This is a genomic window from Kineosporia mesophila, assembly GCF_021129235.1.
In the GTDB taxonomy this organism is placed as follows: Bacteria; Actinomycetota; Actinomycetes; order Actinomycetales; family Kineosporiaceae; genus Kineosporia; species Kineosporia mesophila.
The window spans coordinates 171,810-223,556 of record NZ_JAJOMA010000013.1 but is presented as its reverse complement, the minus strand read 5'-3'; the positions used below and the strand labels follow the sequence as shown (position 1 = coordinate 223,556).

Sequence of the window (51,747 nt, the reverse complement as noted above, 5' to 3'; positions counted from 1 at the left end):
CCCCCCGAAAACCGTTCGTGATCATGCAAAACCTCCCCAGAGTTCTAGAACTGCGAATGGCCGAGCTCCAGAACGCCGAGCAATGGAAGCACCTCCCGGCCAAGGCTGGGGATTGGCCTGACCACAGAAAGAAGACGCCGGCCACCCATGCCCGCACCGAGACGCCCCTCAAAACCCCTTCGTGATCACGGAAAGGTGGGCGGGGTCACGGTGCACCGGCCGCGCGCTACCCCCGCACACCGCACCTTCACTCCGCGCTCCGTACCTTCACTCCGCGCGCCCCGCACCTTCGCCCCGCGCTCCGCACCTTCACTCCGCGCGCCCCGCACCTTCGCCCCGCGCTGCGCACCTTCACTTCGCGCCCCGCGCTCCGTACCTTCACTTCGCACCCCGCGCTGCGCACCTTCACTCCGCGCCCCGCGCTGCGCACCTTCACTCCGCGCCCCGCGCTGCGCACCTTCACTCCGCGCCCCGCGCTCCGTACCTTCACTCCGCGCCCCGCGCTCCGTACCTTCACTCCGCACCCGTACGCCGTTCCCGCCCGCACCCGAACACCGTCCTCGTAGCCGCCAAAACGCCGAGTGGGGACGCCTCCTGGATCGGAAGCGCCCCCACGGGCCGAAAACTACTGCCTACTGCTCCGGGTCGTGCTGGATCGGCTGGGGCTGGGTGGCCTGCGGCTGTTCCTGGGTCGCGTGCTGCTCGGTAGCCTCACGCTCAGTCTGCTGGCGGCGGTGCTTCTCGGCCGCTTCGCGCTCGGCGGCCTCACGCTCTTCGGCTTTCTTGCGGTCGATCATCTCGCTGTAGGTCGGACCACTGACCGGCGGCGGAGGCTGCTCCTGCGGAGCCGGCTGACCGTACTGCCCAGGCTGACCCGGTTGGCCGAACTGCCCAGGCTGGCCGTACTGACCCGGCTGACCCGGCTGCGGCGGCGGGCTCACCGGCGGCTGGCCCCAGGGCTGACCCCACGGCTGGCCCTGCGGCGGCTGCTGGGGGTACGGCGGCTGCTGGGGGTAGGACTGCGGGTACGACTGGGGGGCCGGAGGCACGTTCGTGACGGGGCGCGCGGGCTGGCTGCGCGGGCCGCCCTCATCGGCCAGCTTGTTCAGCAGCTGGCGGGCGGGACCGGCCTGCTCGGTGAGGCAGAGCACACGGTACTCGCCGGCGACGATCTGGCTGGTGCTGGTGAAGTCACGCCGTCCACCGGTGAAGGCGTAGGAAATGAGCCCGAACAGCCCACCGAAAGCCGCACCGATCAGCATGGCCGCGAAGAGGCTGGCGCCCTCGGCAGTACCGAAGAGCAAGATCAGCAGGCCGACAAAGAGGCCGAACCAGGCGCCCGAGAATAGACCGGCCACGGCCACGCGGGAGTAGGTCAGACGACCCGTGACCCGCTCGACCATCTGCAGGTCGACCCCGACAATGGTGACGGCCTGCACGGGAAAGTGGTTGTCGGAGAGGTAGTCGACCGCACGCTGGGCCTCGGCGTAGGTGGCGTACTGAGCGATGGTGTCGCCACGCGGCGGTGTGGGCAGGCCCGGCTGGGACTGGGCCCGGAGCGGGCTGAGGTTCGACATAGGATCATTCTCCCTGATCCCGGGCCCCCGGCGCATCCGCGCCGAGGGACTGCCGGAATCTGTTCAGGTGACTCTCAGCGTTGAACGTACGGGATCACCGCGGGAGTTTCCGCCATCGCCGAGAGCTGAACTTCAGGAGGTGGCGGCCTTCGCGGAACCCTTCTCGGTCTTCGCGCCCTGGGTGCTCAGCTGGCCGCCGGCGTTCTCCAGGTGCGCCCGCACGAACCAGTGGAACTGCTCGATCTCGTGCAGGTGCCCGATCAGCAGGTCGTTGGTGACGTCGTCGAGCTCCTCGGTGTCTTCAGCCGCCTTGCGGATGCTGGTGATCACACCGATGTACACGGCGTCGAGGGCAGCCAGGTGCTCGATCGCACCGGCGCGGCCGATCGAGTAGTCGTCCCAGTCACGCTGCTCGACGAGGGCACCCGGAGTGCCCTGCGGCGAGCTGCCCAGCGTGGCGATGCGCTCGGCGACGTCGTCGGCGTAACCCCGCACGGCGTCGACCTGCGGGTCGATCATCTGGTGGACCGAGATGAAGTTCGGGCCGACCACGTTCCAGTGCACGTGCTTCAGCGTGAGGTGCAGGTCGTTGTAGGTGTTCAGGATCTTCTGCAGCACGGCGGCGGTCGCGGAACCCTCGTCGAGCGTCAGCCCGGGCACCGTGAACGTCGGGGTGCCCTCGAAGGCGTCCGGCGTGTTCGGGCTGACCTGGGTGGTCGAGAGCTGTTCCTTGCTGTTCGTGGAAGAAGTCGCAGTAGCCATGCACTCACGGTAGGTCGGTGGGCCGGGCGTCGCAGGTCGAGACGGCACTCCCCCGGACCGCCGAATCTTCACACGATCATGAGGATTTGGAGCCGTATTCCTCCAGCAGACGACGCCCGATGATCATGCGCTGGATGTCGGCCGTTCCCTCACCGATCAGTAACATCGGGGCCTCGCGGTACAGCCTCTCGATCTCGTACTCCTTCGAGTACCCGTAACCGCCGTGGATGCGGAACGAGTCCTCCACCACCTGCGAGCAGTACTCACTGGCCAGGTACTTGGCCATCCCGGCCTCGAGGTCGTTGCGGGCCCCGGAATCCTTCACCCGGGCCGCCTTCACCATCATCTGGTGCGCCGCCTCGACCTTCACGGCCATCTCGGCCAGCCGGAACTGCACGGCCTGGTGCTCGGCGATCTTCTTACCGAAAGTCTCGCGCATCTGGGCGTACTCGATCCCGATCTGGAACGCGCGCAGGGCCACGCCACAGGCTCGCGCAGCGACGTTGACCCGGCCCACCTCGACACCGTCCATCATCTGGTAGAAGCCGCGCCCGGGCTCCCCACCGAGCACACACGCGTCCTCGATCAGGTACTCGTCGAAGACCAGCTCGGTGGTGTCGACGCCCTTGTACCCCATCTTCTCGATCTTGCCCGGCACCGTGAGACCGGGCGCCACCTCACCGAAACCGGGCTCCTTCTCCACCAGAAAGGTCGTCATGTTCCGGTAGACCGAGGACGCACCGGTGTCGGTCCTGGTGAGCACGGCCACGAGGCTCGAGGAGCCGCCGTTGGTGAGCCACATCTTCTGGCCGGTGATCGCCCAGCCCCCGCCCGCCCGGGCCACGGCCCGGGTCCGGATCGCCGCGACGTCCGACCCGCAGTGCGGCTCCGACATCGAGAAGGCCCCCCGCAGGTCCCCCGTCGCCATCCGTGGCAGGTAGCGCCGCTTCTGTTCCGGCGTGCCGTGCTGGATCAGCATCCAGGCGACGATGAAGTGAGTGTTGACGATGCCGGAGACGCTCATCCAGCCGCGCGAGATCTCCTCCACGACCAGGGCGTAGGTGAGCAGCGACTCGCCCAGGCCGCCGTACTCCTCGGGAATCATCAGGCCGAAGATCCCCATCTCCTTCATGCCCTCGACGATCTTCACCGGGTACTCGTCGCGGTGCTCCAGCCCGGTGGCGACCGGGAGGATCTGCTCGTCCACGAAGACCCGGACCGCCTTCAGAATCTCCTTCTGGTCATCGGTCAGGCCCTCGGTGCTCTGCAGACGCCCCATCGCGCGCTCCCTGGTCGGTCCGGCCGAACTCGGGTCCCCGCCGAGTCTGAGCCGAGTATGAGCTGAGCCCCCAGGTCACACACCTGCCCCACATGTGAGCGACACCACTGCGTAACACGGTGAGCCGGCACCGTGATCGGCGCCGATCAGGGAATCAGGCCCGCAGGCTGCTGGTTCTTCCTGAGCGCAGGCACCTCGCGAAGGAGGCCGTCAGACCAAAGGGTTGCTTGGGTCGTCCCAAATCCTGGACTTGCTCATTGACGATCGCGTTATGTGAACGTACGGTCAAGAAAACCATCCAGAGCGGCTGAGAGACCTGGCTCGACGAAGCCGCAGCAACCACCCCACCCCAGAGGGTGCAGGGCCCGGTGCTACCGCCAGGACCGATGGAGGAGAAACATGCGAGTCACTGGCGCAACGATGCAGAACCTGACGAAGCGCGCCTACGTCGACCTGCTCAGGACCGCGAGCGCGACCTGTCGCTGATCCACCGGATCAGCCGAACAGCACCAGCGCTCGTCTTCACGGACTTCTGACCGTCACCTTCCCGGGTAGTTCGCGCCCATTGCGGCGCCGGCCGGGTGACGGTCGCGGTCCTGAGACCCCAGCTTTACTGACAGACACCTCGTCATCACCCGGAGGAACCGCACGTGAGCACCGACACCGAACAGTCCGGCGCCGGTATCGCCTTCCCGCCCCGGCCGAAGCGCTCGGAGGGCCAGTGGGCCCTGGGTGAGACCACGCCGCTCACGCCGAACGAGGCGTGGAAGGCGAAGGAAGGCGGTCTGGCCGTCCGCGAGCGGGTCGAGGCCTACGCCAAGGGCGGTTTCGACAGCATCCCCGGTGACGACCTGCGGGGCCGGATGCGCTGGTGGGGCCTGTACACCCAGCGCCGGCCCGGGATCCACGGCGGCCGCACGGCCTCCCTGGAGCCGCACGAGCTGGACGACGAGTACTTCATGCTGCGCGTGCGCACCGACGGTGGTGCGGTCGACCTGCACCAGCTGCGCACGCTGGCCGGCATCTCCACCGAGTTCGCCCGGGACACGGCGGATGTCACCGACCGGCAGAACATCCAGTTCCACTGGATCCGGATCGAGGACATGCCGCGGATCTGGGCCACGCTCGAGGATGCCGGTCTCATCACCATCGACGCCTGCGGGGACACCCCGCGCGTGATCCTGGGCTCGCCGGTCGCCGGAGTGGCTGCCGACGAAATCATCGACGGCACGCCGGCGATGCTCAGGATCCGCGAGATGTACGTGGGCGACGAGGATCTCCAGAACCTGCCGCGGAAGTTCAAGACCGCGATCAGTGGTAACCCGAACCAGGACGTCGCCCACGAGATCCACGACATCGCGTTCGTCGGGGTGAACCACCCCGAGCACGGGCCGGGTTTCGACCTGTGGGTCGGTGGCGGTCTCTCGACGAACCCGATGCTGGCCAGGCGCCTGGGCGCCTGGATCCCGCTGGACGAGGTGCCGGACGTCTGGCACGGCGTGATCAAGATCTTCCGCGACTACGGCTACCGGCGTCTGCGCAACCGGGCCCGCCTGAAGTTCCTGATGGCCGACTGGGGCCCGGAGGTCTTCCGTCAGGTGCTGGAAGACGAGTACCTGCACCGCAAGCTGATCGACGGCCCGGCGCCGGAGCTCCCCGAGGGCCGGCACGACCACGTCGGTGTGCACCGGCAGAAGAACGGCAAGTTCTACGTCGGGGTCGCGCCGATCGTGGGCCGGGTCAGCGGTGACAAGCTGGCGAAGCTGGCCGCCGCGGTCGAGGCGGCCGGCAGCGACCGGGTGCGGTTCACCCCGCAGCAGAAGATCGTGATCCTCGACGTGGTGGCCTCCAAGGTGCCCGATCTGCTCGACGCGCTCGACCAGATCGGTCTCACGGCCAGGGCTTCCGCGTTCCGGCGGGGCACGATGGCCTGCACCGGCATCGAGTTCTGCAAGCTCGCGATCACGGCCACCAAGAGCACGGCCACCACCCTGGTGGCGGAGCTGGAGAACCGTCTGGCCGACGTGCCGGAGCTGTTCACGCTCGACGGGCCCAGCCTGTCGATCAACATGAACGGCTGCCCGAACTCCTGCGCCCGCGCCCAGATCGCCGACATCGGCCTGAAGGGCGTGCAGCTCCCGAACCCGGAAGACCCGCAGGGCGAGACGGTCGACGGTTTCCAGATCCACCTGGGCGGTGGGCTCGGCGTGCATGCCGGTTTTGGCCGGAAGGTGCGCGGGCTGAAGAGCACGGCCGCCGATCTGCCCGACTACGTCGAGCGGATGGTGCGCCGCTGGCTGGCCCAGCGCAAGGACGACGAGACCTTCGCCTCCTGGGTGATCCGGGCGGAAGAGGCCGACCTTTCATGAGCGAGACCGCGAGAGCCGTTCCGTACTGTTGCCCGTTCTGCGGCGAGGAAGACCTGCGACCCGTGGCCAGTGGCTCGGTCGAGGGCCTGACCCGCGGCGGCTGGCACTGTCGTAGCTGCCTTCGCGTCTTCAGCCTGAGCTTTCACGGGCTGCACCGTCCGGAGCAGCTCGAACCTTCCATCCCTGGTAAGCATTCCACTCACGCGGGCACCTCCCCCGGCCCCCGCACTGGAGAGTGACAGCAATGATCGGATCGTTGATCAGCCGGCCCGAGGACGTCGCGGCCGCACTGGAGGAAGACGCGCCGGGTTTCGCGGCGGAGGCCGCCCGGGCACTCGAGGGCGCCGACCCGCTCACCGTTCTGGGCTGGGCCGGAAGGGCTTTCGGTAAGGGCCTGGTGATCACCGCGTCGATGGGCGACACCGCCCTGGCCCACCTGACCTCCCGGGCCGTGCCCGGCACCGACATGCTCTTCGTCGACACCGGCTACCACTTCGCCGAGACGATCGGCACCGCGCAGGCCGTGCAGCACTCCTACCCGCTGCGCATGCTCAGCATCCGGCCGAAGGAATCGGTCGAGGAGCACGAGGCCAAGCGCGGAAAGCTCTGGCAGACGGATCCGGACGCCTGCTGCGCCATGCGCAAGGTGGCCCCGCTGAACAACGCGCTGCGCGGATACCGGGCCTGGGCCACGGGTCTTCGCCGGGTCGAGTCGGAGTCCCGGGCGAACACGCCGGTCGTGCAGTGGGACGCCAAGCGCGACCTGCTCAAGCTGGCGCCGATCGCCTCGTGGACCGACGAAGACGTGGAGAACTACCAGGACGCGCACCCCGAGGTGCTCAGCAACCCGCTGCTGCAGATGGGGTACCGGTCGATCGGCTGCTCCACGTGCACCCGGGCCGTGGCTCCCGGTGAGGACGCGCGCGCCGGTCGCTGGGCGGGCCGGGCCAAGTCCGAGTGCGGCATCCACCAGTAACCCCGAATTGAAGACGAGGCGGGCACCCCGGGTGCCCGCCTCGTCTTCAATTCCGCTTGCGGGCTTTTTCGAACTCTTCGTCGAAACGCTCGAGAATCACCTGGATCTCGGGGCGGTTCAGCGCCTTCTCGACCCGCTCGGCGCTCTTGCCGACCTCACCGTCGGGCTCCAGCTCGGCATCGCGCACCGGCTCGTCGGCCGACTTGCCGAAGGTCTGACGGGCGAACTTCACCGCGGCGGGCGTGAGCTTGCGGCCCTGCGAGAGCCCGTCGCCGATCGCGGCCTTGAGCAGCGACAGGTCCATGCCCTTCAGCGCCTCGTCGAAGGCCCGGCGCAGTTCCTTCGCCTCGGCCTCCCGCTCCTTCTTGTCGGTGCCGTCGGCCAGCCGGCCCTGCACCAGACTGCGGTTGATGGCCCGCGACAGCAGCACGACCTTCATCACGTCGGCCGGAACCCCGCGCACGGCACCGAAGATCGCGACATACTTGCGCACCGGGAAGAGGACCACCCGGCGCGGCACCGAGCGCAGGTACTTCATCGCCTCGGCGAACACCCCGCCCTCGGCGCCCTCGTACAGCGGGGCGACGCGCTTGGAGGGGTACTCCCGGCCGCCCGCCCGCAGCGTGCGCACGACGGCGACCTGGGTGGCCCGCAGTCGGATCGCGTCGTCGAGCAGGGGCACGGGCACGAACCGGGCCGCGGCGACGGCGATGCCGCAGACGACGGCCTGCCCCACCAGGGTGGCCGGAGGTCTGATCGCGTCAGGGCTCATGAGGTCGAGGCTACGGGGTGGGCAAGATCCAGCACGTTGCCGCGTACCGGGCGGCCACCGCACCGACGGGGGAACCTTGTGCGGTCCGGATGCCCGGAATTTCCCCGGCCGGGCCGCGGTCGGCGCGTTGTGATGCCGTTGAGCTGGACTGATCGGCCCTGCACCCGGTTGGCTGGGCGCCGTGAACGGTGAAGACGTACTCGCGACCCTCGGCCTGGTACTGATCGTGGGCGGCGTGATCGTGATGATCGTGCCGATGGTGCGCGCCACCGTCGGCAGCTCGGCGATCGGCCAGGTGCCGCCCGAGCTCGACGGGGTGTCGGTGCCGGATCAGGCCGAACTGCGGAAGCGGGTGCAATCCGGCGGCGAGGCACCGGCCCGGGACCTGCCGAAACTGCGGGCCGTGGCCGACGGGATGGTCGCCCGCCGCATCGGTCTGTGGTTCTGCCTGGGCGGGGCGATCGTGGCCCTGGGCCTGGCCGTGACCGACCCCACCGACCCTCCCCGCCTGGTGTTCTGCCTCATCATCCTGGCGGTGGTGGGCTTCGCCGCACGCGGCATCGCGGTGCGGGCCCGGGCCGGCGCGGCCTTCCTGGCCCGTCATCCACGGTGACGCCGCGCACACGTAGAGCCCTCCCCGTGCGGCACCGCCCGGCCTAACCTCGTTCCATGCGAAGCCCGAAGGACTTCTACCGTCCCCTGGCTGTCGGGGCGCCCGCACCTCTGCGGGAGATCCCGGCCGTGCCCTCCCGCATGATCCACTTCTTCCCGCCCTCCAACGCCCGGATGGTCGCGAAGGTGCCGGACCTAGCGCCGAAGGTCGACGTTCTGCTGGCCAATCTGGAAGACGGGGTGCCCGCGGCCGACAAGGAGGCCGCGCGGGCCGGTCTGGTCGAGGTGGGCCAGAGCTGGAGCACCCCGGGCACGCAACTGTGGACCCGGGTCAATTCCCTCGACTCACCCTGGGGCCTGGACGATCTCGTCACCGCGGTGCTGGAGGTCGGGCACGTGCTCGACGTGGTGATGATCCCGAAGGTGGAGGGGCCCGAGGACATTCACTACGTGGACCGGCTGCTGGCCCAGCTCGAGGCCAAAGCCGCTCTGCGCAAGCCGATCCTGATTCACGCCATCCTCGAGACGGCGGCCGGTGTGGCCCGGGTCGAGGAGATCTGCGCGGCCAGCCCCCGCCTTCAGGGGCTCTCGCTGGGCCCGGCCGACCTGGCCGCGAACCGACGGATGAAGACCACCCGGGTCGGCGGTGGGCACCCGGGATACCTGGTGCGGCAAGACCCTTCGTCCGACGGCACCGACCGGGCCACGTACCAGCAAGACCTCTGGCACTACACGATCGCCCGGATGGTCGACGCCTGTGTGATGAACGGCATCCATCCCTACTACGGGCCGTTCGGCGACATCCGCGACACGATGGCCTGCGAAGACCAGTTCCGCAACGCCTTCCTGCTCGGCTGCGTCGGCGCCTGGAGCCTGCACCCGGCCCAGATACCCATCGCCAAGAAGGTTTTCAGCCCCAGCCGGGACGACGTGCGGCACGCCCGGCGGGTGGTCGAGGCGATGGGCGACGGCACCGGCGCGGTGCTGCTCGACGGGCGCATGGAAGACGACGCCTCGGTGAAGCAGTGCCACGTGATCCTTTCCACCGCCAGGGCCCTCGCCGCGCGCGATCCGGAACTGGCCGATCTCTACGGAATCGCCTCATGACGTTCACCCCCCGCCGTTCGGCCCTCTACCTCCCCGGATCCAACGATCGGGCCCTGGAGAAGGCGAAGAACATCCCGGCCGACGTGCTGCTGCTCGACCTCGAGGACGCGGTCGCGCCCGAGGCCAAACCGGCCGCCCGGGAACGGGTCTGCGCGCTGGTCGCGGCGAAGGCCTACGGGTCGCGGGAGGTGGTGATCCGGGTGAACGCGCCCGGTACCCCGTGGCACGCCGACGACCTCGCGGCCGCGGCCTCGGCCGGACCGTCGTCCGTGCTGGTGCCCAAGGTGTCGTCGCCCGCGACCGTGCACGAGGTCGAGCAGGCGCTGCCGGGCGACCTCCCGATCTGGGCGATGCTCGAGACCCCCGCGGCCCTCTTCTCCGCCGCACAGATCGCTTCCGCCTCCGAGCGGCTCACCGTGCTCGTGCTGGGTACCAACGACCTGGCGAACGAGTTGCAGGCCGAGCCCGTACCCGGCCGGGCCCCGCTGCTCACCGGCATCCAGCTGGCGCTGCTCGGGGGGCGGGCCGCGGGCAAGGTCGTGCTCGACGGGGTCTACAACGACGTGAAGGACCCGGCCGGGTTCGAGGCCGAGTGCGTGCAGGGCCGGCAGTTCGGTTTCGACGGCAAGACCCTGATCCACCCCTCCCAGGTCGGGCCGTGCAACCGGATCTTCTCACCGTCGGCCGACCAGATCGCGCAGAGCCGGGAGATCCTTCAGGCCTGGGACGAGGCGGTGGCCACGGGGCGCGGGGTGGCCACGGTGAACGGGCGGCTGATCGAGAACCTGCACGTGGCCAACGCCCGGCGGATCCTGGCGGTGGCCGAAACCCTGGGCCACCCCGGGAAGCCCCAAGATCCTTTTCGTGATCATGCAAAGTCTCCCCGGGGAGGTTTTGCATGATCACGAACGGGGTTGGGTTCGCCGGCGCGCGACCGCACCACGACCACCAGCCCCAGCAGCATCAGCACGGCGCCGGGCAGGACGGCGAGCGGGGGTGCCTCGCCCAGGTAGGCCCAGGCCAGCAGGGATGCGCCGGGCACCTCCAGCAGGATCGCGAGGGCCAGCGGGGTGGCGCCCACGTGCGGCAGCGTGACGTTGAACAGAGTGTGCCCGAGCACCTGCGCGGCGATCGTGACGGTGACGATCTCCAGCCAGGTGCGGGTGGAGAAGCCGGTGAGCTGGGTGCCGGAGATCAGGGCCGCGGGCAGCAGCACCGTCGCGCAGGCCCCGTAGGCGACGAGCGTGTAGACGGCGGGCGACGTGGTCCGCATGACCCGGGTACCGGCCAGCATGTAGACGGCCATCGCCGCCGCGGCGAAGAGCGCGAGGCCGTCGCCCGCGAGCGCCCGGCCCGAGCGACCGGCGTCCACCCCCGTGATCGCCACGACGCCCGTCATCGACACCGCCACGCCGATCAGCACCGCGCGGGGAACGGGCACACGCCGCGCCAGGTCGAAGGCCACGGTGAGGATCGGGGTGGTGGAGACCAGGGCCGTCGAGGCGGCGACACTGGTCATTCGCAGACTGGCGAACCAGCTGGAGAAGTGCGCGGCGAGCACCAGCCCGGAGACGACGGCCAGCCCGAACGTCTTTCGGTCCAACCTTCCCAAACCGTGGCGATCGCGAAATAGGGCCCAGATACCACTGATTCCGGCGCCGGCCAGGTTGCGCCAGAGCGCGATCGCCACCACCGGGGCCACCGAGCCCGCCGTGATCGGCCCGGAGGAGGAGACTCCGGCCACGGCGATGGCGACGAGGATCCAGGCGCGAAAGGGAGTCACGGCTCCACTCGTACCAGAGCCCGAAGTCACGGCCGCGCGGTGATCAGGTCACGTCCCGGCCACAGCTGGGTCGCAGACCGCCCGGAGCGGGCGGAACTACCAGACACCTGTGGCACGCTCGCAGATGTGACCGCCCAACCCGCTCCCGGCCACGGGCAGCAGCAACTGCGCCGGCCGCTGTCCCCGGTCGAGGCGGCGCTGGTTGCCGAGGCCTGCAGCCGTAGTGACGTGGTGTGGGTCAAACCCGGTGGCACCGACCGCTACCAGGCGGTCTGGCACACCTGGCACGACGATGCGGTGGCCCTGGTCTACGGCGCGGGTGAACAGATGCTCCCGGTGCTGACCGGGGAGGTCGAGGTGATGGCCCGCAGCAAGGACACCGGCGCGGCCGTCATCGGTTTCCTCGCCCACGTGGACACGCTGACCTCGCACACCCCGGAGTGGGACGCGGCGGCGACCGTCCTGTCCGCGGCCCGTCTCAACGCGGTCGACGTGGCCCAGCAGCGCGAGCGCTGGGCGTCCGGCGCGGTGGTCTCGCTGCTGCGCCCGATCGCGGTGACGGTGGCGGCCGAGGGCGACGACTCCACCCCGACCGGGTCGCTGCCCGTGCTCGGCGGTCCGGGCACCACCACCGAGAAGCGGCCGTTCCATCTGGGCAGCCGCCTGCGCCGGGCGCTGCGGCTGCGCCGGCGCAACGACGACGACCAGAATTAAGGACGAGGCTGAGCCTTCACCGCTCCCTCACCTCGGTCGCCGGTAGGCGAACCTCGCCGGAGAAGGTGAACGTCGTCCTCAATCGGTGATCCACGCCACCACAACCCCAGCGAGCCGATCTGAACCCTGCCGCCTAGGGTGAGGCGCGTGGGTGCTTCCGCGAACCGGATTTTCGTCGCGCGGATGGCCGGTCTGGCCGTCTTCGACCCGCTCGGCGATCAGGTCGGGAGGGTCCGCGACGTCATTGTCATGTTCCGGCCCGGCAAGCCGATCCGCGTGGTCGGGCTCATGGTCGAGGTGGTCGGGCGCCGTCGGGTGTTCCTGCCGATGACCCGTGTGACCAACATCGACGCCGGTCAGGTGATCACCACCGGCCTGGTGAACATGCGCCGCTTCGAGCAGAGGCCGACCGAGACGCTGGTGCTGGGCGAGCTGCTCGACCGCACGGTGACGCTCCGGGAGGACGACAGCCGGGTCGTCATCGAAGACGTCGCCATGCAGCCCAGCCGCACCAAGGAGTGGCGGCTGTGCCGGGCCTACGTGCGCCGGGTCCGGCCGGGCCGGTTCGCCCGCAAGGGTGAAGCCTTCGTCGTCGACATTGACGACCTCGATGGTTTCGGCATCGTCGAGGAACGTCAGGGTGCCGCCAACCTGCTGGCCGCGTTCGAGGGACTGAAGGCCGCCGACCTGGCCGAGGTGATCCACGAGCTGGCCCCCAAACGCCGGCACGAGGTGGCATCGGCCCTGACCGACGACCGGCTGGCCGACGTGCTCGAGGAGCTGCCCGAAGAGGCGCAGGTCGAGATCCTCACCGCGCTGGAGTCCGGCCGGGCCGCCGACGTGCTCGAGGCGATGCAGCCCGACGACGCCGCCGACCTGCTCTCCGAGCTGCCCCTGGAACAGCGCGATCAGCTGCTGGAACTGATGGAGCCGGACGAGGCCGAGGACGTGCGCCGGCTGCTGGCCTACGACGACGACACCGCCGGGGGGCTGATGACCCCGGAACCGGTGGTGCTGCCGCCGGACGCCGCGATCGCCGAGGCGCTGGCCCGGGTGCGCCGCGCCGATCTCTCCCCCGCCGTGGCCGCGGCCGTGTTCGTCTGCCGCCCGCCCCTGGAGACCCCGACCGGTAAGTACCTGGGCATGGTGCACATCCAGCGCCTGCTGCGCGAGCCCCCGCACCAGTCCGTCGGCTCGATCATGGACAAGGACGTCAAGGCCCTGCCCACCCACGCGACCCTGGAGCAGGTGGCCCGGGTGATGGCGCACTACAACCTGGTGTCGGCGCCGATCGCCGACGAGACCGGCCGGCTGGTGGGCGCGGTCACGGTGGACGACGTGCTCGACCACCTGCTGCCCCGGCACTGGCGCGAAGACCCGGCCGACCTGCGGGACGCCGGCATGACCGGGGAGATCCCGCGTGTCTTCTGATCGCGTCCGCCTCGACCGCCCGGTCTCCGAGCGCACCCGCCCGGACCGCAGCCGTGCCGACCGTAAGCGCCCGGGCCAGAAGCGCTCCGACAAGGCCCGGACCGAGCCGCGGTCCCGTGCTTCCGAGCGGGAGTCCGGCGGGGTCGCGCAGTGGTTCCGCAAGCTCACCTCCTCGGCGGGCAGTGGGCTGGACTCCCCGCTCGACGCCTCGCGCCGTAACCGCCGCACCGCCCCGGCGCTGGACACCGAACGGTTCGGCCGGGCCTCCGAGCGCTTCGCCCGCTTCATGGGCACGGCGTCGTTCCTGATCGGGATGACGGTGTTCGTCGGCGGCTGGCTGGCCTGGAACTGGATCGCCCCCGAGAACCTGCAGTTCGACCCCCGGCGGCTGAACTTCACGCTGATGACACTGCTGCTGAGTCTTCAGGCCTCGTACGCCGCGCCGCTGATCCTGCTGGCCCAGAACCGGCAGGCCGACCGCGACCGGGTGTCCGCGGAACAGGACCGCGACCGGGCCGAACGCTCGCTGGCCGACACCGAGTACCTGGCCCGCGAGGTGGCCGCGCTGCGGATCGCGCTGAACGAGGTGGCCACCCGGGACTTCGTCCGATCGGAGCTGCGAACGCTGCTGGAGGAGTTCGGCGACCGGCCGGCCTCGTCGCGGCCCAAGAAGAAGTCCCCGAAGTCACAGAAAGATGTCAAGGAATCCCCGAACGGCGGCTCCAACGGCGCGGTCCGACCTGCTCCGGCCTTTATCGACAACGGTGCGGAGTCGAGCGATCACCGTTCCGGCTCAACAAACGACACGGTGGTGCCGACAGAGAGTTCGTGACGACGACCCCTCCGGGCGCCGGGATTCAGCCCGGCCTACCCCGCCAGCCCGGTCAGTCGCCACCGGCTGGGCGCAGACGACTCGGGGACGTGCTCGTCGACTCCGGCCTCCTCACCGCCGCCCAGCTCGATCTCGCCCTGGCCGACCAGCGCCGCCCCGACGCCCCGCGCCGCCGCCTCGGGCAGGTGGTGTCCGACCTCGGTTTCGCCACCGAGCGCGACGTCGCCGAGGCCCTGGCCAAGCTGCTCGGCCTGCAGATCGTCGATCTCTCCCGCACGATGCCCGCCCCCGACGTGGTGCGTCTGCTGCCGCGGGCGGTGGCCGAGCGCACCCGCGTGCTGGTGCTCGACCGCACGTCCAAGGGTCTGCTGGTGGCCGCCGCCGACCCGACGAACGTGCTCGCGCTCGACGACGTGAAGCTCTACACCCGTAGCGCTGACATCACCGTGATGGTGGCCACGGACAGCCAGATCCGGGACCAGCTGGCCCGGGCCTGGTCGCTCGGCTCGGACTCCAGCGCCGTCTCTATGGCCGAGGAGAGCGTCGAGGAGGACGAGGCCGACCTCTCGTCGCTGGGCGGGTCGGCCGACGACGAGGCGCCCATCGTCAAGCTGGTGAACCGCATCTTCGGGGACGCCGTACGGCTGCGCGCCTCCGACATCCACGTCGAGGTGCAGCGTGAGGTGCTGCGCGTGCGGTACCGCATCGACGGTCTGCTGCGTGACGTGATGAACGCGCCGCGCCGCATCGCCACCTCGGTGATCAGCCGGATCAAGATCATGTCGGGTCTGGACATCTCCGAGCGCCGGATCCCGCAGGACGGCCGGACCCGCATCGTGGTCGAGGGCATGTCCATCGACTGCCGCGTCAGCACCCTGCCGAGCCTGCACGGCGAGAAGGTCGTCATCCGGCTCCTGACCCGCGGCGACGAGGTACCCACCCTGTCGCAACTGGGTTTCGAACCCGACCAGCTGGCCAACTTCGAGGCGTCCCTGGCCGTGCCGCAGGGCCTGGTGCTGATCACCGGCCCCACCGGCTCGGGCAAGACGAACACCCTGTACTCCGCGATCGCGCAGATCAGCGACCCGGAGAAGAACATCGTCACGCTCGAGGACCCGGTCGAGGTGCAGCTGCCCGGCATCACCCAGGTCGGGGCGAACGCCAAGATCGGCATGACCTTCGCGGCCGGCCTGCGCTCGATCCTGCGGCAGGACCCGGACATCATCCTGGTCGGTGAGGTCCGCGACGAGGAGACCGCCGAACTGGCGCTGACCGCGTCCATCACCGGTCACCTGGTGCTCACCACGCTGCACACCAACTCGGCCGTGGCCGCCCTGACCCGTCTGGTCGACATGGGCGTCGAGCCGTTCCTCGTCGCGTCGTCCCTGACCTGCGCGATCGCACAGCGTCTGGTGCGCACGCCGTGCGCCAGCTGCATCGCGCCCTACATCCCCACGCAGGACACCCTGACCGTGCTCGGGCTGCTGCCCTCCGACCTGGAGGGCGCCACCCCGATGAAGGGCATCGGCTGCCCGGAGTGCGGCGGCACCGGCTACAAGGGCCGTACCGCCGTCTACGAGGTGCTCGTCGTGGACAACACGATGCGCCAGGTGCTGATGAAAGATGCCAGCGAGGGCTCGATCTCGGCGGCCGCGCGGCAGGCCGGGATGTCCACGCTGCGGAACTCGGGACTGGCCAAGGCCCGGCAGGGAAAGACCACCTACGAAGAGGTCATCCGGGTCACGCACTCCGACTCCGAGGCCACCCACTCGTGCCCGAAGTGCGGCAAGCACGTCTCCGAGGACATGGTGGCCTGCCCGTACTGCGCGACGAACCTCGACCGCGGGCACTGCCAGAACTGCACCCGGGCGCTCGAGGAGGACTGGCGGGTCTGCCCCTACTGCCGGACCGTGGTCGTCACCTAGCTCTTCCGGTCGGACTCTTCGATCTCCTGGATCAGGAGTGCCAGCTGGTCGGCGACCTCGGCGGAGAGGGCGCTCAGCTCGTGCACCTGCTCGTCGGTCCAGACCCGGGGCTTGTGGTCGATCGCGCACAGCGCCCCGACCACCTTCTGGTCGTCACCCGCGATCAGGGGCACACCGGCGTAGGCGATGACCCCGAGCTCCATGATCGCGAGGTTGTCCGCCACCGACGGGTCGTCGTGGGCGTTGTCCACCACGAACGGTTTGCCGGAGGTCACCACGTGCTGGCAGAACGAATGGGTCAGAGGGGTCCAGCGCTCGCTGGACCAGGGCTCGGCCAGACCGAAGGCGCCGGGCAGGGCCTGGCCCTCCCCGTCGACCAGCGACACCAGGGCGACCGGGCTGCCCAGCCGCCGCGCCGTGCGAACACACAGTTCGTCGAGACTCGGTACTGCGCCCGCGGGTAACGGGGTCCGTGGCGGAAGCTCCACCACACCTCCAAGGTCGTACCGGCCGACGCTCGCTTACCCCCACCGGCCGAGATCGTCAACAAATGTGGGCGCCCCCAGGCCCGAAACCATCCTCCGGGAAATCCTGCCATCCCGCGCGCCGAATCGTTGTCCGAGGACTGTCCGCGTGCTCGGGCTCCTCCGGAGGGTCATACCATCGACTCATGCCAGCGCCGCTGCTAGATGCCGTCCACGCCGCTCTCTCCACGGTCAACGATCCCGAGATCCGTCGTCCGATCACCGAACTCGACATGGTCGAATCCGTCGACGTCGACGGCTCCACGGTCCGGGTCAACGTGCTGCTGACGGTCGCCGGCTGCCCCATGAAAGACCGGCTCACGGCCGATGTTAAGGCCGCCGTCCTGGAGGTCGCCGGGGTCTCGGAGGTCGGGGTCTCGCTCGGGGTGATGTCCGACGACCAGCGCGGCACGCTGCGCGAGAAGCTGCGCGGGGGCCAGGCCACCAAGGAGATCCCGTTCGCCCGACCCGGCTCGCTGACCCGTATCTACGCGGTCGCGTCGGGCAAGGGCGGTGTGGGCAAGTCGTCGGTCACGGTCAACCTGGCCGCGGCGATGGCGGCCGACGGGCTCTCCGTGGGTGTGCTCGACGCCGACGTCTACGGCTTCTCGGTGCCCCGCATGCTCGGTGTGGACCGTCCGCCCACGCGCATGGACGACATGATCCTGCCGCCGGTCTCGCACGACGTGAAGATCATCTCGATCGGCATGTTCGTGCCCGGCAACCAGCCGGTGGTGTGGCGCGGGCCGATGCTGCACCGGGCGCTGGAGCAGTTCCTCACCGACGTGTTCTGGGGCGACCTCGACGTGCTCCTGCTCGACCTGCCGCCGGGCACCGGTGACATCGCGATCAGCACGGCCCAGTTGCTGCCGACCGCGGAGATCCTGGTCGTCACCACACCGCAGACCGCCGCGGCCGAGGTGGCCGAGCGGGCGGGGTCGATCGCGTTGCAGACCAAGCAGCAGATCGTCGGTGTGGTGGAGAACATGTCCTGGCTGGAGCAGCCCGACGGCACCCGGCTGGAGATCTTCGGGTCCGGCGGGGGCCAGGCCGTGGCCGACTCCCTCGGGCAGTCGATCGGCGCGCCGGTGCCGCTGCTCGGCCAGATCCCGCTCGACGTCTCACTGCGTGAGGGGGGCGACACCGGGGTGCCCGTCGTGCGCTCCCACCCCGACAGCGCCGCCGCCGTGGCGCTCTCGGCCGTGGCCCGCAAGCTCGGGCACCGCGCCCGGGGGCTGGCTGGGCGTTCGCTCGGTCTGACGCCGGCCGGTCGCTGAGCCTCTTCTCCCCCACGCGTGAGAGCCCCCCGCAGATCTGCGGGGGGCTCTCACGCGTTGACGGCCACCTTTTCCGTTCGTGATCATGCGAACCTTCCCCGGGGAAGGTTCGCATGATCACGAACAGGAAGAGGATCCCTCGGTCACCGCGCTAGGTGGCGTCCGGGTCGAACGCCGGGGTACCGGCCGGCGGCTTGGTCTTTTCACCCATCGCGTCGGCGCTCTCACTGCTGGAGGACGCCGTCGAGCGTTGGGCGCGGCCGTTCGCCGAGGTGCCGTTCCCACCCGGGTCGAGGTCTTCCCTGGTGTAACCGTTCTGCTTCAGACCCAGCGGGTCGTCCGGGTCCCAGGCTTCGCTGAGTGCCTCCCGCACGATGCGACGAGGGTCGTACTGGCGCGGATCGAGCTTCTGCCAGTCGATGTCGTCGAACTCGGGGCCGAGTTCCTCCCGCACCTGGCGAGAAGCGCCCTGGGCCATGTTGCGCAGCTGGACCACGATACGGGCCAGGCCCTGGGCGTACTGCGGCAGCCGCTCCGGGCCGAGCACGACCGCAGCCACCGCCGCGAGGACGATGAACTCCGCCGGATTGATACCGAACACGATGCGAGACTAAGCGCTGCCGAGCGGAAGTCCAACCGCCCGGGGCCCGGCATCATCACTGGCCTGACGCTCAGTCACTGGACGCACTGAGTTTCACCTCGACCTCTTTCTCGCTGCCCCCGTTACGACGGATGGTCAGCTTGACGGTGTCCCCCGGCTTCTCGGCGCGGATCGCGACGATCAGCTCGTCCGGAGCCGTCACCGGCCGGCCGTTGAACTTGGTGATGACGTCGCCCGCCTTGATACCCGCGTCGGCGGCCGGGCCGCCCGGCGTGACCGGCTGCTGGCCGCCGGTCACGCCGGTGGCCACCTGGACGCCCTGCCCGGTGTAGTTCTGGGTGAGCGAGACGCCGATGATCGGGTGATCGGCCTTGCCGGTCTGGATCAGCTGCTCGGCCGTGCGCTGGGCCTGGTTGCTCGGGATCGCGAAACCCAGCCCGATGCTGCCCGAGGTGCTGCTGCCCGTGGTGTCGGGCACCCGGGCGATCGCCGAGTTCACCGCGATCACGTGACCGGCCGAGTTCACCAGTGGACCGCCGGAGTTACCCGGGTTGATCGCCGCGTCGGTCTGGATCGCGTTGATGAACGCCGGGCTGTCGCCCCCGCCCGCCGCGACCGGGCGGTTCAGCGCGCTCACGATGCCCGTGGTGACCGTGCCCTGCAGTCCGAGCGGGGCTCCGATCGCCACCACCGGGTCGCCGACCTGGGTCTGGTCGGAGTCGCCGAACGTGAGTTCCTGCAGACCCTTCGCCTTCACCTTGACCACGGCCAGGTCGTAGGAGGCGTCGGCCCCTACCAGCGTGCCCTTGGCCTGGGTGCCGTCCTGGAACACGACCCGGATCGTCGAGTCGGTGGCGTCACCGCTCTCGGCCGTGACCACGTGGTTGTTCGTCAGGATGTAACCGTTCTCGGAGTCGATCACGAAGCCCGAGCCGGTGCCCTCGGCACTGGCCGAGGTGACCTCGAGCGACACCACGGCCGGCGTCACGGCCGAGGCCACCGCGGTGACCTCGCCGGCCGTCTGGTCGCGATTGTCCTTCACCGGTTCCGGCAGATTCAGCGTCGGCGCCCGGCCACTGGAGTCGGCCACGTCGTCGTAGAGCGCGCTGCCGCCGAAACCGCCCAGCACCCCGGCGAGCAGGCCGACGCCGAGGGCCGCGGCGATGAGCGAGGCCCGGCCCGACGAGCGGCCGTTGGCCCGGCCCGGGGGTACGGGCGGCGGGTTGCCCCAGCTCGGCTGCATCCCGGGCACCAGCGACTGACCGTACGGCTGGTCCGGCTGATTCGGCTGATTCGGCTGATTCGGCTGATTCGGCTGGCCATAGCCGTACTGCGACTGCGGACCGGTCGGGGAACCAGTGCCGCCCGAGGAGTTAGGAGCGGCCTGGAAGTTCGGGCCGGTCTGGGGGTTGGGGCCGGTCGGCTGGCCCTGGGAGTCGCCGAGGTCGGCGGACCAGCTCGCGCCGGACAACGGCGCACCGCTCGGTGACGACCAGGCGCTCGGCGGGGACTGAGGCGCGCGGAAGACCGGGGTATGAGGGCTCGGCGAACCCGGCTGGCTCGGCGAACCCGGCTGGCTCGGCGAACCCGGCTGACCCGGCGAACCGGCCTCGCCCTGCGAGCCGAGCTGACCCGGCGAACCGAGCGGGCCCTGCGAGCTCGACTGACCGTACGAATCAGACTGGCCCCGCGAATCGAACTGGCCCTGCGGGCCCGACAAGCTCTGCGAACCCGGCTCACCCTGCGAGCCGGACTGACCCGGCGAACCGAGCTGGTCCTGGGGGCCGAGCGAGCTCTGTAGGCCTAGCTGGCTCTGCGGTGCAGATAGTCCTGGTGATGCGGACGAGCCCTGGCCCGCCGGCGGGCCTTGCGGCGAGGGCAGGCCCTGCGGGTGAGCCGTCTGGCCGGTGCCGTACTGCGGCTGCGGGGCGGTCGGGGAATCCTCGCCGGTCCGGTCGGGGGTCGGACCACTGCTCGCGCTGCCGCCCGGAGACTGCGGGTAGGCGCTCCAGCTCGGGGTCGGCGGGGTCTGATCCCGCGGCTCCTCCGGGCCGGACCCGTCCGAGGACCGTGCCTGGTCCAGCGGACGGAAGTGCTGCGACTGTTCCGGGGAACGCCCGGCCGGCGTCTGGTCCTGGCCGTCGGCCCGCGGGTGGTCCGAACCACCGTCGCGTGGGTGGTCCTGCCCGCTGACGGAGGGGCGCTCGGCGGTGTCGTCCCGGTTCGAGCCGTAACGGTTCAGGTCGTTGCGGCTCAGGTCGTCACGGTTCGCACCCGGCCCTGCGGCCTGGGTCGGCTCCGAGGACGACGGGCCATCCTGTTCCTGGGACGCGTCTTTCCTGGGCGCCCAGTAGACCTGCTCGTCCTGTGACGGGCGGTCTTCGTCAGTCATCCCTGCTCCTCGCGGGTGGGGCTCATGAGCGTGCCGGCGGCCGCACTCGGGCCGAACCCAACTCTGACACGCCTGCCTGCGGGCCGCGCATCGGACACCGGTCGCAGGGGCACCGGGCCGCGAGGATCAGCGCCCGCCGAGACCGGTCCAGTGGTTCTGCGAACCGAACGGGCTGACATCGGTGGTGGCGATGTACCGCACCACGAAGCTGTCCACGGGGGTCACCACGTCGGCCGCGCTGACCGCATGACTGGCCACGCCGCCCCCGACCCCGACACCGACCAGGCAGGCCGCGCCCACCAGAGTGGCGGCCACCCGGCGCTGGGGCCTGGACAACCGGCTGTGACGCTGCCCGAAGGCCGCGTCCTTACGGTTCGGCGGAGCGGGCGTCGAGAACACCCGCACATCCCGGCGACCGGCCGGGCGGGTGCTCACGCCGGGCGAGACGAACGCCGGACGCGGGCTGCCCGGCACATGTTCGCGCCGCGGCGGGAGAGGGCCCGACGGGCCGCCCATCTCGAGCAGGTTGCGCAGGAAGTCATCGCCGGGCTCCGGCATCGTCAGGCTGACCAGACGCTGCTTCATCAGCCGTTCGACCTCGAGCGCGTCCCGGCATTCCTGACAGTCGGCAAGATGCCTGAGCGCACGGTCTGCGGCGAAGCCCTCGACCTCACCGTCGACCAGCTCACTCAGACGCCCACCGAGATGACTCATGGAGCCACCTGCGCGGCGGGCTGCGCGACGCTCTCGGTGCTCTCGGTGCTCCGGCTGAAGACCGGGGCGGCCGGCCGGCGGTGCGCGAGTTCCTCACGCAGCAGAGCCCGGCCGCGGTGAATTCGCGAGCGCACCGTGCCGAGCTTCACGTCCAGCGTGGCGGCGATCTCCTCGTAGGAGAGCCCCTCGATGTCGCAGAGCACCACCGCGGCGCGGAAGTCCGGCGGCAGGGCGTCGAGCGCACGCTGCACGTCGTAGTCAAGGTTGTTGTGCTCCCAGGCCCGCTCCGGGCCGGCCTCGCGGCCGGGGAGCCGGTCGGTGACCTCGTCGGTCAGGTTGTCGAACCGGATGCGCTGCTTGCGGCGCGCCTGGTCGAGGAAGAGGTTCGTGGTGATGCGGTGCAGCCAGCCCTCGAAGGTGCCCGGGGTGTACGAGGAGAGCGAGCGGAAGACGCGGACGAACACCTCCTGCGTGAGGTCTTCGGCGTCGTGCTGGTTGCCCGTCAGGCGGTAGGCGAGCCGGTAGACCCGGGTGGAGTGCTCACGGACGATCGAATCCCAGCTCGGGGGCGTCCAGGCAACCTCCGCGGGAGCCACCGGCGCGGCCGCGGCGCGCTCGACCGCGAGCGGGGCGACAGCCGGCGCCGGCTGCGGTGCCTCGTGCGGCAGCCCGGTCCCCTCGGACGGTGCGAAGCGTGATTCACCCACGCCGGTGACCGCCCGGTCCTGCGTGCGACCCCGACCGAACAGCCTCAGCGGGAACGACCCCGCAGGTATCGCGTACGCCGACACCCTGCCTCCTATCCTCGCTCACCGTCGGAGCCTCATGCCCCTGCGGTGAGCGCCTCTCGCTCAACTGGTCCCAACGCATCACTTGGGTGACACGTTCCCGATCGATACGAACAGACGCTTCCAGCCGTACCCGGGAGTTTGCTGGGAATTCGGTGCCGCCGGCCTGACGGTCACCCGTTCGCCCGGATCTCGTGCTCTTCACCGTGTCCCCTGTCTGCGACGACCCGGTGCCGGTCTCGGTGCCACCACGTCCGTCCGCGAGATCCATCCTCGACGAGCCCACCCGCGTCCACCATCAGGCCAACCCCCGGCCCGACCCTGAGGTACCCCTGCAGCGCCGGTGGTACACGACCCCCGCCGGCTCCCCCGGCCGTGGTGCCGGGACGGCGGCCGCGGCGCGTCGTGTAACCCGTCCGCAGTAGATGGGGCTCCGCAGGGATGGAGCACTACGCTGTGGGGGTCCGGTGCGGAAACGTCCCCACCGGCGCACCTGCACACCGCCACTGGAGCCAGCGATCAAAGCCCCGACGCCCGCGAGCTGGGCCTACGCCGAGACGTTCGTCCCCGAGGACGACGTGCTGGCCCGCGCCCGCGCCCGCGCGGACGAGCTGGGCTGCTCCGCGATCGCTCCCGGGGCGGGGGCCGCGCTGGGTGTCGTGGCGGCCGCGCTGAAGGCCCGCGCGGTGGTCGAGATCGGCACCGGCACCGGCGTCAGCGCCCTGTACCTGCTACGCGGCATGCCCGTCGACGGCGTGCTCACCACGATCGACGTCGAGGTGGAGAACCAGCGGGCCGCCCGCGAGGCGTTCGCCGAGGCGGGCATCCGCCCCAACCGCACCCGGATGATTCCCGGGCACGCCCTCGACGTCCTGCCCCGGCTCACCGACTCCGCGTACGACCTGGTGCTGCTGGAGGCCGGGGCCCTGGATGTCGACGAGTACCTGGAACAGGCCGTCCGGCTGCTGCGTCCCGGCGGTGCGCTGGCCGTGGACAACGCGCTCCACCGCGACCGGGTCGCCGACCCGGCCCAGCGCGACCCGATGACCACTTCCATCCGCGAGCTGGGCAAGGCTGTGCGCGACCACGAGCAGCTCCTGCCGGCCCTGTTGCCGACCGGGGGCGGTCTGTTGCTGGCGGTGAAACGCTGAGCGGCGCGGCCGGGGGCCGGCACAGCGCGCGGCCACCCGGGCACGCGCAGGGGCCCGGGCACGCGCAGGGGCCCGGGCACGCGCAGGGCGACGAGCCGCAGCCGCACGGGGCTTCCGAACCCGAACCGGCCCCGCAGACCGGTTCCATGCAGGTCATCAGCCCGCTCCTGGACTCCCCCGGCTTTCGCGGCATCGACCTGGGCACCGTTCCCCAGACTGATCCGGTTCCCTCGGCCCCGGCCCCCTCAGCGCCTGAGCCCCCGCCGGTTCCTCCGGCCCACCAGAGCCACCAGGCTCCCCGGCGCATCGATCTGACCCAGTACGACCAGGAGCCCTCGGTCGTCGACCTCACCGGGCCCGACGACGGCCTGACCGAGGAAGAGCGCAGCGGGCACTACCGCACCGGCCCGATCGACCCGAACCGGGCCACGGCGCCGCGCCGGCTCATGCGCGGTGGCGAGCAGCTCAGCGTCATGGTCGGGCACCGCCTACTGGTCGGCATCACGTTCCTCGACGAGTCGGGCAACGTCACCAACGCCCGGCAGTTCTGCGGTCGGGTCCTCGAGGTGGCCGACGGCGTCGTCACGGTGGAGCATCCCGGCGAGCCCGAGCCCGCGGTGCTCCCGGCCGACACCGGCGCCTACCGCAAGGCCTCGACCGGCCGCTACACCCTGCGCGACACCGGCGAGATCATCGTCGACCCGGACTTCATCAGCACCTGGCAGGTCGCCGCGGTCGAGGGCGACTGACCCCGGAGCCTCCCGGCTGCGGCCACTCGGGAGAACCCGCCTACCGCAGGCTCTCGAGCCAGCGCAGCAGCAGGCGGGTACCGAAACCGGTTGCCCCGCGCGTGACCTCGTTCTCGTCCCGGTCGGACCGGGACGGGCCGGCAATGTCGAGGTGGGCCCAGCGGGCACCGGCGGTGAACTCGCGCAGGAACAGCGCCGCCGTGATCGAGCCGCCACCACTGGTCTGCGCCCCACGGCCGGGGACATGCCGGATGTCGGCGACGGACGATTCGAGCACCGGGCGGTAGTCCTCGACCAGAGGCATGCGCCAGACCTGCTCGCCGCTGCCGGTGGCAGCCTCGGTCAGGGCGCCGGCCAGCCGGTCGGTGGTGCTGTAGAGCGCGGCGTGCCGCTTGCCCAGGCCGACCCCGGCCGCGCCGGTCAGTGTGGCGATGTCGACGAGCACGTCGGGATCGAGGTTGCGCACGGCGTAGGCCAGGCCGTCGGCCAGCACCAGGCGGCCCTCGGCGTCGGTGTCGAGGATCTCCACCGTGCGCCCGCCGTAGGTGGTGACGACGTCGCCGGGCCGGTAGGAGCCGGCGCCGAAGGCGTTCTCGGCCAGGGGGAGCAGCCCGGTCACCGGGCGGCGGACCCCGACCTCGGGACAGGCCAGCAGGGCGGCCAGCACCGCGGCCGCCCCGGACATGTCGGTCTTCATCGGCACCATGGACAGGCGCGGCTTGATCGAGATGCCGCCGGTGTCGAAGGTGATGCCCTTGCCGACCAGCACGACGGGCTTGCGTCGGCGCCCGCCCTCCGGCCGGTAGTCGATGCGGACGAACCGCGGCGGCGTGGCCGAGCCGGAGCCGACGGCCAGCAGCCCACCGAACCCCTCGTCGGCCAGCCTGGACTCGTCCCAGATCTGCACGTCGAGCCCGGCGGCGGCACCGAGATCGGCAGCCTGCCCGGCCAGCCACGCGGGGTTCTTCAGGTTGGCCGGTGTCTCGGCCAGGTCGCGAGCCAGCACCGTGGCCCGGGCGTGGGCCCGGCCCCGGTCGAGCCCGATCGCCGGATGACCGCCGACCAGGGTCAGTTGTGCGGCCGGAGACGATTCCGCCCGTGATTTCAGGCCCGCGCTGGGAGGCGTGTAGCCCCCGAGCACGAAGCCCTCGACCACTGCGCGCGCACCCTCGGTCGAATAACCGTCACCGAGGGTGGTCATGACATGGCGGCGACCGCGCGCTTTCCGAGCCAGCGCAGCCGCCGCACGACGAAGGTCACGAGCAGAACCCGTGCCGATCCCGACCAGCACGAACCGCTGCGGCAGCCCGTCCGGGGCCATCACCGGCACCCGCACGATCTCGCCCGGACCCGCTTTCACCCGCTCTGCCACGAGCACCGACGCCAGATCGACGCCGTAGGCGGCCGCGACCTGATCGCCGTGCCGGTCCGCGACGACCGAACCATCGGCCTTGCGGACCGACACCGCGATCAGGTCGACATCGTCCGTCTCCCGGACTGCGGAAACGAGTGATCCGGACCTGTTCGTGACGCTGGTCTGAGGTCCCACGCGGGGTGTCACCTCTACCCGTGCCACCGCAACCATCTGCCGCCCGACCTCCGTCGCACCGGCCGGCAGGTCTGCCGGCCGACCTTGTTAGCTACCTATTGCCTTGAGTGCGTCGCCCAGCTCACTCGCCTCTGTGGCGGACATCTCAACCACCAGCCGGCCGCCACCTTCAAGAGGAACGCGCATCACGATGCCGCGCCCTTCCTTCGTGACCTCCAGCGGTCCGTCGCCGGTCCTCGGCTTCATGGCCGCCATCTGGCTCCCCTTCCTCGGCGCGACTCCCGATCTTGGGAATCGCTGAATGCTATGGGCACAACACCCGCCGCCTACCCGTGCAAAGCACGGAGCGTGACTTCGAGCATTATCCCGCTTACCGGTTCCACTACGAAACGCGGTGACCCAGGCGGGCTCCGTACGTCTCATTTTGCTGCCACTGCGACCCGCAATGCAGGATTTGCGACCCACGAGAGGTTTCTTGCATCGGCTGGTGTCATGAATTTTGTCATGACACGGCTCACCCGCGCCTGCCCACAGCGACAGGTGCGCCCTTTTTCACCACCGCGTCACCCCCGGAGAGGGCCCGCGCGTGGCAGCCGGAGAAGTGGTCGTTCACCAGCCCGCACGCCTGCATCGCCGCGTAGGCCGTGGTCGGCCCGACGAACGCGAAGCCGTGCTTCTTCAGCGCCTTGGCCAGCGCCGTCGACTCCGGCGTCGTGGCCACCACATCAGCCGCGACCCGGGGCGCCGGGGCCGGCCTGTCCGGGGCGAAGGACCAGATCAGGGCATCGAGCCCACCCTCCACCGTCTCCCTCACCTCGAGCACCGCCCGGGCGTTCCGGATCGCCGCGGCGATCTTGGCCCGATTGCGGACGATGCCCGCATCTCCCATCAGCCGGGTCACGTCGTCCTCGCCGAACGCCGCGACCCTCTCCGGGTCGAACGCGCTGAACGCCGCCCGGAAGTTCTCCCGTTTGCGCAGAATCGTGATCCAGGCCAGCCCCGACTGGAACGCCTCCAGCGTGACGCGCTCGAAGAGCGGCGACTCGCCGTGCACGGCCCGGCCCCATTCCTGGTCGTGATAGGCCCGGTAGTCCGCGCTGGACGTGCCCCAGGAACAGCGCTTGAGGCCGTCGTCACCCAGGACCAGTGCCGCTCGTGTCTCACCCACGAATGCCCACTTCCCCCTCGATGTCCCGCCCCAGCTTCCGCAGCGCCGTGCCGTACCCGGCCTTCGCCACCGCCCCCACGAGGGGCCCGGCGAACCGGGTGACGAACTCCGGCACCACGCGGATCTCCTCGGTCCAGACCAGACGCGTACCCGGCGAAGACCCGGCCGCCCCGATCGGTCCGCCCGACTCACCGGAACCGGCCGATCCACCAGGGTTTCCGGCCGTTGCGCCAGATCCAGCCGGTCCACCAGAGGGTCTGGCCAGTCCGCCCGCCGCAGCCGTCGGCCACAACTCGGCCTCGGCCCATCCCTTCACGACGCGCCCGGTCTTGGTGACCCGGAACCGGGCCGGACCCACAGGCGGTTCCCCGATCACCTCCTCACCGGAGACCTGCGCCGCCGGGGGCTCGAACTCGTCGATGCGCATCGAGTCGTCGAAGGCCAATGGCCCGATCCCGGTACGGGCCACGAACACGGAGCCCACCTGATCCGGCGCCCCGATGACGCGGATGCTCGTCAGCGGGACCATCCGCCCGTGCGCCGACCAGTCGGTCAGCCGGGCCCACACCACGGGCACGGGCGCCGCGATCGACACCTCCACCCGGAAACGCGCCATCAGGACCGGTCTTCCGGACGGGGCCGGAACTCACCGGTCGCCGCATCGCCCGCGGCCCGGCGCCGCGGCCGCCGCATCGGGCCCGTGCCGGGCCCGGTCAGCGGGTCGCTGGTCCCCGCCGGAGCACCGGCACCGGGGGCCGGGATCGATCCGGTGACCGGACCGGACGCCGGGAACGAACCCGTTCCCGGACCGGACGCCGGAGCTTCCCAGGAACCGGTGCCCGAATCTGATGCCGGGAACGAACCCGTTTCCGGCCCGGAGCCACGGAGCGACCCGGTACCCGGTCCGGAGGACGGCTGATCTCCCGAGGGCTGCGAACCCGTGGTCGATAACGAACCGGTTCCGGGGGCATGAGCTCCTGGGGCTTCGAACGAGCCGGTTCCGGGGCCGCCGGTGCCGGGCGTCGCGCCCTGATCGCGAGGGGTCTGCGACATCTCGACCGGGACGATGCCCTCACCGGTCGTGGTCACCGCGCCCCCGGCCCGGCCCCGGGCCAGCTGCAGACGGGCGGACTTCTCCTGCGCCACCTGGGCCCGTAGACGGTCGACCTCTATCGCCAGGGTGTCGAGCGCGGCGTCTACCTGGTCCATCCGGTAGCCGCGGAAGCCCTGGACGAATCGCAGGGAGGCCACGTCGCGCCCGGTGACGCCCTCGGCGGGCAGGGCGCGGGCGGGCACGGTCTGGGCCGGCTCGTCGAGTCCGCCCCGGATGACGCCGGTGGCGACGGCGATCACCCCGGCGACCACGGCGAGGGTCAGCAGCACCATCAGCAAGGTCACGGATCAGATCGTCCCACGGGGTACCGACAGTTCCGTATTTCGCACAGCTATCTGCTGGTCAGAGTGTCTCTCATCGGCCCACGACCAGTCCGCTCCACCCGGCGGACCACCGGGAACCAGCCGGAACCGGCCGGCTCGCCCTCGGCGAACTGGACCAGGTCCACGGGCCGGGGACCCGGGTCCACCCCGGCGCGGTCCAGCACCACGGCGAGAATCTCCGAGGCCATCACGCCCAGGTCGGCGAGATCGCGGTTGCGGTGCTTGCGCACCCCCAGGTCGACCTGACCGATGGCGTCCAGCCCGGCGAGCCGGAAAGTGTCCATGAGCAGCGCGATCTCCACCCCGTAGCCACCCGCGAAGGGCAACCGGGCGAGCAGGTCGCGCCGGGCGGCGTACTCCCCGCCCAGCGGCTGCACCACCCCGCTGAGCTGCGGTGCGAAGCGGGCCAGCAGAGGACGCGCCATCAGTTCGGTGACCCGCCCACCACCACTGCGGTGCTCGGTCGTCGCCATCCGCAGCGGCCGCCGGTAGAAGCCCTTCACCAGCTGCACGCCCGGCTCGGTCAGCAGCGGCCCGACCAGGCCCACGACCACTTCGGGGCCGACCTCGACCAGGTCCGCGTCGACGAAGACGATCAGGTCGCCCCGGGTCGCGGCCAGCGAGCGCCACAGCACCTCACCCTTGCCGGGCCGGGGGGCCAGGCCGGGCAGCGCCTCGTCGAGCCGGACGACCCGGGCACCGGCCGCGACCGCCCTCTCAGCCGTGCGATCGGTGCAGCCACCGTCCATGACCACCACCTCGTCCACCAGTTCCCCGGCGGCCCGCACCGCGGAGACCACCCCCGCGACCGTCCCCTCCTCGTTCAGTGCGGGCAGCACCACGCTGACGGTACGGCCGCGTTTGGCCTCCACCAGCTCGGCGGCGCTCCAGGGCACCGGCTGCCAGGTGCGCCGGGCGAACCAGCCGGCCACCTCGGCCGGGAGGCCAACCGCGTCCTCAAACAAACCCGACGCGTCCTTGAACACACCCGACGCGCCCCCCGGAAGCCCACCCGTGTCCTCCGACCAACCACCCGCGTCCACAGGCACCCCATCACTCACGCGAGCCCCCGCACCGCGCGGGCCGGCGGGCGTTCACCCCGGATGCTGGCCACCATGTCGATGGCGCGGCGGCTCGCGGCGACGTCGTGCACGCGGAACACCTTCGCCCCGCCCCAGGCCGCGACCGCGGTGGCCGCGAGCGTGCCCTCGAGCCGGTCGTCCACGCCGAGATCCAGCGTCTCGCCGACGAAGTCCTTGCGGGACAACGACATCAGCACCGGATGCCCGAGCGCGACGAGATCTTCGGTGCGACGCAGCAGGGCCAGACCGTGCCAGGTGTTCTTGCCAAAGTCGTGGGTGGGGTCGAGCAGCAGCGACTCCCCCGGCACCCCGGCGTCCACCGCCCGGCGGGCGTTGCCCGCCAGCACCGCCAGCACGTCGTCCACCACGCCCTCGGGGTCGGTGCCGTAGCCGACCCGGTGCGGACGCGTGCGGGGCACGGCCCCGCCGGTGTGCGAGATGACCAGGCCGGCGCCGGTGGACGCGGCGATCGCGGGCAGCTCCGGGTCGTGGCCGGCCCAGGTGTCGTTGATCAGGTCAGCCCCCGCGGCGCAGGCCTCACGAGCCACCTCGGCCCGCCAGGTGTCCACGCTGAGCAGCAGATTCGGGTGGTCGGAACGGATCCGGGCCAGGAACGGCACGACCCGGCGCAGCTCCTCGGCGATGTCCACCTCGGTACCGGGACCGGCCTTGACCCCGCCGATGTCGACGATGTCCGCGCCCTCGGCCTCGGCGCGGGCGACGGCCTCGGCCGCGCGGTCGGCGTCGATCATCCGGTTGGCGGCGTAGAACGAGTCCGGCGTGCGGTTGATGACCGCCATCACCACGGGGACGCCGGGCGCGAAGTCCCGTCCGCCGAGCCGGAGCCGGGCGGAGGGGGCGGGAACGGTCACGGGGCCGACTCCACCTGGTCGGTGAGGGTAGGAGTGACGGCGGGGTCGCCCAGGCGCTGCTCGATCGCCGCCACGGCCTCGTCGACGCCGGTGGTCCAGACCAGCGCCGAGGCCGCGTCGTCGTGCAGGAACCCCTCGTCGCTCAGCCTGCGGATCAGCTCGTGCAAGGGCGCATAGAGGCCCGTCGGGTCGAGCACCACCACCGGCTTGGCGTGCATGCCGAGGGACGCGGCGGTCCAGACCTCGGTCAGCTCCTCCAGGGTGCCGATGCCGCCGGGCAGGGTCAGGAAGGCGTCGGCCAGCTCGTCCATCCGGCCCTTACGGCTGCGCATGTCCGGCGTGACGATCAGCTCGTCCGAGTCGTGGTCGGCGACCTCCCGGTCGAGGAGGGCCTGCGGGATGACGCCGATGGTGTGCCGGCCGCCGTCACGCACCGCCTGCGCCACGGCGCCCATCATCGACACCGAGCCGCCGCCGGAGACCAGGTCGTGCCCCCGGGCCGCGAGCGCGGCCCCGACCCGGGAGGCGAGTTCGACATAGCTGGGGTCGATCGTCAGGGACGACGCGCAAAAAACACAGATCCGGGCCACCGGGCCATTGTCGCCCGCCGGTTCAGGAGGTCGTGGCGGGGTCACCCGAGGCGGCGTGTTCGGACCGGGCGGCGACCATGAGCGACACGGCCTTCTCCACGTCGTCGGTGATCGTGATCAGCTCGAGGTCGGCAGCCTTGATCATGCCGCGCTCCAGCACCGGCCCGGCCAGCCAGTCCATCATTCCCTGCCAGTAGTCGGTGCCCAGCAGCACGATCGGGAACGAGGTGACCTTGCGGGTCTGCACCAGCACGAGCGCCTCGAACAGCTCGTCGAAGGTGCCGAAACCACCTGGCAGCACGATGAATCCCTGCGCATATTTAACGAACATGGTCTTCCGGGCGAAGAAGTAGCGGAAGTGCACGCCGAGATTGACCCACTGGTTCATGCCCTGCTCGAAGGGCAGCTCGATACCCAGCCCGACCGAGACCCCACCGGCCGCGTGCGCACCCTGGTTGGCGCCGGCCATGGCACCCGGACCGCCGCCCGTGATGACCGCGAAGCCCGACTCGACCAGGGCTCGCCCGACTTCCTGGGCCAGTTCGTAGTCGGGGTGCGAGGGCTGCGTGCGGGCCGACCCGAACACGCTGATGGCCGGGCCGAGCTCGGCCAGCGATCCGAAGCCCTCGACGAACTCGGCCTGGATGCGCATGACCCGCCAGGGGTCGGTGTGCACCCAGTCGCTCGCCCCGCGGCTGTCGAGAAGCCGCTGGTCAGTGGTGGAACCGGGAACCAGGTCACCGCGCAGCGTGGTCGGGCCGGAGGTGTACTGCCCTTCGGCCTTCTGCGGAACTGTGCCGTTCGATCGCGTGCTCATTGAGTTGACGGTAGGCGGTCCGCGGCACAGCGCCACACCGCAACACCGCTGACAACACCCGTCCCTGGGGTCACGAATCGTCAGGGAAGGTGACGCTGAGCCCAACACCAGGAAATTCAGGCCCCGAGCACTCGAGCCACGAGCTCAAACCCGGATAGTGTGCGGCACGTGCGCGGTCTACCGGAGGAGCTGACCCGGGACGGCGTGTCCCCGCTGGCCGACGTCGAGAAACTGGTCGTCGAGGGTCGGTACGGGCGCGCTGATCTCGCCCTTCGGCGACTCGAGGCGCTGATCCCCAGCCTGGCCCAGACCGCGGACGACGAGACGCTGCTGCTGGCTCTCTACGGCCGCGCTGTTCTGCTGCGCCGGCTCGGGGGCGGGCACCAGACCGCGATCGCCGCCTGCGACGTGCTGGAACGCGCAGCTCACGAGCGTCAGGCCGGGCTCTGGGCCGCGATCGCCTGCGCCACCCGCGCCCAGTTCCGCGTCGACTCCGGCGACATCGGCGGGGCGACCGCCGACCTGGCCCGCGCCGACTCGGCCCTGGCGGGCGACGAGCTCACCGACGAGAGCGGCTACCGGCTGCTGAACGGCCTGGCCGTGGTCTACGCCGGGCTGCGACTGCAGGACCGCGCCGACGAGATGCGCACCCGCATCGAGCACACCGTCTCCTCCCGCAGCACCCTGGACCGCGCCGAGCACTGGGCCACCTGGGCCACCGAGCTGGCCGCCCGGGCGATGGAACCGCTGGCCGGCGGCGCGCAGGACCCCCAGCAAGAACTGATGAGCCGTGCGGTCGAACTGGCCACCAAGGTCGACAACCTGCCGGAGGACGCGGTTCCCGGCACCCTGCGTCGCGGGGGTAACGGGGTGCGGGCCCTGGCGGCCGCGTACCGCGGCCGGCCGTCCGAGGCACTGCGTCTGCTCGGCCCCGACGCCTTCGGCACGGTGGGCGACCTGCCTGCCGCCGAACGCCAGATCATCTCGCTGGCCGCGATGCGGGCCCACGCCCTGGTCGGTTCGCTGGCCACGGCCCGCAGCCTCGACGACGCCGCGATCTCCCCGCCGGCCACCCTGCCCAACCTGGTGCTGGAGGTCTGCCGCACCCGCGAGCGGCTGTGGCTGGAGACCTACGCCAACGGCGAGGTCGTACCGGTGCTGCACCGGATGACCGAACTGCTGGTGCGCCTGGGCTGGCGCGGCATGGACCTGGTTGCCGACACCGCCCGGCAGGCCCTGGAGCACCAGGCCCTGCGGACCGAGAGCCGCACCGACGCCCTGACCGGGGTCGGCAACCGCCGCGCCCTCGACGAGGAACTGCGTCAGCTGCTGCGTTTCGGCCCCTTGCCGCTCGCCCTGATCCTGGTCGACGTCGACCACTTCAAGGAGATCAACGACCGTTTCACCCACGTGGTCGCCGACGAGGTGCTGCGCCGGGTCGCCGCCAGCCTGTCGCTGCAGCTGCGCACCGACGACCAGCTGCTGCGGTACGGCGGCGACGAGTTCGTGGTGCTGCTGCCCGGCACCGGCGACGAAGAGGCCAACGCGGTCGCCGAGCGGATGCGCGTGGCCGTGGACGCGCGACCGTGGAACGAGCTCGCCGACGGCCTCGAGGTGAGCATCTCCACCGGTTGCGCGGCGGTCTGGTCGCTGTCCGGGCGACGCCCCGACGCGGATGCCGAGAAGCTGTTCCGGCGCGCCGACGAGCGGCTCCTGGCCGCCAAGCGGGAGCGCCCGGGCGATCACGAGGTTCGCTCGCTCATCGGTCCGGCCAGCCCCGGCTGGGGTGACGAGTCCACGGACGACGTGGCCGCCGTGTCGATGCCGCCCACGCCCAGCCGCACGCTGGGCGCCGAGGTGCTCGGCCCGCACAGCCGCCCCGGATCGCCCCACCCCGCCCCGCAGGTACTCAACGGCGGCCGGCGGTCGAGCGACCCGCACTTCGACGCGGACCAGGACGCGGCCACGCCGACCGGCACCCCGGTCAACGGCACACCCGTCAACGGCACCCCCGTCAACGGTGTTCACCTCAACGGCACGCCGGTCAACGGCATCGACCTGCGCCTGCCGCCCCCCGGCGACCCGGGCCTGACCGATGCCCCCGCCGACCGCGAGATCACGAAGGGGCCGGCCTCTTCCGAGATCAGCCGGTTCGCCGGCACCGACTCGGGCTCCAACTCGGCGACACCCCCGCCCGCCGGTAGCCGGCGTTCCCGCCGCGCCGCGCGGGACGCCGAGGCGCACTCGCCGATGAACGGCATCTCGGTGGAGAAGCAGCAGGCCGAGGCCGCCGCCGAGGCGGTCGCGGCCCGGCAGGCGGCCGATGCCCGGGAGCGTCGGGCGCGGGAAGAGGCGGAGAAGGCCGAGCTCGAGGCCCAGCGCCGCGAGAAGGAAGAGCGAGAGCGCATCGAGGCTGAGGCCCGCCGGCTCGCCGAGCAGATGGATCGTGAACGGCGTGAGGCCGAGGCCCGCGCCGAGGCGGAACGCCGCGAGCGGGAGCGTCAGGCGGCCTTCGCCCGGGCCGAGGCCGAACGCCTCGAGGCCGAACGGGTCGAACGCGAGCGCATCGAGCGCGAACGGGAGCGGGCCGAACGCGAGCGCATCGAGGCCGAACGGGTCGAGCGGGAACGGGTCGAGGCCGAACGGCGTGAGCGGGAACGCCGCCGTCTGGAGGCCGAGCGCCGCGAGCGGGTCGAGGCCGAGCGCCGTGAGGCCGAGGCCCGCGCCAAGGCCGAAGCCGAACGTCTCGAACGCGAACGCCTCGAACGAGAACGGAAAGAAGCCGAGGCCCGCGCCAAGGCCGAAGCCGAGCGCCTCGAACGCGAACGCCTCGAACGAGAACGGAAAGAAGCCGAGGCCCGCGCCAAGGCCGAAGCCGAGCGCCTCGAACGCGAACGCCTCGAACGAGAACGGAAAGAAGCCGAAGCCCGCGCCAAGGCCGAGGCCGAGGCCCGGGCGAAGGCCGAGCGCCTCGCCGCGGAGAAGGCCGAGAAGGAACGCCTGGAGAAGGAGCGTCAGGCCGCCCTGGCCAAGGCCGAGGCCGAGCGTCTGGAGAAGCAGCGCGCCGAGCGGGAGCGCCGCATCCACGAGGCCCGTGAACGGGCCGCCGCGGCTCGTCGTGAGCGTGAGGCCCGCGAGCGCGCCGAGCGTGAGGAGGCCGAGAAGGTCGCCCGCGAGCAGGCTGCCCGCGAGGAGTCCGAGCGCCACCGCCTGGAAGAGGTGCGCCGCGCCGCCGAGGAGATCCGCCGCGAGGCCTACGAGCGGGCCGCCAAGCTGGCCGCCTCGGCGTCGACCTCCAGCAGCACGTGGCCGACCGCGCAGGGCCCGCACACCGGTGGCTGGATGATGCCGTCCGCCGCCGCGCTGGAGTCCCCGACCACGCCCTCCGCCCCCATCCCGGACTCCCTGGCGCCCCCCAACGACCCGTCCCGCAGCGAGCCGAACCGCCGCGAGCGCCGTCCCGCCGCGGCCCCGTCCGAGTCCGATCGCCGTTTCCAGGAGACCGCCGCCCAGATCTACCGGCCGGACCCGAACCTGGGCCCGTCCACCGAGACCATCCGGGCCCTCAGCGACCCGCTGAACGATCCGCTGCCGGGCCAGTCCCACAGCAGCGCCCCGTCAGCCGGTGACAGCTACTCCGGCTCCTCCTACGGCAGCGGCCCGGACTACCCGTCGTCAGGCTCGTACTCCGGTGGCTACAGCGGCAGTGGCGCCTACCCGAACGGCTCCCAGTCGGCTCTGCCCGCGCTCCCCGCCGCCCCGGCTCCGCCCCCGCCGGCCGCCCCCTCGCCGTACAGCAACACCCCGGACGAGTCCCAGGCCCCCTGGCGTCCCTCCGCAGCCGACCCGTGGGGTGCGGGCCCGCGGAAGGGCACCGGCTGGTCCGAGGACGACGAGATCGACGTGCGCGACGACCAGGGCCAGCTCCCGGGCACCGGTAACCGCGACCAGTCCGGCCCTTCCACGTCCCGCCAGGCGATCATCGACCTCTCGGCCCGCCGCCGGCACCGCAGTCCCAACGACTGACCCGACAATGAGGGACGGCCCGACTGGCTGACGCCGTCGGCCTCCCTCGAGTTCCCCAGGCGAGGAGCACGCAACCGTGCTCTCTTCCTCTGCGCCCCCCTTCGTCGGGGGCTCGCCGGGCGGGAACGCGCCACCCCCCATCCCCTTCGTGATCATGCAAAACCTCCCCGGCGTTCTAGAACTCCCTCCGCAAGAGTTCTAGAAGTTTGGGTAGGTTTTGCATGATCACGGACAAGAGAAGGGGGTCGGCCACGCGCCACCACGCAGGCTGACCCGCGCCTCGACGCGCACTCTCACCGCACTCAACTCAGGGGGCGCTTGAGCAGCCCACATCTCAGGACTTCCCTGTCCACCCTCCTCGGCGAACGCTCGTTGCACTCGCCAGGTGCACAAAAGGTCATATTGCGCTCTAATCACTCTTAATTAAACCTATGCGTGAGCAAGATGTAACGGTGCGGCACGATCCGGGGGCGCGAGCGGAGGGTCGTAGTGGCGGTGGCAGCGAACGGGCCGGACGACGGGTGGATCGAACCGCGGGCACGTCGTGGTTGAACCGCGCATCCCAGCCACGCGGAGAAGTACCGAGTTCGGCGACGGTGACGGGCGGAATCGAGATCTCATGACCGAGCAGCAGACGACCACCAGCGGCAGCCGGCCCGACGCATCCCAGCCGAACCGGCGGCCTCCGGCCGATCCGAACCCTCAGACCACTCAGCCTTCTCAGGTTCATCAGGCCCGCCAGACCCCGCGCCCCCCGAGCTCACACCCGATTGCCTATCCCCCGCAGCAACAACCACCGATGCAGTGGACGGGGCGGCTGGAGTTCGACCTCACCGACAGCCGCGGCTGGCGGGTGGGCACCATCGAGGTGGTCGTACGGATGGACACGGTGACCCTCTGGTACGGCAACCGCACTCTCGCGGTCATGCACCGGGAATCGTTCAAGCACTGGCTGGTCCGGCCGGTGAAGCCGTTCGAGTTCGACGACGTGGTGTGGTTCATGCAGGGCACGACCACCTGCCTGACCATCGACGGGGCGAACTCCTACGCGGTGCCCGAGCCGATCGTCGACCACCTGTTCGCAGTGGCCTGACGGCGGGCCTAGCTCGTGAGCCAGCGCCGCATCGCGTCCTCGCAGGCCACGAGATCGCTGATGGGGCAGTGCTCGTCGTCCTTGTGGGCGAGCGAGGGGTTGCCCGGGCCGAAGTTCACGGCGGGGATACCGAGGGTGGAGAATAGCGCGACGTCGGTCCAGCCGTACTTCGGGCCCGGTGTGCCCCCGACCGCGGCGACGAAATTGGCTGCCACCGGCGCGTTCAGACCGGGCCGGGCGGCGGGTGAGGCATCGGTGACGGTGACCTCGTACCCGGCGAACAGGTCCCGCAGGTGGGCCTCGGCCTCAGCGAGCGACTTGTCCGGCGCGAAGCGGTAGTTGATCAGCACGGTGCAGCGGTCGGGGATCACGTTGCCGGCGATGCCCCCGGAGATACCGACGGCGTTCAGGCCCTCCCGGTAGACCAGCCCGTCCACCTCGATCTGCTGCGGCTCATAGGCATTGAGCACGTCGAGAACCGGACCCGCCGCGTGGACGGCGTTCGAGCCCATCCACGACCGGGCCGAGTGCGCGGCCGTCCCGGACAACGCCACCTCGATGCGCATCGTGCCCTGGCAGCCACCCTCGACCACGGCCGAGGTCGGCTCACCGAGCACGGCGAAGTCGGCCTGCAACAACTCGGGACGGGTGCGGGAGAGACGGCCCAGCCCGTTGCGGGTGGCCTCGATCTCCTCGCAGTCGTAGAACACGTAGGTGACGTCGCGGGTGGGCTCGGGAATCCCGGCCGCGAGGGCCAGCGCGACGGCGACCCCGCCCTTCATGTCCACGGTGCCCCGGCCGTGGATGACGCCGTCCACGGTGCGTGTGGGCAGGTTGTCAGCGATCGGCACGGTGTCGATGTGCCCGGCGACCACGACCCGCTCGGCCCGCCCCAGGTGCGTGCGGGCGATCACGCAGTGCCCGTCGCGGATCACCTCGAGATGTGCGAAACCTCGCAGTGCGGCTTCGATCGCGTCGGCGATCGCGGCCTCGTCCCCGCTGACCGAGGGGATGTCGGCCAGGATGCGGGTCAGGTCGGCGACGCTCCCGGTCAGGTCGAGCTGTACCGGGGCAGTCGCTGCAGGCATGGCCGGGAGCCTACTCGCGGTCCGGAGCGCACATCGTCCACCCGTAGGATGCAGCCCATGACCGAGGTGAGTTCCACGTCCCCCGCGCCCGCTTCCACCAGCCGCCTGGCCTGGGGTTATGGCCTGGCCAGCAGCACCGAGGCCGGAGTTGTACTGGACACCTGGTACCCGGCGCCCCAGCTCGGCGCCGCCCCCGACGCCGCCGGCCCGTTCGCCGTTCCCGCCGACCTGGCGTCGCTGGAGGGCACCGACCCGCACCGCAAGGTGCGCCTGCACGTGGTGCGTACCCAGATCGACCTGGACGCGGAGCCGAAAGACACCCCCGACGCGTACCTGCGCCTGCATCTGCTGTCGCACCGGCTGGTGAAGCCCAACACGATCAATCTGAGCGGCATCTTCGGCGCCCTGCCGAACGTGGTCTGGACCAACCACGGCCCCTGCCCCGCCGACGACTTCGAGGCCACCCGGCTGCGCATCCGCGCCGGCGGCGGCCCGGGCACCCGGGTCGAGGTCACCGGCGTGGACAAGTTCCCGCGGATGACCGACTACGTACTGCCCACCGGGGTGCGCATCGCCGACGCCGGCCGCGTGCGCCTGGGCGCCCACCTGGCCGAGGGCACCACGGTCATGCACGAGGGCTTCGTGAACTTCAACGCCGGCACGATCGGCCACTCGATGGTCGAGGGACGCATCTCGCAGGGTGTCGTGGTCGGCGAGGGTTCCGACATCGGCGGCGGCGCCTCGATCATGGGCACCCTGTCGGGTGGCGGCAAGGAGGTCGTGTCGATCGGCGAGCGCTGCCTGCTCGGCGCCAATGCCGGTCTGGGTATCGCCCTGGGCGACGACTGCATCGTCGAGGCGGGGCTCTATCTCACCGCGGGCACCAAACTCCTGCTGCTCTCCGACCCCGAGACCGGTGCCCGGGCCGAGAACCCCACCACGGTCAAGGCACTTCAGCTCTCCGGGGCCCGGGGCCTGCTGTTCCGCCGCAACTCCACCACCGGCGCCGTCGAGGCCCTGGCCCGCACCGGTGGTTCCTTCACCTTCGCCCTGAACGACGCCCTGCACGCGAACGCCTGATCGGGAACCTCGTGTCGTGGTTGTGCAGTTCTCGTTGCGACAGGAACTGCACAACCACGGATGAGAGGGAGGTATGAACCCCTCGGAACCCACCCGTCCCCTGCCCGCCGGTGGCCCGAAAGCCGGTACGGCACGACCGGGTCGACCCACCGCCGGAACCAGCACGCGCCCTCTGCGCACCGACGGCGACCTCACCGGCGCGGAACCCCCGCGTCGGCCGCCAGGTGACCGCCGACCGGCGCCCGGCGCCGAAAGACCCAAGAAGAGCGGCCGTTTCCGCGGCCTGATCATCGCGCTCACGGTGATCCTGGTGACCGTCGGCGGTTCGGTGACCGCCGCCTGGATCTGGTTGCAGGGCGCGGTCGGCCCGGTGACGATCCGCGAGATCTGCACCGGTGAGTTCGCCGACGGCTCGTCGCACACCCTGGAGATCGACCAGGCCAACAACGCCGCGATCATCACCGCGATCGCCGAGAAGCGGAACTTCCCGGTGCGGGCCGCCACGATCGGTGTGGCCACCGCGATCCAGGAATCGAAGCTGCGCAACATCAGCTACGGCGACCGCGACTCGGTGGGCCTGTTCCAGCAGCGCCCGTCACAGGGCTGGGGCACCCGGGAAGAGATCCTCGACCCGATCTACGCCGCCAACGCGTTCTACGACGCGCTGGAGAAGATCGGCGACCTGGACGAGCTCACCATCACCGAGGCCGCGCAGAAGGTGCAGCGCTCGGCCTACCCGGAGGCCTACGCCGACCACGAGCCGGAGGCCCGGATGGTCGTGTCCCCGCTGGCCGGCTACTCCCCCGGCGGCTGGAACTGCGTGCTGAGGGAAGACGGCGACCTGACCGCCGAGACGCCCGGCAAGAACGGGCTCACCGCCCGGTCCGCCGCGGTTCGAGCGGCCGCCAAGGCCGAGCTCGGCCGGAACAACTCCACGATCGACCAGGCGGGCACCGCGCTGACCTTCTCGGTGCCCGCGGCGTCGGAGAAGCGGCACGCCTGGGCCCTGGCGTCGTGGGCCCTGGCCCGGGCCGACGACCTCGGGGTCCGGCAGGTCTCGCTGAACGGCTACACCTGGGACCGGTCGAAGTCGGGGAAGGGCTGGACACAGACCGACACCGGGCTCGGCGAACGCCAGGTGAGAATCACGGTCTACTGACCGCAGATTCTTTGGCCCGGTGATCGAAACCCTTGATCACCGGGCCTTTTCACGTTCCTATCAGCGGCTGCCGATCTCCAGGTAGTTGCGCTCGGTGGCACCGATGTAGATCTGCCGCGGACGGCCGATCTTGGTCTGCTTGTCTTCCATCATCTCGCGCCACTGGGCGATCCAGCCCGGGAGACGACCGAGGGCGAACAGCACCGTGAACATCTTCGTCGGGAAGCCCATCGCCTTGTAGATGAGGCCCGTGTAGAAGTCCACGTTCGGGTACAGCTTGCGCTCGATGAAGTAGTCGTCGTGGAGGGCGATCTCCTCGAGGCGCAGGGCGATGTCGAGCAGCGGGTCGTCAACTCCGAGGCCGCGCAGGATGTCGTCGGCGGTCTTCTTGATGATCGCCGCGCGCGGGTCGTAGTTCTTGTACACCCGGTGCCCGAAGCCCATCAGGCGCACGCCGCCCTCGCGGTTCTTCACCTTGTTCATGAAGGTGTCCGGACCGTCGGGCGAGTTCTTGATCTCCTCGAGCATCTCCAGCACGGCCGAGTTGGCGCCGCCGTGCAGCGGCCCGGAGAGCGCGTGGATGCCGGCCGAGACCGAGGCGAACAGGTTCGCCTGGCCGGAGCCGACCAGCCGCACGGTCGAGGTCGAACAGTTCTGCTCGTGGTCGGCATGCAGAATGAACAGCAGGTCAAGGGCTTTCGCCAGGACCGGGTCGACGTCGTAGGGCTCGGCCGGGAACCCGAAGGTCATCCGCAGGAAGTTCTCCACCAGACCCTGCGAGTTGTCCGGGTAGAGGAACGGCTGGCCGACCGACTTCTTGTAGGCGTAGGCCGCGATGGTCGGCAGCTTGGCCAGGAGCCGGGTCGTCGCCAGCTCGACCTGGTCGTGGTCACGGATGCTCAGGCTGTCCGGATAGAACGTGCCCAGGGCCGAGACCGCCGCCGACAGCACGGGCATCGGGTGCGCGTCACGCGGGAAGCCGTCGAAGAAGCGCTTGAAGTCCTCGTGCAGCAGCGTGTGCCGCTGGATCCGGGTGGTGAAGTCCGCCAGCTGCGTCGGGGTCGGCAGCTCACCGTAGATGAGCAGGTAGCTGACCTCGATGAAGGACGACTTCTCGGCCAGCTCCGCGATCGGGTAACCCCGGTAGCGCAGGATTCCTGCGTCACCGTCGATGTACGTGATCGCCGAGGTGCAGGACGCCGTGTTGGTGAAACCCGGGTCCAAGGTGACGTAACCGGTCGTGGACAGGAGCGAGGAGACGCTCACCCCGGCGCCGCCCTCAGTGGCCCGGGTCACTCCCAGGTCGAGTTCGCCGCCCGGGTAGTTCAGGGTGATCTGATCGGATCCGTCGGACATGAAGACGCTCCCACGCTGGTGTCTGGGTCCAGGGTCTATCGGCCCTCAGTGCCGGGCAGGTTCGCCTGGACACACGGCCTTAACGCAAGTTACCCCCCGCCGAACGGACTGAGCCATCCGGACCGGCCGCACGGGCGGCGAGTTGCGCCACTCTCTCATCACTCACGGTCATGGCCACGCGCACGTGCCGGGCGCCCGTCGGGCCGTAGAAATCTCCCGGTGTGACCAGGACCCCACGTTCAGCGAGGTCTGCGACCGTGTCCCAGCAGGGCTCGTCGCGGGTCGCCCAGAAGTAGAGCCCGGCTTCCGAGTGGTCGATCTTGAAGCCTTCGGACGTCAGCCAGTCGCGCATCAGTTCACGCCGACGGCGGTACCGCTCGCGCTGCTGCGCCACGTGCTCGTCGTCGCCGAGCGCCACCCGCAGGGCCTCCTGCACCGGCCACGGCACGATCATCCCGGCGTGCTTGCGGATCTCCAGAATGCGGCGCACCAGAACGGGATCCCCGGCCACGAAGGCCGCCCGGTAGCCCGCCAGGCTGGACTGCTTACTGGTCGAGTAGACCACCAGCAGACCCTCGTGGGAGTCGCCGCAGACCCTCGGATCGAGGATGCTCGGCACCTCGACGCCGTCCCAGCCGAGCTCGGCGTAGCACTCGTCGCTGGCCACCACGGCACCGATCGAGCGGGCCCAGTCGACGACCTTCTTCAGGTGCTCCACGCCCAGGACCCGGCCGGTCGGGTTGCCCGGCGAGTTCAGCCAGACCAGCTTCACCGCGCGGGCGCCGGGGCCCACCTGCAGCGTGCCGTCGGCGGCGAGCGGAGTGGCTCCGGTCAGTCGCGCACCCACGTCGTACGTGGGATATGCCACTTGTGGATGCATGACCACATCGCCCGCGCCCAGTCCGAGCAGGAGAGGCAGCCAGGCCACGAGCTCCTTGGAACCGATGGTCGGCATCACCCCGTCGGGGTCGACGCCCGGCGCGTTGCGGCGACGCGCGAACCAGTCGGCGACGGCCTGACGCAGGGGTGGGGTGCCGTAGGTCTGGGGGTAGCCGGGGGCGTCCGAGGCGTCGGCCAGGGCCTGCCGCACCAGCTCCGGCGTCGGGTCGACCGGGGTGCCGACCGAGAGGTCGACGATGCCTCCCGGATGCTGCCCGGCCCTGGTCTTGTACGGGACCAGCTTGTCCCAGGGGAAGTCGGGCAGCACCGGGGCGGTCATTCCCCGGCCTGCGGGGGAAGGGCGAGGATGAACGCGTGGTCCTTGTTGATCAGGCCCATCTTGGACGCGCCACCCGGCGAGCCGAGGTCTTCGAAGAACTCGACGTTCGCCTTGTAGTAGTCGCCCCACTGCTCCGGGACGTCGTCCTCGTAGAAGATCGCCTCGACCGGGCAGACCGGCTCACAGGCACCGCAGTCGACGCATTCGTCGGGGTGGATGTACAACATCCGGTCACCCTCGTAGATGCAGTCGACCGGGCATTCCTCGATGCAGGCCTTGTCCTTCACATCCACGCAGGGCTGCGCGATGACGTAGGTCACGTCGGGTCCTCCTGGTATGGCGGCCCTGGTCGCTCTCCAGGGCCGGTCGTCGCCGGGGCCGTCGACGCCGGTGACATCGGGGCCCGGCTTAGTATCGCTGATCCGCCACCCGAGTGTCGCCGAAGGGGCCGCAGTGAGCACGAAACCATCCGCCCAGGACTGGGCCGGGCACATCGGTTCCCGGGTCGTCGTCCGCCGCCGCGACGCCTCCGGCCTGCACGACGTGCTGGGTGAACTCCTCGCGGTGAACGAGCAGACGCTGACCGTCGCCGGCCGCCACGGACCGGTCGACGTGCCCCTGAACAGCATCGTCGCCGGGAAACCGGTGCCGCCGAAGGCCAGCCGCCCCGCTCCCCCGCACCGGGCCCTGTCGGTGGCCGACCTCGAGCTGGCGATGGCCAAGCACTGGCAGGCGGCCGAGCAGGACTGGCTCGGCGGCTGGCTGCTGCGGGCCACCGAGGGCTTCACCAACCGGGCCAATTCGGTGCTGGCGGTCGGCGAGCCGGGCATGCAGCTCGACGTCGCGGTGGTGGAGGTCGTGGACTGGTACTCCGAGCGCGGCCTGAAGCCGGTCGCCGCGGCCCCGGAACCCCGCCTCGACGACGGGGACACCGATCAGCTCCTGGCCGCCGCCTCCGCCTTCGAGGCCGAGGGATGGACGCAGGTCCCCGGCAGCATCACGGTGGTGATGACGGCCGCGACCGGCGAGGTGCGCGGCCTGGCGCCGCGCCTGGGTGGCCCCGCGCTGCCCGAGGGCCTGACCCTCACCCTGACGGACGAGCCCGACCCGGCCTGGATCAGCCAGTACCACTACCGCGGGCAGGCGGTACCCGACCACGGCGTGCGACTGCTGACCTCGGCCCCGCGTCAGGTGTTCGCCTCCCTGCGTACGGACGCCGGTGAGGTCGCCGGGGTGGTGCGGGGCTCACTGGCCGAGAGCTGGGCCGGGCTGACCGCCATGGAGGTCGCCCCCTCCTGGCGCCGCCGCGGCCTGGCGAGCGCCCTGATCGGCGTGATCGCCGACTGGGGCTGGGAGAACGGCGCCCGGTCGATCTTCCTGCAGGTGGCCGAGGACAACGTGAACGCCCTGGCCACCTACGAGAAGGCCGGGTTCACCCACCATCACCGTTACAGCTACCTGGCTCCCTAGGGCGTGGGCTCCGGCAGGTTCGCCGCCAGGTCCCGCAGCCGTACGCGGGCCTGGTCGAGCGCCACCTCCAGGTCGACCAGCAGCTGACCGCACCGGGCGGCGTGCCCGGCCTTGGCCTCGGCCTCGATCTGCCGGGCGATGCCGACCACCTGCACGGTGCCGAGGTTCAGCCCGGCCCCGGCCAGGCTGTGGGCGTGCAGGTAGGCCGCCTCGGCGTCATCCGCGGTGACCGCCAGGCTGAGGCGCTGCAACAGGTCCACGGTGCGCGACAGGAACGACGAGATGATGTCGCGCACCAGCTCGACCTCGAACTCGGTTCCGTCGCCGAGCAGTTCGGCGATCCGTTCGTCGGTGTCGGCCATCTCCTCGGGCGGCGGCCCGGCAGCATCGGGTCGCTCCTGGGCCAAGATTTCCTCCACGGGTCCGGGCTGCCGGGGAACGGCAGCAGTGGTCTCGAGCACGGCCACGGGAGCCGGGGCGGCCACCGTGACGTGATCCTGGTCGCGCATCGCGGCCAGCTTGTCCCGCACGGCCGAGTAATGCCGTTCCATCGGCTGGGTCTTCTCTCCCCGTCCGGCCGGCGGGGCCTCGGCATCGGTGCGCAGCCAGCGGTTCAGCGTGGCCTGAAGGGTGGCCGACCGCACCGGCTTGGCGATGAAATCGTCCATGCCCGAGTCAAAACACCGCTGCCGGTCGGCGGCGAACGTGGCCGCCGTCATGGCGATGATCGGAACCGTGCGGGTGGCCGGGCGTTTCCGTAGCTCGACGGTGGCCGTGTATCCGTCCATCACCGGCATCTGGCAGTCCATCAGGATCGCGTCGTAGTCGTTCTGCTCGCTCATCGTCAGCGCCTGCTCGCCGTGCCCGGCGACGTCCACCCGGTAGCCCAGCTGCGACAGGATGCCCAGCGCGACCGTCTGGTTGATGTCGTTGTCCTCCACCAGCAGCAGCCGGAACGATTCCCGCGCCGGGGATTCCGGCTCCGGTGCGGGTTCGGCGACGACCGGTTCGTGGTCGGCGACGGGTGCCGCGACGCCGGGAGCCGGCTCGCCCACCGTCAGGGTCACCCGGGTCAGGGCGCCGAACAGGTCGGACTGCCGCACCGGCTTGGTGAGGTAGGCACTGATCTGGCGGGCCACCGTCTCGTCGGCGACCTCGTCACCCGAACCGACGCCGATCACCGGAAGGTTCGCGAGCGCGGGCACCTGGCGGATCTGCTCGATCAGCGCCAGGCCGTCGCGCTCGGGCATGTGCATGTCGATCACGGCCAGGTCGTAGCCACCGGCCGGGGCCGAGCGGTTGGTCAGCAGGTCCATCGCCTCGTCGGCGGAACCGGCGGCGACCGGGCGCATGCCCCAGCGGGTCAGCTGGGTCTGCATGACCAGGCGGTTGACCTCGTTGTCGTCGACGATCAGCACGGCCAGGCCGCGCGCGTCGCGGCCCCGCACCGAACGGCCCCAGTTGTCGGCCGGGGCGAACATCAGTTCGGCGACGAACGTGGCGCCCTGGCCGGGTCGGCTGGTGGCACGGATCGTGCCGCCCATCAGGTCGGCCAGGCGACGGCTGATCGACAGGCCCAGACCGGTGCCGCCGTAGGCCCGGCTGGTGCCCTCGTCCGCCTGCCGGAACGGTTCGAAGAGCAGGTCCAGACGGGCCGGCTCAATCCCGATGCCGGTGTCGGTGACGGCGAAGTTCACCGCGACCTGACCGTCCGAAGAGAGCCGGCCCGGCGTGACAGAGATCGAGACCCCGCCGTGATCGGTGAATTTCACCGCGTTATGGGTAAGGTTGAGCAGGATCTGGCGGAGCCGGCCGGGATCCCCGCTGAGGGCGAAGGGCACCCCGGTCTCGTAGTCGACGGCGAGCTCCAGGCCCTTGGCCGAGGCGTTCTGCCGCACCAGCGTGACCACGTCGTCGACCACGTCCTCCAGCCGGAAGTCGACGCGGTCGAGCATCAGCCGCCCGGCCTCGATCTTGGAGAAGTCGAGGATGTCGTTGATGACGGTCAGCAGGGCGTCCCCGGCCGTGCGCACGCCCTCCACGTAGCGGCGCTGGGTCTCGGTCAGCGGGGTGCCGAGCAGCAGGTCGGTCAGGCCGATCACGCCGTTCATCGGGGTCCGGATCTCGTGGCTCATGGTGGCCACGAACTCGGACTTCAGCCGGGACGCCTCGACCGCCTGGTCGCGGGTCTCGGACAGCGCGTTCTGCAGTTCCTTCTGCGAGGTGATGTCGCGCCCGACCGCGTAGATCAGCCGGCGGTCCGGGTCGGAGGCCACGGTCCACAGCAGTGTGCGCACCACTCCCTCCCGCACGAAACGGTTCTCGAACGTGGCCACCCCCGGGTCGGTGACCAGCCGGGCGAGTTGCTCGGCCACCCGCCGCTGGTCCGACTCGTCGCCGCTGGGGAATGCCTCCTCGAACCGCAGGCCCAGCAACTGGTCCGGGCTCATCCCCAGGGACGCGGACCAGACCGGATTGGTCTGCACCAGACGGCCGCTGAAGTCGGCCACGGCCATGAAGTCGGTGGAGAGCTGGAAGAGCTGCTCGACCTGGTCGCGGGCGCTGAGCCGGTCGGTGACGTCCTGGAGGGAGCCCCAGATCTCCAGGTCGGCCTCGATGCGCACCCGGAAGTTGCACTCCACGATGCGCCGGGTGCCGCCGGGTCCGCGGGTCCGGGCCAGGAACACCTGCTGCTCGCCGGTGCTGATGAGGGTCTCGAGCCGGGCGGAGGTGTCCGGCTCGCTCTCGGCCACCAGGAACGGCGCCAGCTCGCGGCCGACCAGATCGTCCCCGGGGATGCCGAGCAGTTGCTCGGCCGCGACCGAGCAGAAGTCCACGAGGCCGTCCCGGTCCAGGCGCAGCAGCACCCCGGGCGAGGAGTTGGCCAGGTCGCGCAGGCGGCGCTGGTTCTCCGACAGCGAGCGGGTGGCCAGCAGCGCGGCCCGCAGCGCGCGGCGGCGCAGGACCGCCACGCCGATCACCCCGAGCAGGATCAGGGCCGCCGTGCCCAGGGCCACCGCGCGGAAGAACATCGCGGGCCGCAGGGCGGAAGTCTCGGACTCCTGGGACACCACCCGCCAGCCGTCCACCGAGGTCCCGTCCACCGACATCCCGTTCGCGGGCAGGCCCGACGAGCTGGCCCCCACGATGTGCCCGTTACCGGCCAGCACGGTCCGGCCCCGGGCCCGGCGCGCGGCCGGGGAGAGCGTCTCGGGGGCGGCGCCGTCACTGTCGGCCACCAGCTGGCCGGAGGCGTCGAGCACGCTCATCCGGATACCCCGGCCCTGCGCGTACGTGTCTACGTAGTGCTGCACCCCGGTGAGATCGCGCACCATCCGCAGGTATCCGACGACCGAGGACCCGTTGTCGCGCATCGGCACGGTGATCGCGGTGACGTCGGTGTGGAAGACCGGACTGCGGTAGACCGAGGAGACCGCGTACGTCCCGGTTCCGGTGAAGTCCGGCACCCCGGCCTGCGCCTTCAGGTCGTAGCCGTCCGGCACCAGATCGGGCAGGTCGGTCACCACCGTGCCGTCGGCGTCCAGCAGGGCCACGGAACGCACCGGGTCGCCCCCGGCCGCCAGGAGCGTGCGCAGCACGGTCGCGGTCCTCGCGACGGAGATGGCGGAGGTGTCCCGGCCGGACAGCACGTCCGCGATCCCGTTGTCCTGCGCCACCGACTGGATCAGGGTGGTCAGCCCGGCGTTCTGGTCCTGCAGGAACACGTCGGCCAGATCGGCGGTGTTGCGCATCTCCCGCTCGGCGTTCGACCGCACCATCCGGTCGTAGGCGATCACGGCCGCCACGGTGGGCACCACGACGAGCACGGCGAGGAGGAGGAGCCCGCCGACGAACCGCAGCTGTCCGGGCTGGCCGGGCCGGTCCCGGGCAGGCCGGACCGGGTTGGTCGCGAGGGTCACCCACGGCATTTCGACACCCCGGCGCCCCGGGTGTAGCGATCGGCGCCACTTCCTCAAGAGCCGGCCCGCGACCGCGGACTGTTTCTCAAGATCCGCGCACCGGGCGTCGACAATCTCCCCCGGACGAGGTGTGCTCCTACGGTTGAGGTGGCGTGTTATGGCCCGGGTTCTGGTGGTGGACGACGATCCGGACACCGTTCGCATCGTGACGTTCCGGTTGCAGTCCAACGGGCACCGGGTGATCGGTACGACCTCGGCGAAGACCGCCCTGCAGGCCGTGACCGAGAGGGGCCGGCCCGACGTCGCGATCCTCGACGTCACGATGCCCGAGATGAGCGGCATGGAGCTGCTCGTGCACCTGCGGGCGATGGGGGGCAGCGACAACCTGCCGGCCATCTTCCTCTCCGCGCGGGTCCTCGACGACGAGATCGCCGCCGGCCGGGCGATGGGCGCGAGCTACCTCACCAAGCCGTTCATCGCCTCCGCGCTGCTGCGCGCGATCGACGAGGCAATCGTCCCCACTTTCGATTCCTGGTAACCCTTTTCAGGCATCGAGCCAATGGTGGACGTCGTGGTCGGTCGGCGCTGTCGTCCCACCCACCACGGTCGCCGGGTGGGGCGTCCCCGTCCGGTTCCTCGTCGTCCGAGGGTTTCAGCTCCGGACCGTGGATCACCCGGTCCTCCGCGTTGCCGGCGGAACGTACGACTGACCGGGACATTGAAACCCGCGCCGGCGCCCCGTGACACGCACCCGGCCGAGTCGTCGTAGACCGTTTCAGGGGTGCGGTAGTTGCTCCGCTCGCTCCGGCCCGCGGTGACACCCCGGTACCGGGTGCCGTAGAAGCCGGCCTTCACCTGTGAACCCACCGAAACGCCGCGATCTGCAACGATGCCGATCGGTGGCGAGCGCGAACGGGTCAGATCCGGGTGTACGCCGCCCGGTGATAGAGCAGGGCCCCCGCACCGTCGTCGGGAACCCGGGCCCCCACCACCTCGGCCACCAGGATGCTGTGGTCACCGGCGGAGTGCACGTCGGTGGTGCGGCACTCCAGGGTCGCCACCGCCTCGTCGAGCAGAGCCACCCCGGTCTCCGGCCCGCGGTGGTGCGGGGCCCGGTCGAGCTGCCCGATCAGAGGACGCCCCCGGTTGGCCAGCCAGGTGGCCACCGGCCGCTGTTCGGGCCCCAGAACGCTGACCCCCCACACCCCGGCGTCCACCACCGCGTCGTGGAACCGCGATTCCTTCTCCACGCACACCAGCACCAGCGCCGGGTCGATCGACACCGAGGTGAACGAGTTCACGGTCATCGCGTGGTCGAAGCGCCCCTCCAGACTCGTGACCACACAGATGCCGGTGGCGAAACGCCCCACCGCCCGCCGGAACGTGCCCTGATCAACAACCATGCCCCCAGCTTAGGAGCCACCCAAAACCCAAAAGACTTGCCGTGATCATGCAAAACCTCCCCGGAGTTCTAGAACTCTCCAAGTCAGAGTTCTAGAACGCCGGGGAGGTTTTGCATGATCACGAAGGAGGTCTTGGAGTCATGTGGTGGGCGGCCGACCTTCGTGTCCACCGCGCTAGGCGATGATGCTGTTCCGCCCGTCCCGCAGGTCCACCGCGTACCGGCCGCCGGCCTCCCGCAGCACCCGGTCGATCTCGCCGCCGATCAGCTCGTGCCGCTCCAGCAGGGCGTCACGCAGGGCCTCGACCAGGTGCCGGTTGCTCTCCAGCAATGCCCGGGTGACCTCCTTGCGGGCGGCCAGCAGTTCTTCCATCATCCGGCGCCCCTCCCCGTCACTCATCACCCGGGAGACGAGATCGCCGCCACCGAGAGCATTTCCGGGGGCCGCGGCGAAGGAGATCAGGGTGCCGCCCATCCCCGCCGCGCCGATCATCTGCGCCGCGACGGTGGTGGCGTAGACCAGGTCGCCGCCCGGGCCCGTGGACACGTCGCCGAAGAACAGTTCCTCCGCCACCTGCCCGCCGAACGCGATCGAGATCAGCGCACCCAGCTCGGACTTCGAGCGGGTGTACACGTCGTCGCGGTCGCCGTGGGCCAGCAGACCCAGGGAACCGGCCCGCTTGACGATGGTGAGGATCTCCAGCCGGCGCTGCGGGGCGAGCAGCCAGGCGGCCACCGCGTGCCCGGCCTCGTGCGTGGCGATCAGGGCGATCTCGTGGTCGGTGTAGCCCACCGGCTGGCCGAGGCCGACCTCGGTGACCAGCCGGGCCTGCTCGACGTCGCTCCACGACATCCCGGCGGCGCCGCGGCGCACCGCGTTCACCAGGGCCTCGTCCAGCAGGTGCTCGATCTGGACCGGGCTGTACCCCTGCGTCACCCCGGCCAGGGCGTCGCGGTACTCCTCGTCCGCCAGTTCGCTCTCGTGCGACTTGCGCGCCAGGAAGTGGTCGATCAGCTCACGCCGGCCGGCCTTGTCGGGCAGCCCGAACGTCATCTTCCGGTCGAAGCGGCCCGGGCGCAGCAGGGCCGGGTCGAGCGCGTCGGCCCGGTTGGTCGCCGCGATCACCAGCACGTTGACGGGTTCCGGCCGGGGGCGCGGGATCTGGCGGTTCTCGGGCAGCATCAGGTTGACCTTGTCCACCACCCGGCTGATCGCGCGCTGCGTGGTGGTGAGCTCGTCGAACGACTGCATCTGCACGAGCAGCTCGTTGACGGTGGCCCCCGGGTCACCGCTGACCATCCGGTTCACCTGGGTGGTCGCGGCCGGGGAGGTCATGGCCAGACCGGTGAGCCCGCCGCATTCCAGGGTGGACGAGGCCGTCGTCGTCATCGCGGTGCTCACCCCCGAGCGGGCCATTCCGATGGCGTCGATCTCCTCGATGAAGGCGATCGCGCCGCCCTCCCGCCGCGCGGTCCTCCGCAGTTCCTTGAAGTACGAGCGGATCTTGCGGCCCGTGGCACCGTAGTACATCGACTGGAACGCGGTGGCGGAGACGAACAGGAACGGCACCCCCGCCTCGGCGGCCATCGCCTTGGCCATGTGAGTCTTGCCGGTACCCGGCGACCCCTCGAAAAGAATTCCCCGACGCGCTGTTCCGCCCATCTTCGTGCGGAAGGTCAGCGCCGAGCGGAACAGCTCCAGCGATCGGCGCACATCCTCGGCGACCGGGGCCAGCCCCTTCACGTCGTCGATCCGCACGTCGATCTGCTCGGGCCGGTACAGCACGTGCGGCGAGCGGCCGGCGATCACCAGACTGCCGAGGGTGGTGCCCAGCATCAGCACGAAGAAGATCACGACGGTCAGCAGGAACGGGTCCACCGACGGCAGGGTGGGCAGCATCCCGGCACCGCCCAGGTACCGGCCCCAGCACCAGGCCGCCACCACCAGACCGAGCACGAGGAGCCGCGTCAGGCGCCGGCGCTGCCCCCGGGCCCGCAGGCGGCCGACGTCGTCCAGCATCTGTCCGCGCATCGCCGAACCGTCCTCCCAAGTCGTCTTCGGTAACCAGAAGACACCGTGGAGC

The 51,747-nt window shown here is 70.7% G+C and carries 45 protein-coding genes and 1 riboswitch; of the genes, 19 read left to right on the top strand and 26 right to left on the bottom strand.

Annotated elements, in window-relative coordinates:
• Positions 1 to 185: hypothetical protein (locus LR393_RS19860; protein WP_231485492.1), on the top strand; the 185-nt coding region annotated here is incomplete at its 5' end.
• A gap of 447 nt (positions 186 to 632) precedes the next feature.
• Here LR393_RS19860 and LR393_RS19855 read toward each other — a convergent pair.
• From LR393_RS19855 to LR393_RS19845, 3 genes are all read right to left on the bottom strand, one after another.
• The gene (locus LR393_RS19855) at positions 633 to 1,577 is read right to left on the bottom strand and encodes a general stress protein (RefSeq protein WP_231485491.1); all 945 of its coding nucleotides are present in this window, start codon (positions 1,575 to 1,577) and stop codon (positions 633 to 635) included.
• A 132-nt stretch (positions 1,578 to 1,709) separates the two neighbouring features.
• Positions 1,710 to 2,339: a Dps family protein gene (locus tag LR393_RS19850; RefSeq protein ID WP_231485490.1), complete on the bottom strand. Its 630-nt coding sequence runs from the start codon at positions 2,337 to 2,339 to the stop codon at positions 1,710 to 1,712.
• Between the two features lie 76 nt (positions 2,340 to 2,415).
• Positions 2,416 to 3,618: an acyl-CoA dehydrogenase family protein gene (locus LR393_RS19845; protein ID WP_231485489.1), complete on the bottom strand. Its 1,203-nt coding sequence runs from the start codon at positions 3,616 to 3,618 to the stop codon at positions 2,416 to 2,418.
• A 291-nt stretch (positions 3,619 to 3,909) separates the two neighbouring features.
• Positions 3,910 to 4,011, top strand: a riboswitch (SAM riboswitch).
• 257 nt (positions 4,012 to 4,268) lie between these two features.
• Here LR393_RS19845 and LR393_RS19840 point away from each other — a divergent pair.
• Both LR393_RS19840 and LR393_RS19835 read left to right on the top strand, forming a co-directional pair.
• Positions 4,269 to 5,987, top strand: coding sequence for a nitrite/sulfite reductase (locus tag LR393_RS19840; RefSeq protein WP_231485488.1), 1,719 nt, complete (start codon positions 4,269 to 4,271; stop codon positions 5,985 to 5,987).
• Positions 5,988 to 6,231: 244 nt separating this feature from the next.
• A complete protein-coding gene (locus LR393_RS19835; RefSeq protein ID WP_231485487.1) occupies positions 6,232 to 6,963 on the top strand; it encodes a phosphoadenylyl-sulfate reductase in 732 nt (243 codons plus the stop codon).
• A 46-nt stretch (positions 6,964 to 7,009) separates the two neighbouring features.
• Here LR393_RS19835 and LR393_RS19830 read toward each other — a convergent pair whose 3' ends face one another.
• Complete coding sequence (locus LR393_RS19830) at positions 7,010 to 7,735, bottom strand: hypothetical protein (RefSeq protein WP_231485486.1); 726 nt, start codon at positions 7,733 to 7,735, stop codon at positions 7,010 to 7,012.
• A gap of 181 nt (positions 7,736 to 7,916) precedes the next feature.
• Between LR393_RS19830 and LR393_RS19825 the strand changes: the two genes are divergently transcribed.
• The 3 genes from LR393_RS19825 to LR393_RS19815 are packed head-to-tail and all read left to right on the top strand — an operon-like array spanning position 7,917 to position 10,356.
• Entirely contained in the window at positions 7,917 to 8,348 is a 432-nt protein-coding gene (locus LR393_RS19825) for a hypothetical protein (protein WP_231485485.1), read from the top strand.
• A gap of 56 nt (positions 8,349 to 8,404) precedes the next feature.
• A complete protein-coding gene (locus LR393_RS19820) occupies positions 8,405 to 9,454 on the top strand; it encodes an HpcH/HpaI aldolase/citrate lyase family protein (RefSeq protein WP_231485484.1) in 1,050 nt (349 codons plus the stop codon).
• Complete coding sequence (locus LR393_RS19815) at positions 9,451 to 10,356, top strand: HpcH/HpaI aldolase/citrate lyase family protein (protein ID WP_231485483.1); 906 nt, start codon at positions 9,451 to 9,453, stop codon at positions 10,354 to 10,356. The genes LR393_RS19820 and LR393_RS19815 overlap by 4 nt, the downstream gene beginning before the upstream one ends.
• Here LR393_RS19815 and LR393_RS36535 read toward each other — a convergent pair.
• Positions 10,323 to 11,237 (bottom strand): DMT family transporter, encoded by a 915-nt coding sequence (locus LR393_RS36535; RefSeq protein ID WP_231485482.1) that lies wholly within the window; start codon positions 11,235 to 11,237, stop codon positions 10,323 to 10,325. The two genes, LR393_RS19815 and LR393_RS36535, sit on opposite strands and share 34 nt — an antisense overlap.
• 126 nt (positions 11,238 to 11,363) lie before the next feature.
• On the opposite strand from LR393_RS36535, the gene LR393_RS19805 reads away from it, so the two are divergent.
• The 4 genes from LR393_RS19805 (at position 11,364) to LR393_RS19790 (ending at position 16,139) form a co-directional block, all read left to right on the top strand.
• On the top strand, positions 11,364 to 11,951 hold the full coding sequence (locus LR393_RS19805; RefSeq protein WP_231485481.1) for a hypothetical protein: 588 nt from the start codon (positions 11,364 to 11,366) through the stop codon (positions 11,949 to 11,951).
• Positions 11,952 to 12,098: 147 nt separating this feature from the next.
• Positions 12,099 to 13,382, top strand: a complete 1,284-nt coding sequence (locus LR393_RS35535) for a magnesium transporter MgtE N-terminal domain-containing protein (protein ID WP_331282965.1) — start codon at positions 12,099 to 12,101, stop codon at positions 13,380 to 13,382.
• Positions 13,372 to 14,214 carry a DUF1003 domain-containing protein gene (locus LR393_RS36530; protein WP_231485480.1) on the top strand — a complete coding sequence of 281 codons (843 nt, stop codon included), beginning with the start codon at positions 13,372 to 13,374 and terminating at the stop codon, positions 14,212 to 14,214. The genes LR393_RS35535 and LR393_RS36530 overlap by 11 nt, the downstream gene beginning before the upstream one ends.
• Positions 14,211 to 16,139 (top strand): ATPase, T2SS/T4P/T4SS family, encoded by a 1,929-nt coding sequence (locus LR393_RS19790; RefSeq protein WP_231485479.1) that lies wholly within the window; start codon positions 14,211 to 14,213, stop codon positions 16,137 to 16,139. The genes LR393_RS36530 and LR393_RS19790 overlap by 4 nt, the downstream gene beginning before the upstream one ends.
• Here the strand turns inward: LR393_RS19790 and LR393_RS19785 are convergent.
• Positions 16,136 to 16,630, bottom strand: a complete 495-nt coding sequence (locus tag LR393_RS19785) for a GAF domain-containing protein (RefSeq protein ID WP_231485478.1) — start codon at positions 16,628 to 16,630, stop codon at positions 16,136 to 16,138. The genes LR393_RS19790 and LR393_RS19785 overlap by 4 nt on opposite strands.
• A 179-nt stretch (positions 16,631 to 16,809) precedes the next feature.
• Between LR393_RS19785 and LR393_RS19780 the strand changes: the two genes are divergently transcribed.
• A complete protein-coding gene (locus LR393_RS19780; protein ID WP_231485476.1) occupies positions 16,810 to 17,940 on the top strand; it encodes an Mrp/NBP35 family ATP-binding protein in 1,131 nt (376 codons plus the stop codon).
• Positions 17,941 to 18,091: 151 nt separating this feature from the next.
• Here LR393_RS19780 and LR393_RS19775 read toward each other — a convergent pair whose 3' ends face one another.
• The 4 genes from LR393_RS19775 to sigE form a co-directional block, all read right to left on the bottom strand.
• On the bottom strand, positions 18,092 to 18,541 hold the full coding sequence (locus tag LR393_RS19775) for a Sec-independent protein translocase family protein (protein WP_231485474.1): 450 nt from the start codon (positions 18,539 to 18,541) through the stop codon (positions 18,092 to 18,094).
• 70 nt (positions 18,542 to 18,611) lie between these two features.
• The gene (locus LR393_RS19770) at positions 18,612 to 20,012 is read right to left on the bottom strand and encodes a S1C family serine protease (RefSeq protein WP_231485473.1); all 1,401 of its coding nucleotides are present in this window, start codon (positions 20,010 to 20,012) and stop codon (positions 18,612 to 18,614) included.
• Between the two features lie 1,047 nt (positions 20,013 to 21,059).
• A complete protein-coding gene (locus LR393_RS19765; RefSeq protein ID WP_231485472.1) occupies positions 21,060 to 21,647 on the bottom strand; it encodes a zf-HC2 domain-containing protein in 588 nt (195 codons plus the stop codon).
• The gene (gene sigE / locus LR393_RS19760) at positions 21,644 to 22,315 is read right to left on the bottom strand and encodes an RNA polymerase sigma factor SigE (RefSeq protein WP_407937337.1); all 672 of its coding nucleotides are present in this window, start codon (positions 22,313 to 22,315) and stop codon (positions 21,644 to 21,646) included. The genes LR393_RS19765 and sigE overlap by 4 nt, the downstream gene beginning before the upstream one ends.
• A gap of 587 nt (positions 22,316 to 22,902) precedes the next feature.
• Between sigE and LR393_RS19755 the strand changes: the two genes are divergently transcribed.
• Entirely contained in the window at positions 22,903 to 23,586 is a 684-nt protein-coding gene (locus LR393_RS19755; RefSeq protein ID WP_231485470.1) for an O-methyltransferase, read from the top strand.
• 146 nt (positions 23,587 to 23,732) lie between these two features.
• Positions 23,733 to 24,335, top strand: a complete 603-nt coding sequence (locus LR393_RS19750; protein ID WP_231485469.1) for a hypothetical protein — start codon at positions 23,733 to 23,735, stop codon at positions 24,333 to 24,335.
• Positions 24,336 to 24,375: 40 nt separating this feature from the next.
• Here the strand turns inward: LR393_RS19750 and LR393_RS19745 are convergent, their stop codons facing one another.
• The 9 genes from LR393_RS19745 to LR393_RS19705 all read right to left on the bottom strand — a co-directional run bounded on the left by LR393_RS19745 (position 24,376) and on the right by LR393_RS19705 (position 31,850).
• Positions 24,376 to 25,884, bottom strand: coding sequence for a leucyl aminopeptidase (locus LR393_RS19745; protein WP_231485468.1), 1,509 nt, complete (start codon positions 25,882 to 25,884; stop codon positions 24,376 to 24,378).
• Between the two features lie 87 nt (positions 25,885 to 25,971).
• A complete protein-coding gene (locus tag LR393_RS19740) occupies positions 25,972 to 26,139 on the bottom strand; it encodes a DUF3117 domain-containing protein (protein WP_231485466.1) in 168 nt (55 codons plus the stop codon).
• Positions 26,140 to 26,398: 259 nt separating this feature from the next.
• Positions 26,399 to 27,052, bottom strand: a complete 654-nt coding sequence (locus tag LR393_RS19735; RefSeq protein WP_331282964.1) for a DNA-3-methyladenine glycosylase I — start codon at positions 27,050 to 27,052, stop codon at positions 26,399 to 26,401.
• Positions 27,045 to 27,668 (bottom strand): SRPBCC family protein, encoded by a 624-nt coding sequence (locus LR393_RS19730; protein ID WP_231485465.1) that lies wholly within the window; start codon positions 27,666 to 27,668, stop codon positions 27,045 to 27,047. Before LR393_RS19730 ends, LR393_RS19735 begins: the two co-directional genes overlap by 8 nt.
• Complete coding sequence (locus tag LR393_RS19725; RefSeq protein ID WP_231485463.1) at positions 27,668 to 28,450, bottom strand: DivIVA domain-containing protein; 783 nt, start codon at positions 28,448 to 28,450, stop codon at positions 27,668 to 27,670. Before LR393_RS19725 ends, LR393_RS19730 begins: the two co-directional genes overlap by 1 nt.
• Positions 28,451 to 28,497: 47 nt before the next feature.
• A complete protein-coding gene (locus tag LR393_RS19720; RefSeq protein WP_231485462.1) occupies positions 28,498 to 29,454 on the bottom strand; it encodes a glucosyl-3-phosphoglycerate synthase in 957 nt (318 codons plus the stop codon).
• A gap of 92 nt (positions 29,455 to 29,546) precedes the next feature.
• Positions 29,547 to 30,371 (bottom strand): dihydropteroate synthase, encoded by an 825-nt coding sequence (gene folP / locus LR393_RS19715; RefSeq protein ID WP_269327559.1) that lies wholly within the window; start codon positions 30,369 to 30,371, stop codon positions 29,547 to 29,549.
• Between the two features lie 68 nt (positions 30,372 to 30,439).
• Positions 30,440 to 31,033: an LOG family protein gene (locus LR393_RS19710; RefSeq protein ID WP_231485458.1), complete on the bottom strand. Its 594-nt coding sequence runs from the start codon at positions 31,031 to 31,033 to the stop codon at positions 30,440 to 30,442.
• Positions 31,034 to 31,055: 22 nt separating this feature from the next.
• Positions 31,056 to 31,850, bottom strand: a complete 795-nt coding sequence (locus tag LR393_RS19705) for an LOG family protein (RefSeq protein ID WP_231485456.1) — start codon at positions 31,848 to 31,850, stop codon at positions 31,056 to 31,058.
• Positions 31,851 to 32,018: 168 nt separating this feature from the next.
• Here LR393_RS19705 and LR393_RS19700 point away from each other — a divergent pair, with 168 nt between their 5' ends.
• Together LR393_RS19700 and LR393_RS19695 are read left to right on the top strand one after the other, a co-directional pair.
• A complete protein-coding gene (locus LR393_RS19700; RefSeq protein WP_231485455.1) occupies positions 32,019 to 35,876 on the top strand; it encodes a GGDEF domain-containing protein in 3,858 nt (1,285 codons plus the stop codon).
• Positions 35,877 to 36,675: 799 nt separating this feature from the next.
• A complete protein-coding gene (locus tag LR393_RS19695) occupies positions 36,676 to 36,969 on the top strand; it encodes a hypothetical protein (protein ID WP_231485454.1) in 294 nt (97 codons plus the stop codon).
• Positions 36,970 to 36,977: 8 nt separating this feature from the next.
• On the opposite strand, the gene dapE is transcribed toward LR393_RS19695, so the two are convergent.
• Complete coding sequence (gene dapE, locus LR393_RS19690; RefSeq protein ID WP_231485453.1) at positions 36,978 to 38,057, bottom strand: succinyl-diaminopimelate desuccinylase; 1,080 nt, start codon at positions 38,055 to 38,057, stop codon at positions 36,978 to 36,980.
• 57 nt (positions 38,058 to 38,114) lie between these two features.
• Here dapE and dapD point away from each other — a divergent pair, with 57 nt between their 5' ends.
• The gene (gene dapD / locus LR393_RS19685; protein WP_231485451.1) at positions 38,115 to 39,137 is read left to right on the top strand and encodes a 2,3,4,5-tetrahydropyridine-2,6-dicarboxylate N-succinyltransferase; all 1,023 of its coding nucleotides are present in this window, start codon (positions 38,115 to 38,117) and stop codon (positions 39,135 to 39,137) included.
• A gap of 73 nt (positions 39,138 to 39,210) precedes the next feature.
• A complete protein-coding gene (locus LR393_RS19680) occupies positions 39,211 to 40,296 on the top strand; it encodes a hypothetical protein (RefSeq protein WP_231485449.1) in 1,086 nt (361 codons plus the stop codon).
• A 60-nt stretch (positions 40,297 to 40,356) separates the two neighbouring features.
• On the opposite strand, the gene LR393_RS19675 is transcribed toward LR393_RS19680, so the two are convergent.
• The 3 genes from LR393_RS19675 to fdxA all read right to left on the bottom strand — a co-directional run bounded on the left by LR393_RS19675 (position 40,357) and on the right by fdxA (position 43,191).
• Positions 40,357 to 41,652 (bottom strand): citrate synthase, encoded by a 1,296-nt coding sequence (locus tag LR393_RS19675; RefSeq protein WP_231485447.1) that lies wholly within the window; start codon positions 41,650 to 41,652, stop codon positions 40,357 to 40,359.
• A gap of 79 nt (positions 41,653 to 41,731) precedes the next feature.
• A complete protein-coding gene (gene dapC / locus LR393_RS19670) occupies positions 41,732 to 42,871 on the bottom strand; it encodes a succinyldiaminopimelate transaminase (protein WP_231485445.1) in 1,140 nt (379 codons plus the stop codon).
• On the bottom strand, positions 42,868 to 43,191 hold the full coding sequence (gene fdxA / locus LR393_RS19665) for a ferredoxin (RefSeq protein WP_231485443.1): 324 nt from the start codon (positions 43,189 to 43,191) through the stop codon (positions 42,868 to 42,870). Before fdxA ends, dapC begins: the two co-directional genes overlap by 4 nt.
• A gap of 133 nt (positions 43,192 to 43,324) precedes the next feature.
• On the opposite strand from fdxA, the gene LR393_RS36525 reads away from it, so the two are divergent.
• Positions 43,325 to 44,341 (top strand): GNAT family N-acetyltransferase, encoded by a 1,017-nt coding sequence (locus LR393_RS36525; protein ID WP_231485442.1) that lies wholly within the window; start codon positions 43,325 to 43,327, stop codon positions 44,339 to 44,341.
• On the opposite strand, the gene LR393_RS19655 is transcribed toward LR393_RS36525, so the two are convergent.
• Entirely contained in the window at positions 44,338 to 48,270 is a 3,933-nt protein-coding gene (locus tag LR393_RS19655) for a response regulator (RefSeq protein ID WP_231485440.1), read from the bottom strand. The two genes, LR393_RS36525 and LR393_RS19655, sit on opposite strands and share 4 nt — an antisense overlap.
• Before the next feature lie 148 nt (positions 48,271 to 48,418).
• Between LR393_RS19655 and LR393_RS19650 the strand changes: the two genes are divergently transcribed.
• The gene (locus LR393_RS19650) at positions 48,419 to 48,799 is read left to right on the top strand and encodes a response regulator (protein WP_231485439.1); all 381 of its coding nucleotides are present in this window, start codon (positions 48,419 to 48,421) and stop codon (positions 48,797 to 48,799) included.
• A gap of 379 nt (positions 48,800 to 49,178) precedes the next feature.
• On the opposite strand, the gene LR393_RS19645 is transcribed toward LR393_RS19650, so the two are convergent.
• Together LR393_RS19645 and LR393_RS19640 are read right to left on the bottom strand one after the other, a co-directional pair.
• On the bottom strand, positions 49,179 to 49,664 hold the full coding sequence (locus LR393_RS19645) for a flavin reductase family protein (RefSeq protein ID WP_231485437.1): 486 nt from the start codon (positions 49,662 to 49,664) through the stop codon (positions 49,179 to 49,181).
• A 174-nt stretch (positions 49,665 to 49,838) separates the two neighbouring features.
• Positions 49,839 to 51,695 (bottom strand): AAA family ATPase, encoded by a 1,857-nt coding sequence (locus LR393_RS19640; RefSeq protein WP_231485436.1) that lies wholly within the window; start codon positions 51,693 to 51,695, stop codon positions 49,839 to 49,841.
• Between the last annotated feature and the right edge of the window lie 52 nt (positions 51,696 to 51,747).

Coding starts and splice junctions, on each gene's coding strand:
- dapC (WP_231485445.1), bottom strand. CDS start 42,871: ATGACCGCCCCGGTGCTGCCCGACTTCCCCTGGGACAAGCTGGTCCCG.
- LR393_RS19765 (WP_231485472.1), bottom strand. CDS start 21,647: ATGAGTCATCTCGGTGGGCGTCTGAGTGAGCTGGTCGACGGTGAGGTC.
- LR393_RS19705 (WP_231485456.1), bottom strand. CDS start 31,850: ATGAGCACGCGATCGAACGGCACAGTTCCGCAGAAGGCCGAAGGGCAG.
- LR393_RS19830 (WP_231485486.1), bottom strand. CDS start 7,735: ATGAGCCCTGACGCGATCAGACCTCCGGCCACCCTGGTGGGGCAGGCC.
- LR393_RS19730 (WP_231485465.1), bottom strand. CDS start 27,668: ATGGCGCGTTTCCGGGTGGAGGTGTCGATCGCGGCGCCCGTGCCCGTG.
- LR393_RS19680 (WP_231485449.1), top strand. CDS start 39,211: ATGAACCCCTCGGAACCCACCCGTCCCCTGCCCGCCGGTGGCCCGAAA.
- LR393_RS19675 (WP_231485447.1), bottom strand. CDS start 41,652: ATGTCCGACGGATCCGATCAGATCACCCTGAACTACCCGGGCGGCGAA.
- LR393_RS19855 (WP_231485491.1), bottom strand. CDS start 1,577: ATGTCGAACCTCAGCCCGCTCCGGGCCCAGTCCCAGCCGGGCCTGCCC.
- LR393_RS19850 (WP_231485490.1), bottom strand. CDS start 2,339: ATGGCTACTGCGACTTCTTCCACGAACAGCAAGGAACAGCTCTCGACC.
- LR393_RS19640 (WP_231485436.1), bottom strand. CDS start 51,695: ATGCGCGGACAGATGCTGGACGACGTCGGCCGCCTGCGGGCCCGGGGG.
- LR393_RS19695 (WP_231485454.1), top strand. CDS start 36,676: ATGCAGTGGACGGGGCGGCTGGAGTTCGACCTCACCGACAGCCGCGGC.
- LR393_RS19750 (WP_231485469.1), top strand. CDS start 23,733: ATGCAGGTCATCAGCCCGCTCCTGGACTCCCCCGGCTTTCGCGGCATC.
- folP (WP_269327559.1), bottom strand. CDS start 30,371: ATGGCGGTCATCAACCGCACGCCGGACTCGTTCTACGCCGCCAACCGG.
- LR393_RS19740 (WP_231485466.1), bottom strand. CDS start 26,139: ATGGCGGCCATGAAGCCGAGGACCGGCGACGGACCGCTGGAGGTCACG.
- LR393_RS19645 (WP_231485437.1), bottom strand. CDS start 49,664: ATGGTTGTTGATCAGGGCACGTTCCGGCGGGCGGTGGGGCGTTTCGCC.
- dapE (WP_231485453.1), bottom strand. CDS start 38,057: ATGCCTGCAGCGACTGCCCCGGTACAGCTCGACCTGACCGGGAGCGTC.
- dapD (WP_231485451.1), top strand. CDS start 38,115: ATGACCGAGGTGAGTTCCACGTCCCCCGCGCCCGCTTCCACCAGCCGC.
- LR393_RS19780 (WP_231485476.1), top strand. CDS start 16,810: ATGCCAGCGCCGCTGCTAGATGCCGTCCACGCCGCTCTCTCCACGGTC.
- LR393_RS19650 (WP_231485439.1), top strand. CDS start 48,419: ATGGCCCGGGTTCTGGTGGTGGACGACGATCCGGACACCGTTCGCATC.
- LR393_RS19655 (WP_231485440.1), bottom strand. CDS start 48,270: ATGCCGTGGGTGACCCTCGCGACCAACCCGGTCCGGCCTGCCCGGGAC.
- LR393_RS19845 (WP_231485489.1), bottom strand. CDS start 3,618: ATGGGGCGTCTGCAGAGCACCGAGGGCCTGACCGATGACCAGAAGGAG.
- LR393_RS19820 (WP_231485484.1), top strand. CDS start 8,405: ATGCGAAGCCCGAAGGACTTCTACCGTCCCCTGGCTGTCGGGGCGCCC.
- LR393_RS19815 (WP_231485483.1), top strand. CDS start 9,451: ATGACGTTCACCCCCCGCCGTTCGGCCCTCTACCTCCCCGGATCCAAC.
- LR393_RS19835 (WP_231485487.1), top strand. CDS start 6,232: ATGATCGGATCGTTGATCAGCCGGCCCGAGGACGTCGCGGCCGCACTG.